Annotated in this window: 52 protein-coding genes and 3 pseudogenes; 14 read left to right on the top strand and 41 right to left on the bottom strand. The window is 35.0% G+C overall.

Annotated elements, in window-relative coordinates; genetic code table 11:
- Positions 1-272: 272 nt before the first annotated feature.
- From ACIQZG_RS19900 to ACIQZG_RS19810, 19 genes and pseudogenes are all read right to left on the bottom strand, one after another.
- A complete protein-coding gene (locus ACIQZG_RS19900; RefSeq protein WP_402757209.1) occupies positions 273-887 on the bottom strand; it encodes a hypothetical protein in 615 nt (204 codons plus the stop codon).
- 425 nt (positions 888-1,312) lie between these two features.
- Entirely contained in the window at positions 1,313-2,683 is a 1,371-nt protein-coding gene (locus ACIQZG_RS19895) for a M1 family metallopeptidase (RefSeq protein WP_402757208.1), read from the bottom strand.
- Between the two features lie 369 nt (positions 2,684-3,052).
- The gene (locus ACIQZG_RS19890) at positions 3,053-3,283 is read right to left on the bottom strand and encodes a hypothetical protein (protein WP_402757207.1); all 231 of its coding nucleotides are present in this window, start codon (positions 3,281-3,283) and stop codon (positions 3,053-3,055) included.
- Positions 3,284-3,486: 203 nt separating this feature from the next.
- A complete protein-coding gene (locus ACIQZG_RS19885) occupies positions 3,487-3,927 on the bottom strand; it encodes an ASCH domain-containing protein (protein WP_402757206.1) in 441 nt (146 codons plus the stop codon).
- Between the two features lie 595 nt (positions 3,928-4,522).
- The gene (locus ACIQZG_RS19880; RefSeq protein WP_402757205.1) at positions 4,523-4,696 is read right to left on the bottom strand and encodes a hypothetical protein; all 174 of its coding nucleotides are present in this window, start codon (positions 4,694-4,696) and stop codon (positions 4,523-4,525) included.
- Between the two features lie 619 nt (positions 4,697-5,315).
- Positions 5,316-5,513, bottom strand: a pseudogene (locus tag ACIQZG_RS19875) (CPCC family cysteine-rich protein); the annotation flags it as partial.
- Between the two features lie 435 nt (positions 5,514-5,948).
- A pseudogene (locus ACIQZG_RS19870) lies at positions 5,949-6,493 on the bottom strand (transposase); the annotation flags it as partial.
- Positions 6,486-7,082: pseudogene (locus ACIQZG_RS19865) on the bottom strand (tyrosine-type recombinase/integrase); the annotation flags it as partial. The pseudogenes ACIQZG_RS19870 and ACIQZG_RS19865, both read right to left, overlap by 8 nt.
- Before the next feature lie 580 nt (positions 7,083-7,662).
- The gene (locus ACIQZG_RS19860) at positions 7,663-8,706 is read right to left on the bottom strand and encodes an alpha/beta hydrolase (RefSeq protein WP_402757204.1); all 1,044 of its coding nucleotides are present in this window, start codon (positions 8,704-8,706) and stop codon (positions 7,663-7,665) included.
- A 1,196-nt stretch (positions 8,707-9,902) separates the two neighbouring features.
- Positions 9,903-10,205: a YfzA family protein gene (locus ACIQZG_RS19855; protein WP_402757203.1), complete on the bottom strand. Its 303-nt coding sequence runs from the start codon at positions 10,203-10,205 to the stop codon at positions 9,903-9,905.
- Positions 10,206-10,236: 31 nt separating this feature from the next.
- Positions 10,237-10,881, bottom strand: coding sequence for an ABC-2 transporter permease (locus tag ACIQZG_RS19850; RefSeq protein WP_402757202.1), 645 nt, complete (start codon positions 10,879-10,881; stop codon positions 10,237-10,239).
- Positions 10,882-11,733: an ABC transporter ATP-binding protein gene (locus ACIQZG_RS19845; protein WP_402757201.1), complete on the bottom strand. Its 852-nt coding sequence runs from the start codon at positions 11,731-11,733 to the stop codon at positions 10,882-10,884. It abuts the gene before it with no gap.
- Positions 11,734-11,875: 142 nt separating this feature from the next.
- Positions 11,876-12,760, bottom strand: coding sequence for a CPBP family intramembrane glutamic endopeptidase (locus ACIQZG_RS19840; protein ID WP_402757200.1), 885 nt, complete (start codon positions 12,758-12,760; stop codon positions 11,876-11,878).
- 60 nt (positions 12,761-12,820) lie between these two features.
- A complete protein-coding gene (locus ACIQZG_RS19835) occupies positions 12,821-13,435 on the bottom strand; it encodes an ABC-2 transporter permease (RefSeq protein ID WP_402757199.1) in 615 nt (204 codons plus the stop codon).
- Entirely contained in the window at positions 13,428-14,297 is an 870-nt protein-coding gene (locus tag ACIQZG_RS19830; protein ID WP_402757198.1) for an ABC transporter ATP-binding protein, read from the bottom strand. Before ACIQZG_RS19830 ends, ACIQZG_RS19835 begins: the two co-directional genes overlap by 8 nt.
- Positions 14,297-14,674: a GntR family transcriptional regulator gene (locus tag ACIQZG_RS19825; RefSeq protein ID WP_402757197.1), complete on the bottom strand. Its 378-nt coding sequence runs from the start codon at positions 14,672-14,674 to the stop codon at positions 14,297-14,299. The genes ACIQZG_RS19830 and ACIQZG_RS19825 overlap by 1 nt, the downstream gene beginning before the upstream one ends.
- Positions 14,675-14,868: 194 nt before the next feature.
- On the bottom strand, positions 14,869-15,339 hold the full coding sequence (locus ACIQZG_RS19820; RefSeq protein WP_402757196.1) for a hypothetical protein: 471 nt from the start codon (positions 15,337-15,339) through the stop codon (positions 14,869-14,871).
- Between the two features lie 146 nt (positions 15,340-15,485).
- Positions 15,486-15,791, bottom strand: coding sequence for a hypothetical protein (locus ACIQZG_RS19815; protein WP_402757195.1), 306 nt, complete (start codon positions 15,789-15,791; stop codon positions 15,486-15,488).
- 78 nt (positions 15,792-15,869) lie between these two features.
- The gene (locus ACIQZG_RS19810; RefSeq protein ID WP_402757194.1) at positions 15,870-16,073 is read right to left on the bottom strand and encodes a transcription initiation factor TFIIIB; all 204 of its coding nucleotides are present in this window, start codon (positions 16,071-16,073) and stop codon (positions 15,870-15,872) included.
- 916 nt (positions 16,074-16,989) lie between these two features.
- On the opposite strand from ACIQZG_RS19810, the gene ACIQZG_RS19805 reads away from it, so the two are divergent.
- Positions 16,990-17,874 (top strand): M23 family metallopeptidase, encoded by an 885-nt coding sequence (locus ACIQZG_RS19805; protein ID WP_402757193.1) that lies wholly within the window; start codon positions 16,990-16,992, stop codon positions 17,872-17,874.
- A gap of 164 nt (positions 17,875-18,038) precedes the next feature.
- On the opposite strand, the gene ACIQZG_RS19800 is transcribed toward ACIQZG_RS19805, so the two are convergent.
- A complete protein-coding gene (locus ACIQZG_RS19800) occupies positions 18,039-18,449 on the bottom strand; it encodes a hypothetical protein (RefSeq protein WP_402757192.1) in 411 nt (136 codons plus the stop codon).
- Between the two features lie 286 nt (positions 18,450-18,735).
- Between ACIQZG_RS19800 and ACIQZG_RS19795 the strand changes: the two genes are divergently transcribed.
- Both ACIQZG_RS19795 and ACIQZG_RS19790 read left to right on the top strand, forming a co-directional pair.
- On the top strand, positions 18,736-19,248 hold the full coding sequence (locus tag ACIQZG_RS19795; protein WP_402757191.1) for a cupin domain-containing protein: 513 nt from the start codon (positions 18,736-18,738) through the stop codon (positions 19,246-19,248).
- A gap of 754 nt (positions 19,249-20,002) precedes the next feature.
- Entirely contained in the window at positions 20,003-20,182 is a 180-nt protein-coding gene (locus tag ACIQZG_RS19790; protein WP_402757190.1) for a hypothetical protein, read from the top strand.
- 112 nt (positions 20,183-20,294) lie between these two features.
- Here the strand turns inward: ACIQZG_RS19790 and ACIQZG_RS19785 are convergent, their stop codons facing one another.
- The 3 genes from ACIQZG_RS19785 to ACIQZG_RS19775 are packed head-to-tail and all read right to left on the bottom strand — an operon-like array spanning position 20,295 to position 21,354.
- Positions 20,295-20,576: a hypothetical protein gene (locus tag ACIQZG_RS19785; protein WP_402757211.1), complete on the bottom strand. Its 282-nt coding sequence runs from the start codon at positions 20,574-20,576 to the stop codon at positions 20,295-20,297.
- 10 nt (positions 20,577-20,586) lie between these two features.
- A complete protein-coding gene (locus ACIQZG_RS19780; RefSeq protein ID WP_402757189.1) occupies positions 20,587-20,976 on the bottom strand; it encodes an SHOCT-like domain-containing protein in 390 nt (129 codons plus the stop codon).
- 12 nt (positions 20,977-20,988) lie between these two features.
- Complete coding sequence (locus tag ACIQZG_RS19775) at positions 20,989-21,354, bottom strand: DUF2089 domain-containing protein (RefSeq protein WP_402757188.1); 366 nt, start codon at positions 21,352-21,354, stop codon at positions 20,989-20,991.
- 613 nt (positions 21,355-21,967) lie between these two features.
- On the opposite strand from ACIQZG_RS19775, the gene ACIQZG_RS19770 reads away from it, so the two are divergent.
- Entirely contained in the window at positions 21,968-23,128 is a 1,161-nt protein-coding gene (locus ACIQZG_RS19770) for an MFS transporter (protein WP_402757187.1), read from the top strand.
- Between the two features lie 71 nt (positions 23,129-23,199).
- Here the strand turns inward: ACIQZG_RS19770 and ACIQZG_RS19765 are convergent, their stop codons facing one another.
- Entirely contained in the window at positions 23,200-23,622 is a 423-nt protein-coding gene (locus ACIQZG_RS19765; RefSeq protein WP_402757186.1) for a hypothetical protein, read from the bottom strand.
- A 396-nt stretch (positions 23,623-24,018) separates the two neighbouring features.
- Here ACIQZG_RS19765 and ACIQZG_RS19760 point away from each other — a divergent pair, with 396 nt between their 5' ends.
- Positions 24,019-25,071: an ABC transporter ATP-binding protein gene (locus tag ACIQZG_RS19760; RefSeq protein ID WP_402757185.1), complete on the top strand. Its 1,053-nt coding sequence runs from the start codon at positions 24,019-24,021 to the stop codon at positions 25,069-25,071.
- 76 nt (positions 25,072-25,147) lie between these two features.
- On the opposite strand, the gene ACIQZG_RS19755 is transcribed toward ACIQZG_RS19760, so the two are convergent.
- Entirely contained in the window at positions 25,148-26,071 is a 924-nt protein-coding gene (locus ACIQZG_RS19755) for a substrate-binding domain-containing protein (RefSeq protein ID WP_402757184.1), read from the bottom strand.
- Between the two features lie 163 nt (positions 26,072-26,234).
- On the opposite strand from ACIQZG_RS19755, the gene modA reads away from it, so the two are divergent.
- Both modA and modB read left to right on the top strand, forming a co-directional pair.
- The gene (modA, locus tag ACIQZG_RS19750; protein WP_402757183.1) at positions 26,235-27,020 is read left to right on the top strand and encodes a molybdate ABC transporter substrate-binding protein; all 786 of its coding nucleotides are present in this window, start codon (positions 26,235-26,237) and stop codon (positions 27,018-27,020) included.
- 3 nt (positions 27,021-27,023) lie between these two features.
- The gene (gene modB, locus ACIQZG_RS19745) at positions 27,024-27,680 is read left to right on the top strand and encodes a molybdate ABC transporter permease subunit (protein WP_402757182.1); all 657 of its coding nucleotides are present in this window, start codon (positions 27,024-27,026) and stop codon (positions 27,678-27,680) included.
- A gap of 308 nt (positions 27,681-27,988) precedes the next feature.
- Here the strand turns inward: modB and ACIQZG_RS19740 are convergent, their stop codons facing one another.
- The 9 genes from ACIQZG_RS19740 to ACIQZG_RS19700 all read right to left on the bottom strand — a co-directional run bounded on the left by ACIQZG_RS19740 (position 27,989) and on the right by ACIQZG_RS19700 (position 34,623).
- Complete coding sequence (locus ACIQZG_RS19740) at positions 27,989-28,387, bottom strand: hypothetical protein (RefSeq protein WP_402757181.1); 399 nt, start codon at positions 28,385-28,387, stop codon at positions 27,989-27,991.
- A complete protein-coding gene (locus ACIQZG_RS19735) occupies positions 28,384-28,596 on the bottom strand; it encodes a helix-turn-helix transcriptional regulator (RefSeq protein ID WP_402757180.1) in 213 nt (70 codons plus the stop codon). The genes ACIQZG_RS19740 and ACIQZG_RS19735 overlap by 4 nt, the downstream gene beginning before the upstream one ends.
- Before the next feature lie 194 nt (positions 28,597-28,790).
- Positions 28,791-29,180, bottom strand: coding sequence for a hypothetical protein (locus ACIQZG_RS19730; protein WP_402757179.1), 390 nt, complete (start codon positions 29,178-29,180; stop codon positions 28,791-28,793).
- A gap of 450 nt (positions 29,181-29,630) precedes the next feature.
- Positions 29,631-30,851 carry a translocation protein TolB gene (locus ACIQZG_RS19725; RefSeq protein ID WP_402757178.1) on the bottom strand — a complete coding sequence of 407 codons (1,221 nt, stop codon included), beginning with the start codon at positions 30,849-30,851 and terminating at the stop codon, positions 29,631-29,633.
- Between the two features lie 262 nt (positions 30,852-31,113).
- The gene (moaD, locus tag ACIQZG_RS19720; RefSeq protein ID WP_402757177.1) at positions 31,114-31,347 is read right to left on the bottom strand and encodes a molybdopterin converting factor subunit 1; all 234 of its coding nucleotides are present in this window, start codon (positions 31,345-31,347) and stop codon (positions 31,114-31,116) included.
- Positions 31,340-31,819, bottom strand: a complete 480-nt coding sequence (locus ACIQZG_RS19715) for a molybdenum cofactor biosynthesis protein MoaE (protein ID WP_402757176.1) — start codon at positions 31,817-31,819, stop codon at positions 31,340-31,342. The genes moaD and ACIQZG_RS19715 overlap by 8 nt, the downstream gene beginning before the upstream one ends.
- Complete coding sequence (gene mobB, locus ACIQZG_RS19710) at positions 31,816-32,340, bottom strand: molybdopterin-guanine dinucleotide biosynthesis protein B (RefSeq protein ID WP_402757175.1); 525 nt, start codon at positions 32,338-32,340, stop codon at positions 31,816-31,818. The genes ACIQZG_RS19715 and mobB overlap by 4 nt, the downstream gene beginning before the upstream one ends.
- A complete protein-coding gene (locus tag ACIQZG_RS19705; RefSeq protein ID WP_402757174.1) occupies positions 32,301-33,593 on the bottom strand; it encodes a molybdopterin molybdotransferase MoeA in 1,293 nt (430 codons plus the stop codon). Before ACIQZG_RS19705 ends, mobB begins: the two co-directional genes overlap by 40 nt.
- A gap of 13 nt (positions 33,594-33,606) precedes the next feature.
- Complete coding sequence (locus tag ACIQZG_RS19700) at positions 33,607-34,623, bottom strand: thiazole biosynthesis adenylyltransferase ThiF (RefSeq protein ID WP_402757173.1); 1,017 nt, start codon at positions 34,621-34,623, stop codon at positions 33,607-33,609.
- A gap of 121 nt (positions 34,624-34,744) precedes the next feature.
- Between ACIQZG_RS19700 and ACIQZG_RS19695 the strand changes: the two genes are divergently transcribed.
- From ACIQZG_RS19695 to moaC, 3 genes are read left to right on the top strand one after another with little or no spacing between them, the layout of a single operon-like run.
- A complete protein-coding gene (locus tag ACIQZG_RS19695; RefSeq protein WP_402757172.1) occupies positions 34,745-35,239 on the top strand; it encodes a MogA/MoaB family molybdenum cofactor biosynthesis protein in 495 nt (164 codons plus the stop codon).
- Positions 35,236-35,826: a molybdenum cofactor guanylyltransferase gene (gene mobA / locus ACIQZG_RS19690; protein ID WP_402757171.1), complete on the top strand. Its 591-nt coding sequence runs from the start codon at positions 35,236-35,238 to the stop codon at positions 35,824-35,826. Before ACIQZG_RS19695 ends, mobA begins: the two co-directional genes overlap by 4 nt.
- On the top strand, positions 35,819-36,301 hold the full coding sequence (gene moaC, locus ACIQZG_RS19685) for a cyclic pyranopterin monophosphate synthase MoaC (RefSeq protein WP_402757170.1): 483 nt from the start codon (positions 35,819-35,821) through the stop codon (positions 36,299-36,301). The genes mobA and moaC overlap by 8 nt, the downstream gene beginning before the upstream one ends.
- A gap of 112 nt (positions 36,302-36,413) precedes the next feature.
- On the opposite strand, the gene moaA is transcribed toward moaC, so the two are convergent.
- From moaA to ACIQZG_RS19670, 3 genes are read right to left on the bottom strand one after another with little or no spacing between them, the layout of a single operon-like run.
- Positions 36,414-37,430, bottom strand: a complete 1,017-nt coding sequence (gene moaA, locus ACIQZG_RS19680; RefSeq protein ID WP_402757210.1) for a GTP 3',8-cyclase MoaA — start codon at positions 37,428-37,430, stop codon at positions 36,414-36,416.
- A gap of 23 nt (positions 37,431-37,453) precedes the next feature.
- Complete coding sequence (fdhD, locus tag ACIQZG_RS19675) at positions 37,454-38,260, bottom strand: formate dehydrogenase accessory sulfurtransferase FdhD (RefSeq protein WP_402757169.1); 807 nt, start codon at positions 38,258-38,260, stop codon at positions 37,454-37,456.
- Between the two features lie 12 nt (positions 38,261-38,272).
- A complete protein-coding gene (locus ACIQZG_RS19670) occupies positions 38,273-38,620 on the bottom strand; it encodes a Na-translocating system protein MpsC family protein (protein ID WP_402757168.1) in 348 nt (115 codons plus the stop codon).
- 882 nt (positions 38,621-39,502) lie between these two features.
- On the opposite strand from ACIQZG_RS19670, the gene fdhF reads away from it, so the two are divergent.
- The 4 genes from fdhF (at position 39,503) to ACIQZG_RS19650 (ending at position 44,751) form a co-directional block, all read left to right on the top strand.
- Positions 39,503-42,439, top strand: a complete 2,937-nt coding sequence (fdhF, locus tag ACIQZG_RS19665) for a formate dehydrogenase subunit alpha (RefSeq protein ID WP_402757167.1) — start codon at positions 39,503-39,505, stop codon at positions 42,437-42,439.
- Between the two features lie 4 nt (positions 42,440-42,443).
- Positions 42,444-42,923, top strand: a complete 480-nt coding sequence (locus tag ACIQZG_RS19660; protein ID WP_402757166.1) for a helical membrane plugin domain-containing protein — start codon at positions 42,444-42,446, stop codon at positions 42,921-42,923.
- 13 nt (positions 42,924-42,936) lie between these two features.
- On the top strand, positions 42,937-43,983 hold the full coding sequence (locus ACIQZG_RS19655) for a P-loop NTPase (protein ID WP_402757165.1): 1,047 nt from the start codon (positions 42,937-42,939) through the stop codon (positions 43,981-43,983).
- Positions 43,984-44,463: 480 nt separating this feature from the next.
- Complete coding sequence (locus ACIQZG_RS19650) at positions 44,464-44,751, top strand: hypothetical protein (RefSeq protein ID WP_402757164.1); 288 nt, start codon at positions 44,464-44,466, stop codon at positions 44,749-44,751.
- Between the two features lie 138 nt (positions 44,752-44,889).
- Here the strand turns inward: ACIQZG_RS19650 and ACIQZG_RS19645 are convergent, their stop codons facing one another.
- From ACIQZG_RS19645 to ACIQZG_RS19630, 4 genes are all read right to left on the bottom strand, one after another.
- The gene (locus ACIQZG_RS19645; RefSeq protein ID WP_402757163.1) at positions 44,890-45,387 is read right to left on the bottom strand and encodes a CcdC family protein; all 498 of its coding nucleotides are present in this window, start codon (positions 45,385-45,387) and stop codon (positions 44,890-44,892) included.
- A gap of 23 nt (positions 45,388-45,410) precedes the next feature.
- Complete coding sequence (locus ACIQZG_RS19640) at positions 45,411-45,779, bottom strand: response regulator (protein WP_402757162.1); 369 nt, start codon at positions 45,777-45,779, stop codon at positions 45,411-45,413.
- 48 nt (positions 45,780-45,827) lie between these two features.
- On the bottom strand, positions 45,828-46,538 hold the full coding sequence (locus ACIQZG_RS19635) for a cytochrome c biogenesis CcdA family protein (protein ID WP_402757161.1): 711 nt from the start codon (positions 46,536-46,538) through the stop codon (positions 45,828-45,830).
- A gap of 297 nt (positions 46,539-46,835) precedes the next feature.
- Positions 46,836-47,303: biotin/lipoyl-containing protein (locus ACIQZG_RS19630; protein ID WP_402757160.1), on the bottom strand; the 468-nt coding region annotated here is incomplete at its 5' end.

Genomic DNA, 47,303 nt, shown 5'->3' with positions numbered 1-47,303 from the left:
CAGCCTCAAACATATTTCTACAAGTAGGGGGTGAACAGTTTAGTTGACGGGATTAATGTCCCACGCACCCGTACGTTCTACCCTGGCTACTGATAACTTAAATCTAAATAAAAAAAGTTCAACCAGAAAGATCTGGCTGAACTATATAATACGAAAGCCCCCGTTAGCCATCCATGTCACGTAAAATCTACGCTACATCACAGAAAATGAAAGATTATTACGTTCTTTCATGGGATTTGAAGAAGGAATAACTAACAAAATCAAACCTCAAGTTAGTCCGTCCAATAAAAAATACCATCGAACACTTTATAGATTTCATTCAGTTCTGGAATTGTTAAGATGGTTGGAATTTTAGTTTCAAACGAGAGTGGTTTAGATATATACTCTTTATCTAAAATACTATAACCTGCATTACCTAATTTTGTTATGATTTCTAGAAACTCTTCTACCATAAAATCTGGAGATTCGGTGATTACTTCATCCGGACAAATAAAGCACTTCGCACTAAAATATTCATCCTGTTCCTTCTCAGTATCTATAATTGTCTTCCATCGAGCATCTTTCGCAATAATAGCTACAGGTGCTAATCGACTTATATAGATAGCAAGACCTTCCAAATGAATTTCTGTGCACGGATACTCTTCAATATATTTTTCCTCCAGTACACTACCTCCATCTCTTTTATAACAAAAGAAATCGACATAGGAAGCATAGCCACTTCCGTGATGATCCGTTTCACAATTGATGATTTTTGAACGATTGAACGTATAATACAGATTTTGAATATATTCCTCGATTAGGTCTTCATCCTTTGTGTTATATGGATATATGTCTCCAATTGGCTTGCGTGCAATCATCGTTTGTAGCTGTTCATTCGTATATTTCAATTCTCTTCACCTCAAATTTAATATCCCATACATTTCTACTATTTTTATAAACAACCTCACCTAAACTATTTATCCATATTTATGATATTAATAACTATATTAACATATATTATGTATTCATTTGTTTTAAATATTTACAATTCCTTTTTCAACTAACCTGCATCGTTAGTTCAATAAGAAAAAAAGAGCTGCTTATGCAACTCAATGAGCTTCAAGTAAAGCGCCCTTTAATGGAATAACTAAACTTCATTTTGTGGCTTTTTAGTGTGTTTCCAAACTTCCATTTGGGAACGTTATTTTGTTTATTTATGTATACATTATAAATCCTTGTTGCACTATAGCTTTCGTTAGTTCAGTAACGAAAAAAGAGCTGCTTATGCAACTCAATGAGCTTCAAGTAAAGCCACTTTTAATTGAATAAGGATTTATTCATTTTTAGTATTTTCTAGTGCTAACCAACTCTCGAATAAGGAATCATCTTTTATTTCTAAATAGAATTTCATGAACCTTACGAATTCCTCTGTATCTACTTCTTTATACTTATAAAGAGTAAAATATCTACTTAAAAAATCCTCTGCTGTTTGTTTTCCACCATGTTGATTGAAAATCTTAGCTAAGTTTGAACGAGATTGACCATAGATATAATTACTTTGTGTACCATTTAGATACTTGTGTAATGGTAGATTGGAAGGCAATGGTTCCAATTTATTTGAAAGGTCTATATAACCTAATTCTTTCTCATTAGGCATTAGAAATAAAGAAGTTGCAAACTCTGCAAATCCCTCATCTAACCACCCATCGGTGTATGGGTCATTACTTACCATTCCGTAAAACCATTGATGAGCAATTTCATGAATTACCATTTCTTTAATTCTTTCATTTGTGACAGAGCGCCCCTTAAGGGAGCCTGCTGTTACTACTCCTGGATACTCCATTCCTAGTCCATCTAAAATAATATCTAACTGTTTGTGTGGATATGGTCCAATAATATTTTCAAAGTAATGGAAAGACTCCACAGCAGTCTCGGAAACTTCATCTAAAAACTCCTCTGATTCACCCGTTCCAAATACTCTTATATTTACGTTATCAGATTTTTTTTGGATAACTTGTGGGTCTTTTAATAGAGCAACAAAGATTTCTTTTACCTTTTCAATTCGAAATGTATTATTGCTTACACTTAGTAATCTATCTTCGTCACTGGTTGTAACAAGAGTGTATTCTTTAGGAATATCAACTGTTAGATTAAAGTTACTAAAAGTTGTGTGATATGACTCTCCTTCGGAAGTATAGTCTTGTTTATTCCATCCTTTTTGATAGGTAGGTACCATCGGATACCATTGAGCGAGGTGATAATTACTATCGATTTTTTCGAATCTAACCCCGTCGGTTGGTAAGGTGAAGTGATATTTCATTTGAAAACTAACACTTTCATTTGGAGAAACCGATGTTTTTAAAGGAATGTTAATTGTGTCTTTCTCAAGTGAGTATGATGCATCTTGATTTTCAATTTTAACTGACTCGATCTCAACTTTAGAGGGGGTATTCAAATAGGGAGAGTTTTCAGACGTAAACATATTAGGAATAAAATAAAGTTTTAACTCATCCCATTTTTCATTAGAAACATTGAGAATATCTATGGATACATCTGCACTAAAAAGTCCGTTGTTATCCATACTTAATTTCATATCATAATTACTTTGGCTTCCAGCGGGTTCTTCATTAGGATTAAAAGCTACCTCTGAACAACCTATTAATAAAAATATACTTAAAACGCAAAGAAACATTGTTTTCTTCAAAAGATGTTACCCCTCCTCTATATCGAATATAAAAACTAAATTTCCTATTACTATATATTCCATATGTGCTGCATGGATTCCTTACTACCACCTTCTCCGTTAGTTGAATTAAAAAAGCACCCAAAGCGTCTTTGGTAACATTTCATTGAAAGTCTATTTATTTGTTGCAGCCGTTCAGAACAAGTGGATCGAACAGTCCTCTTTAAAATAATTTCTCACAGCGTCTCAGAGCGTTATTTTCTAATAAAAACAGCGACAAACACTGATTTAACAGTGCTTGTCGCTGTTATAAATGTTACCAAGCTTTCAATTGGGAAAGTTTTTCAGATTTGTTTTGTATGCGTTATAACCCTCTATTGATGCCAACAGTTATCCAAAGTAATTCTGAAAACACCTAACAACAAGAAACATACTCACTATCCCCCAAGCAACAGTACCCCATATCCACCAAATTACGGATTTAGCCTTTGAAAAATCCCCCTCTGATTCCGTATTTGATTTTATAAAAGCGACCTTACTCTCCATACTTTTTTTCATAGAGATGATAATAACAAATCCAATTATTATGAAACTGATAGTTATCCAAAGTAATAGGTCCATTTTTATACCCTCCCTTTATATATATAATTGAATTTTACAGCAATTTATTATAGTAATTAGATTCGACAAAGATAAAAACAAACCTTGTGTTAATTCAGATTCGTTTTAGTATATAAAATACCCTGTGAAAATAATAATTAATACGTATTAGAATGCTGAAACTTCAAGTTCCCAAAGCGTGTTTTGGGGGCTTTTTTTGTATGTTACTTAGGATATACTTTTTTAAATCGTTCACATACAACTAACATATCTGGTGAGAATTCTTTACCGTACTCTTTTAATAACTCGCTAAAGAATTTTTCGTGTGCATCCCACCAAAAACGATAATCCCCCTCACCTTCAGCTAAAGCGAATTCTTCACTTACTTCGTTCATCGGCTTAACTTCAACCGATTGAATTTGAATGACTGCAACTGGTTTTTCAACGCCATTTAGAACAATATAATATTCACCTGCTTGAGGGAGAGCCTCTTTTTCAAGTTCATAAAATACATAGCCAGAGGTTGTGGCTGTCTTTTTTCCCTCGACAACCAAATCAGCTAACCAATCTGCTGAAGCACCAAATGCAAACGCAGCTTTATATTCGGCTTCTTCTTGCTGATTTACTATACAAAAATCATTCCAAAATTGTCTAATATTATCCATTTATAAACACCCTTTAGTGAGATTATGTACTATAAAAACCAACATTTTACTGTATTTAAATAATAACACTCCCAAACCGTCGTTTGGTAACTTAAAACCTAAATGTTTCAAGATTAACATATACCCCAATTTTAACTTAGAAGTGTTATTCAATTAAATGGCCCTTTAATGAAAAAAGCATTTTCCTTATTCCAGGAAAGCGCCCGATTGCTGAATATCGGTTTTCAATTAAAGGCCCTGTACTTGAAGTATAGGAATGATGAATGATAAAAAATGCAGTTTGTTTTAATGCGCCAAATATACAGATTTTTATTCAGATAATACACTCTACATAATCTTGAAAAGTACTATCGTAGCCCTGTTTATATATTTGCATAAAAAGCTGTATAAACAATATTTAAAGGAAAATCCAAGAAATGTTGGTTTAACAGTATTTCTTGGATTTCGCTCTCTCTCCAAACTTTCATTTGGGAACGTTTATTATGATTGTTTTGTATAGCTTATAAGTCCTTGTTGCACTAAAACGCCCGATTGCTTAAGAGAGTATTGGTACAAATAGAACGTCAAGAAAAATGTCTACCGATATTAATGTGTATTAATGACCTATATTATCGTTGTTACCACTAAGTGGTTCTACTACTTTTCCATCTTTATCTATTACAATACTGTCGGTTTCCTTATTAGCCTCGGTCAAAGACCCATAATAAATAAAAACACCAAAAGTAATGATAGCTATCATTGTTAATACTATAGAAATTCTCTTTTTCATAAAGTAGTCATCTCCTTACATATAAATTTATTTTGTTCTAATTTTAATATACACTTTTTTCCAATCTAATCCAATTAAAGCACAGCCCTTATTCAATAACTACACCCGTTAGTGGAAGTATAACCTTCCCAAAGCGTCGTTCGGGGACATTTCATAAAAGAATGTTATTCAATAATATGGCCCTTTAATGAAAACGAACGCTGATCCTTATTACAGAATCGCGCCCGATTGTTGAAAATCGTTATTGAACTAAAGCACCCCGTTAGCCACACATGTAGCGTAAAATCATCGCTACATCACAGAAAATGAAAGATTATTACGTTCTTTCATGGGAGTTGAATAGCATTTATCATTTTACTTAAAATGCTTACTCTTTATTTATTGGTGTACTTACATGTTTAATTTCACCACCAAAAGACCATCCCTTACTTTCAAGAAGGTTAGTAAATTCATCTATAAATTCATTAATTTGCATAGATTCTTTGAACCCACTTACCAAAACATTCCCTTCAATTTGTATTTCTACAACTTTAGTTTTACTGAGGCTTGCTTCCCTTTCCCAAACTGGTTTCCATAATGAATTTTTTTCATAAAATCCCCTAACTAATCTACCTTTAAATCTTTTTTCACTAGCCCCAAATTCACTATAGTTTCTTTGTGCCTGCCTTAAACATACCTCATTAGCACCACCCCAATAATCTGGGTTAGCATTCATTACACCATCATCTTGCCAAAAACACACCGTACAGATTTCGTCACTACCATTTTCTTCTGAAAGTGTTTTAAAACCACAACAAGCACAAGTATATTTTTCCATAGTTCTCTCCTAAATTACTAATTATTTTATGCCTTTATTTTATCTTATCCTTGTTCAACTAAACTCCCTCTATAAACATTGATGTATCAACGGTTTCCACCACTTCGTGGTGAAGAAGAAATAATTTTTCACTTCATTTATAAACAGTGTTTTGAATTTATAGTTATAATTTACAAACTAGGAGTACGCTTCGCTAAAACTAATGGAAATCATTAGCTTTTTAATCCACTATGTGATGCACAATGGATCTCTGCGATACTTATGACGACGTACCCTCCCATGTCTCTTAGCGTCATTTGCGCTTACATTCCTTCGTTCGGTCTATTCATAAGGCAGAGGCCTGCTATGCTGCTCCGGAGACTCATAGTCTGAGTTTAGTTATTTTGCTGGCTTCTCCGTGTCATCCTTCTTTTTATAGTTCGATGAAAGAATTGATTACGCTGCCTCTACGAGACAGTAGAGGTCTTTCATCATATGTTGCTCGTTAAAAAAAATTTTCTTTTTGCATATGCCATGTAATACCTTCAGTAATTTACCACAGAGTATCACCATTGACTGCTTTCCCCGTAAGGGATTTTGTTGTCGTGTTGTGTAGTATTCATGAAGCTGTTTAAACGCTTCGTTATGCCGAATTAGCGGTACCATTACTTTGAATAGGGTGTTTCTGAGCTTCTTTCGTCCTCGTTTAGAGATGTGTTTTTGTCCCTTATGTTGACCGGACGAGCTCTCACGTAATGTTAATCCCGCTAGTTTTATAAGTTGGCGTGGATTTTCATAAAGTGAGAAGCTTCCTACTTCTGATAGAAATCAACGATTGTCGCATCTCCTAAACCAGGAACTGAAGCCAGTATTTCATATTCGATTGTTGTTTGTGCCATTTCTGCCAATTGATTATTTACAGTTTCAATTTCGGTTTCTAATAACCGATACTGACGTAAGAGCGTGGCGATTTCATGTTGGGCCATCTGTGTTCCTTCTGTCTGTAATAAACAAACAAGAATCCTCATCCTCCCGTTCATCTAAATATCTTTTTAACCAAATGGAGCAGCGGGTATTAAAGTACACTTCCCTTTCTTTATCATCTTTCCCTTGTACAATGACTGAATTCGTTTGAAAATCAATATCTTCACGATTTAATTTTACAACTTCACCAATACGGCAGCCGGTTGAATACATAAACTCAAATAGCGCATTTCCCATCGTTGTTTGGCAAGCTTCCCTTAGATGTTCAATCTCTAAATCTGAGAGGAACTTAGGAATTCTTTTACCTAATTTCGGCTCTTTCAATTTAGCAGCAGGATTTTTTAGAATATATCCCTCTTCATGTGACCATCTAAATAGTGATTTAACACAACGAACCCTATGTCCTAAACTAGAAGGCTTTAAGTGATCTCCTGACTGTATTAAATATTCTTTTAATTTATCTGTACTGAATCCGTTCATATCAATATCACCAAAAAATCGCAATAAAAGATTGTATTGAAAACAATATGTTTTTAATGTAAGTGATGAATATCCCTCGATTTTTTTATCTTGTTGGTATTTTTTCCACGCTTCGGATAATAACATGTATCTTTCACTCTCCCGCTAAGGTTAAATCTATTATTCTAAATTCTATTATGTTCGGGGAGAGTCTTTTTCATACAGAGGTTATTCAATAATCTAAGATATTGCTAAATTTCCGAACTCTTAGTAACCAGTTAAAAATTAGAAAAGAGGCCCTTCCCCTGTTTCCAGGAAAGCGCCCGATTGTGAAACAAGTACCCAGATGGAAATCTTCCTTAGTGAAAGTAACTATAAATATTATACCTACACTTTAATTCAAATTGAATAATCTCGAAATGATTTCATCACTTCCTGGAGAAAACATAAATATTGAGAACGAAATACATAATAATCCAATAAGTATCGAGCTTAATCTTTTTTTCCCAAGTAGTCCCTTAATCACTAAAAATAATCCTACAAATAATATCAAGAAATATTCGACTGAGCCCTAGGCTTTGTAGTTGTCTTCTCTGGGATAAAGCCATGCAATATGGTATCTCTCGCTATAAAACTAATTTTAGTAGTATTATCATAATAATTATTGATATTTTTTAAGTTTTGTTTCATCTTTTCCTCTTTTTCCAACTCCTCTTTCAAAGACACATTATATAGAATCGAAAATTTTCTTTACCCATTCAAGATACTCACTCATATAGTGTTCCTGCTTAAAGCCATGATTCTGACCTTCTGCTACAATATCAGTAACATCCTCATCTGCATTTCGTGCAGATTGAATATATTCCTGTGGACCTTTTACCCCAACAGCTAAATCATTCGTCCCATAAGCAATAAACTGAGGTATATTTGCTGTTCTGAAATGCTTAGATAGATCTGTCTGATTCAAAAGCTCTTCACGCTCTTCTGGATTTCTTACATCTTCATCATTAAAAGAAGCAAAGAGCATAGGTACATTATAGCGGTAAGTCAATGCAGGGTAAATCATAGCTGCGGATGCTACTTGGTCATCGACTACATCGATGCCATCAAGCTGATAACTATCAGGAAACAGATTTCCTCCCTGAATGAGGTTAATAAAGCTACCAGTTTGAAAACCACCAGCACTAAAACCTATCAATCCAATTTTATCTGGATGAATACCATAATCATTTGCATGATAACGTAGATAACGGACAGCACGCTGAACATCTAATTGTGGAATAGGCCATTCGTAAGGGTTGGAACGATAGTGTAGAACGAATGCGTTGATATCTGCTTTATTTAATGATTCAGCTACATCTTTTCCTTCAGCAGTTCCGCCATCCATTTCCTTATAGCCATAGCCACCACCTGGAATAACAATGACGGCCCTGTCACTGTTTGACATCGTATAAGGAATCAGATATGGCTCATCTTCATAGGTAGATTTTTCATAGCCCCCTTCAATTTCATGGACATAGGTAAAGGTATCAATGGTAGCTTCATTGTCTTTATATTCTTCTCCCACAATGTTAGTGGAAAATTTGAATGTAGCTAGTAGTCTGTTAGGATTACCCTTAATATTCATATCGTCTAGCTTACTTCCTGAATGATTACCTGCAACTTCTTCTCCCCAAATCTCAACCTTTCGTTCAATATCCGCAACTGGCTTGCCTGGTTTATTCCCAAAGGGATTAATCTCAAGAATAGCGTATCCAAACCCTATAATCAAAGCCAATATAGCTAGAATTATTCCCACTATCTTGGCTATTTTCTTAATTATGTTCATAATATATAACCTCCGTTAAACATACTCATGACAGTATTAAATAGTATATTAGTAGAGAAGAAAGTTTGAAAAACTTCAACTAAATTATTTCAGCCTGTCTAGCCAATTTTTCCTGTTGGGGGTAATTGCTATCGCTCTTTCTTCCTCTGATAAATCACTGATTCCGGTATTTTCTACAGCAGCTGATAAAGAGTGACATCAAAAGAACCTTTTATCTAATCCTTATCCAAACTTTTTTATAAACGTGACGACTTTATTTCAAATCTACCATAGAAGTCACTTTTCTGTATCGTATTCCAACTCCTTTAAAAAAATGTCTATTTCTACCCCTAAGCGTGCTTTTGAAAACCTGTCCATTTGATGAATCATCCCTGAAAAAATCACTCTAAATATTGAAGCTTGGATTAAAAACCACTATTATTGCGGGATCAACATTTTCCTTAATTCCAAACTGCCTGAAATTTGTAATACCTATACTTTTTAAAAACACATAATAACCTCCTTGTGATAATTCTGATTACAACATACATATTAAACCACAAAATAAAAAGTTGTAATAAATATTGGTAATAATTGAAATATTATGATTTTTATTATTGTGCAATTGCACAATAATACAAAAACCCCTTCGTATCACCGAAAGGGATAAAAATAATAATTATGTACATATAAATTTATAGAGATATGTCACAGTCCATATTATATATATTCAATAACTAAAAATGGTTCTCCTTCTTGTTCAACTGAACTGCATCATTAGTGCAATAATTAGATATTTAAAACCATCAAATCTTCGTCAAAATACTGACTGTTAAATTCAGGGCATTTCGTTCTACGCCGTAGGTCTCGAATCCCAAGGTCTTGTATAACTTCTTTGCTGAACTATTTTCAGATACAACAGTTAAGTTAATTTGTTCTAAACCATCACAATTTTTTGCCTTCCCTATCAGTTCATTAAGTCTAGTTATTCAAGTTAGTGTTTGTGCATTCATTGCTACATATATACTCGGTTTTCTCAACTATTAATTTGATTACAGTTTGCAAAACATAGATATCAAAAAGAAGAAACCAGCATGTTGAATAACGTTTGATTAAAACATGTGGTTTCTTCTATATATATTAAAAACTTTTCTCTAACTTTAGATTTGCGTTTTAGAAAAGATAGCTTTTATTGCATTTATTAATGCATACGGGAGTAATGTAACAGCAAAAAACGCAGTGAATAAGTTAAATTCCGGTATATCATATAGAGTAACCCATTCTGTAATTAGTTTTGAATCCAATAATCTTCCGAATATTTTTCCATCAAAATCTCGAAAACGAGGTGCCCACGGTGAAATATCTATGAGGAAAAAGCTCAATTGCAATATTAGGAATGCTCCAAGGGGACTTTTCCAGTTATGCGTTTGAATCGAATGACTTTTTCTAACTGTATCCTCCATTTTATTAACTCTCCTTCATTTTATGTGTATACTAAAATTGCTTCTTATGATATATAAATGCAGCAATGAAATAAGATAGTATATATATAACAACACCAGATGCTATATATATAATTGGGACGTATAAAGATGGATCTATATTTAAATTTGACAGTGGTTCTTTGAGATATATAATTAAACCTTGTACTCCAAAAGAAGCTATAAGTCCCCCACCTGCACTTCCGATTGTTATAGCATCAGATTTTTCTGGCCCAAAAACATAGAGGAGTGGAAAAGCAAACGCTCCGGCAAAGAGGACTATGAAATTAGCAAAAGAAACTCTCTTATATATGCCATCAATTGGTGTATCTGAAACTAGTCCAAATATATATAATATGCCATACGATAATAAAGTACCGATTACTGCAATTATAAAATAAAAAAAGTAGTGACTTTGTACAATATTTGTTCTAGTAACCGGTAAAGTAAGTACGTACTTATCATAACCAGATTTACCCTCATGTTTTATAACTTCAAGTGCAGTCGCCGCTACTAACACAATTATCATAGGAACATAACTGTACATCGATGCATCTCCAAAACAAAAAATTAATATAGAGCCTAAAAGTGCTATCCCTGCGTACACAAAAAGGCTTCGAAAAACTAGGTAATAGTTTGTCAATAATAAACCTCTCACTTATTTATCGCTCCTTGTTAAAAAGACACTAAGTTCTTCCATTGAGATGGTTTTAGCAGTAATTTCATCTGGTAATTTCTGTTTATCTGATACAAGTACACCGAAATTAGAACCAAAGTTCCTTTTGGCCACAATTATATCTTTATTGAGTAACATTAGTTGTTCCTCATCAATATCTACAACAGCATACCTTTCAAAAACCTTATCTTTCTCTTCATTTAGTATAATTTCACCATCTTTTATAAAGACAAGATGGCTAGCTATTTTCTCGATATCACTCATAATATGGGATGAAAGTAATATACCACCGTTACTTTTACTCACAAAACTTTTTAATTCGTCTAACACTTCTTCCCTTGAAGAAGGATCAAGCCCCCCTGTCGCTTCATCTAAAATTAATAATTTTGCATTATGCGATAACGCAACAGCTATAGACAGCTTCATTGACATCCCACGTGAGAACTTATTTATTTTTTTATCTATAGGTAAAGAGAAATCATTAATTAATCGATAAAAATTGTCTTGGTCCCAAGAGTCAAACATTTTCTTAAAAACTTTATTTAGTTGTTTTATTGTAAGATGAGCAGGTAGATTCATAGCATCGAATACGACTCCAATCTTTTCTTTCATCTTGGCATGTTTATTTAAATTTTCTTCACCAAATATTTTAACTGTACCGCCTTCTTTATGAATTAATCCCAATGCTGTTTTAAATGTTGTTGATTTACCCGCCCCGTTATCACCAATGAAGCCAACAATTGACCCCGCTGACACATTGAACGTAACATCTTTTAAAACGACCTTGTTACCAAATGATTTACTAATATTTTTAATTTCTAAAAGATTTGACATCATTTCACTCCTATATTAAAAGTTAAAACCCATTTTTGGAGAAATAAAATTTTTTTCATTCATATTTTTCAATATTCAGTATATTATTCGGATAATTATTTAAAAAACTTTTTAAAATTAATAAGAGCATATATAATAATAATCACTCAACTATTTTTTTAGGGTGAATATGGTTGAACTGTCCACTTTTCCGCATATAACGCTTCGCAACTAGTATAATAAGGGATACAATAATGCTCCCAATGACAATCATACCAAGAGAGATAAACAACCCTCCGATTCCGAGCCCTCCCTGATAGGTTATGATTGGCGGAACACCATATATATCTGGCCAGATAACAAACCTTGTGATTTCTAAGTACGCTAGGTGGAAACCAATCCCCGTCCATAGGCTCCCGGTCCATAGTCGTAGCAATTGCAAACATATTCCAAAGCAAAACATTAAAATGATATACGGCATGTTAATAGCGTTTCCAGGATCAAGTCCAACGAGCACTTGAATCTGGGTAACTGCTATAGGGGCAGCTACAAATAACAGAGTTTGAAATAATACTGCTTGCCAAGCGACAAATCGATTACGTAAGACATCATACACCATACCTCGCAATGCTAATTCCTCTGGCAAAGCTTCATATAAAAAAGCTATAAAAACATTTATGAGCAGCGCTATAATCCATTGATCTGGGGTATGCCATTTTTCAAAGACAATCCACCCTTGGGAAATAGCAATAATGAACCCCAATGAAGCCAGTCCAATTGCTAAGAGTACACCAGTAAAAAAGTGATAAAACCTTTTCCAAGAATACACCGGCGTTTTTGGTGTAACACCTGTCATCCGATAAACACGCTGATACCAATATAAAATAATAGGCACAACCAGCCCACTCATTACAAGACCCTGAATTAATAATTTGGAATTCTTTTCTAAGCTGAACAACTGTACAGCAACATCACCGGAAAGAGTAGCTAAGAACAGCCCCCCTACTAATGTTGACCATCCAGCAAATACTAAAAGTAGCCATTTCATATTTTAATTTCCTCTCTTGGGCATAATAATTTTCTAAAATAAAAACCTTCCATCAATACTTTAAAACACTTTTTTCTCGTATATACGAATAGATAGTAACCACGATCCCATATATATAAGTATGACCGTCACTATAGCAATCAAATAAATTTGAGTTTCTTGTAAAGTTAGGAACTTTCTAGTCAATTCACTTAAAACATCATGTAAATTTTTAATGAAAAAGGTTATTGTAAACAACCAGATGGCAGCTAAAACACCCAAAGCAATGTGGAAGTATTGCATTTTAAATCTATATAAGAATGGAATAATGAAAGATGTAGTAATCATCACAAGACTAATAATAAGCATCATTTCTTTCCATAAAAATAGCACGTTGTTTCCATTCAAAAGGAAATCTCCTACATACATAACGATAACAAATAACAATGTAAATAATAATGCACCGATATATTTTGAACCGACAATTTCCTTTCGCGTGTAAGGGAGCGAATTGAGCAGAATATTAATGTTATCTTTTTCATCAAAAGAACAAGTAGTCATGATAAATGCTATACTAAATATAAATCCTACTAATACAGATGATTTATCTAACAATGGAGCGAGTAGTAATATAGGAATGTAGATCATTAATGTATATTTTTGTAAAAATAAATCCTTACGTATAAGGCTAAACATACATTTCCCCTCCTTTTTTTGAATAAAACATAATATCTTCAAGCGTTGGCTTTTCCAAAATAACAGTATCACCAAATAGATTTTCCACACGTTTTTTATAGGCTGTTAAAGCTTCAAAACCACTGTTCGATTTCCGAATAGCAATAAACTCCTGCTCCGTCTCTCGATCTAATAAATCGAGTGCCCCTTTTACGATGGCATACTCTTCTTCAATTTTATAAAATTCCTTTGTAAACATATGTTCACCATTTTGAATAAAGGTAATATAATCTGCTATGCGATCTAAATCTGTTGTAATATGCGTTGAGAAGAAAATGGTTTTTTCCCCATCTTGCATTAAGTCATGAAGAGTATTTAGTAATTCACGTCTAAATATCGGGTCGAGACCTGACGTTGGTTCATCCATGATGATTAACTCTGCGTGATGTGCTAGTGCAATGGCTAGTGAAGCTTTCATCTTCATGCCTTTTGAAAATGTCTTAATTTTTTTGTTTAATGGCAATTCAAATTGATTGATATAGCGTTGAAAAGCCGCTTCATCCCAATTTCTATAGGCTGGTTGAATAATTTTTTTCATTTCCTTTAAGTTTAAATTTTCGTAAAAAATGTTTTCATCGTAGACAAAGCCAATTCGTTGCTTTATTTCTTTCTCATGTTTCTTATAGTCCATGCCAAAAATCGAAATACGTCCACTATCTTGCTGCATTAAATTCATGATTAATTTTAACGTTGTTGATTTCCCTGCACCATTTCCCCCAATAAATCCTGTCACATAGCCTTTTTTCACGTTTATCGAAAAGTCTTTCAACTGAAATTCTTTGAATGTTTTATTTACATTGTGTAGCTCAATAACATTTTCCATCATTCACCCTCCGTATAAAGTAATGTAAGCATTTCCTTTAGTTCAGCCAAGCTAATACCCATTTCTTTACTATTTTGAATAGCCACTACGAGCTTTTCTTCGATTGCTTTCATTTTTCTCTCCTTCACCATCTCCATATTTTGTTCCGATATGAACGAACCTTTTCCAACAATTGAATAAATGAGTCCGTTTTTCTCAAGTTCTTCATAAGCACGTTTCGTTGTAATGACACTAATCTCCAAATCTTTTGCAAGTTGACGCATAGACGGAAGAGACTGACCTTCTTGTAATTCCCCTGTTAGAATCAGCTTTTTGATTTGAGCATAAATTTGCTCATAAATCGGCTCTTTCGAACTGTTTGAAATAATTATTTGCATGCAAATACCTCTTCTTGAAATATTGTATATATACTTTATATACAATATATACACATTACATTTATTTTGCAAGCACAATTGTTATTTTATTCAAAAAAAAGAAAACACGAGGTTGTTAAATCACAACTCTCATGTTTTCGGTAGCAGCATTATTTTGGCAGCGCCAGTGTTTTTTAAAACTTTTCAATTTGACTTTATTGTATTTCTAAAATAAATGTATAAGAAACCGTACCGTTAGCCCACTTCGCTAACACTTCGTAGATATACTTTCCCTTATTTGAAGGAGCAGTGATTTGATTTTCCTCTTGTATTATTTCTTTTACTCGCCCTTCCTCGTTCCATATGTACACTGTAATATCTGGATTTCCTTCGATTTTTATTTCAATTTTTTCGTTTGGATTTACGTAAATGGATTTAATATGTTCTGCCATTTGATTCGGGGAAGCATGATCCGTTTGCACAATTTCAGTGTTTAACCCCTTTTTTCTTTCCCACTCATAACCGCCTTGCTCAATTTGGTGCTCTATTCCGTTTATTATAATTAGACCATCCATAGATGGAGGAAATTCACCTTCGCCTTCTTCCGTTTCTCCATTATTTGAACAACCCATTATTAAAAGTATTGAGCATGTCACAATTATTAAAAGGAATTGTTTTAATCTCAAAAAATCGCCCCTTATCAGCTGATTATAATCTATTATTCATTTCTTCATATACACAATCATTAGCATAATAGTAGATCGTACATAAATCCTCTATGTATCCGTATCAATAACAAAATCCACTTAAATATGCCCAGAAACCCATCCAATTACTGTTTCATTATTTTTGGTAGAAAATTTTCAAGTAGCAATCCACTTAGAGATAGTGCAATAATAACTGTTAAAATTTCAATGATCCATAGCAATGGTCCTTGAAATTCCATTGGTTTAACAATTTGACCCGTCGTAAAAATAATCCCTAAAGCCAAACCAATCGCTATAATATAAAGAAAGATAACCCCAAAAACTTGAATCAATGACATCTTTTTCAGCTGATCTTTATGGTGAATGATTTTATAAATAATTATCCATATTAATGCTATTATTAGCAAAACACCGTATACTTGTGACCACATATGTATCTCCCTACATTTTCTGACCTAATCCCTAATATCCTTGAAATAGTTATTTTGCAAGGTCCTATTCTAATCGAACTACTTTTTACGCTTTATTGTTTTTTTAAATGCACTAGGGTCTTCTACATAGCTTCCTACAACCCAACCGCAATCTGTACAAATTAAATGACTACCAAAGCCCATCTTTTTATATGGTGACACCGTTGCATAACCTGATTGTTTACCTTGTCCGATTTCCTTTCCACCACACTGAACGCAAACCATTTCATGTGAATTCTGCATATCATCCCCTCCTCCTCTTATATACGAAAATACCTTAAATAAGATTCAATAAGTTGTAATACCAACTCCTATCTACACCAATCAAGAAAAAAGCAATCCTTTTTTGAAGGATTGCCTAGGTTATTTCAGTATGAACAATGGATGATTCCTAAACTTTTAGTAGGTCCTACTCATATTTTAAGCTTTAAAAATTGGGACAACACGAAGTATATGATGAATGTATTGATCGCCAATATTACAACATCAAAATACATATTAAGCATTCCTAATTCAAATATTTGGAAAACCGAAACCGCTTCATTCCCTTTAAATATAATCCATTTGAAAGGAATTCCCAAAAAAATGCAATTACTAAACTGAATGAAATCCTGTTATTTCTGGTCATCATTTTTCTCCACTTGACCTTACTTTTTTTATGAAACCCTAATTGTAATTAAGCTATTCAACGGTTGAACGACATCCTAATTACTACTCCAATTTCTCATTAACAAAATAATGGCTATCAAAATAAGCAATAATGCAATCTTCGAAACTACATCCATCCAAAATAGATTTTGACATACAATCGTACCCCTAATCTATAACGCCAATGAATTTTCATCAATTTGTTCTTCTGATAGTACCAGGAATTCATGTCGTTAATGTGGTCGATTGTACTCTTTTTCCAGCAGATTGATAATTCTTCAATCCTACAAACATGGAATAAAGAAAAACAATATTCCAATCAATATTAAACAAAATCATAGAATCATTTTTTCTCTAGAAAAGCATATTTATCCGTATTATTATTAAGGCTTTCCAACTTCCTTTTGATACAATTAATACCACAGGCTCAGAATAGTTTGATAATTATTTAAAAAACCTACTGAACTAAGTATCAATAAAACCATTAGTATGAAAGGAGGGATCAATCATTTTGATAAAAGTAATTCGAAAGATTGGTTATTTTAATTGTATTTTAGTAGGTTTAATTTCATTTTTATGGATTAGTGTATTTTTTATAGGTGATTTGTTTGGTGTGTATGCCTGGACACTACTCAAGTTAGTATTACCTTTCTTAGGAGTAGTGGGATTGTTAATAAATATGGTCTTCTTGATCATAACAATAATCAAAAAGAAAAGAAGTATAAAGCTCTTTTCTAATTTCATGATAAACATAGTAATCGCTTTTCCTTTGTTAATGACTTTGAATTTTATTTCTTTTGCTTATCCAAATACTCTCCAAAAGACTAAGCCTTCTCTCACTGTAAATTGGCCTTTTACTGAACAAACCGTAGTTGGTTGGGGTGGCGATAGTGTCAATGATAATTTGCCACACGCAACATGGGCATCAGAAAGATGGGCATATGATTTAGTAATGGAACCTTATAATATCAATAGTGTTGATAATAACGATTTTGGCATATGGAATAAAGAGGTTCATTCACCTGTCTCTGGAACAATCATTGCTGTTTACGACGACGACGACGACATTACACCAGGATTAGAAGATTTTAATTCGATGGAAGGAAATCATGTATACATCAAAATAAAAGAGACTGGCACTTACCTTTTACTTAACCATTTGAAAAAAGATAGCGTCTTAGTTGAGGTAGGTGATACAGTAAAAACAGGTGATATCTTGGGTCGCGTTGGGAATAGTGGCTCAACTTCTGAGCCTCATTTACATATTCATCATCAAAGACAAGACCCAACTGAAGTAAAGTTTCCTGTGCTAGCAGAAGGACTACCTTTGTATTTTAAAGATATTAATGGAAGCTCTATGCCTCAAAAAGGTGATATCATAACACCCGAATATTAAGTGACAACTGACTTTAAGGTCGGAATAATTAGTATTGTACTGCACAAGACGTACGCCGTAACAAACAGTTTAGAGCGAAGGCTACGGCTTACGATGTGCCTACGGAAAGCTCTTATATTTTAACAGAAAATTTCCTCATTGTTAGTGATTAAATAGCAATATTCTCATGGGGATATATGTTTATATTCTAATATTTCAATTTCGAACCCATGATTACACTTCAACCGATTAAGCTTTTCACTGTCACAGGATGGGGAAATTCTTACCTTAACTAGGTCTTCTTTATATTCATCGCCATTTTCAGAATCAATTTTAATTCTTACAGAAACATCATAGGAATGATTGTCATTGTAAGTTATATCAACGATCCTCCTCCATTCCCAACCAAAAAACGAACCCTTCCCGTACTCTTTTATGACTCTTTTATCAATAGTCGGGAATATTATATCTGAAATAATATCCTCTGTTGTGACATACATTTCTTCTACATTTGAAATGGTTTCTGATTTAACAATTTGCTTTGGAATAAATATCAAAAATAATAATCCTAATAAAATTAAGTATTGCTTTTTCATTAAAATTCACCTCAGATTTGACCTTACTTCCTATTCTTTGCATATTGTTATTTTTTATTTAACTGCATCAATACAAAAAGAAAACGTTCCTACTTGTTATAGGAACGCACACGTTAAAATACATTTATTCACTTTTTTAACCTCTTCAAATTTTTCCGTAAATAGCATTTATACCAAACTAAATTGCACAAGAAACCATCGCTGTATTAACACAACATCAAAGGTAAACACATCCCTTCGGCAGATTGCATACTATATTTTATAATGCGCGAGAGGATTGAGGTATATGTACTACCCTTATTACGGTAATACCACAATGTATAATTATAGTTATCAACCTGTGTATTGGACTTATCCCAATCAGCTAGTCGGTGATAATCCTTTATTAATAGAAGAGAACATCTTAAAGGATTATGGGCCTAGCCCCTTTGTTGCTGATATAGAAAAGATGACTAAACAAAACAATACTTTTCGAACTGCTTTATGGACAGGTAAGCATTTACAAATAACTTTAATGTGTATTAATGTTGGTGAAGATATTGGATTGGAAATACATCCTGATGTTGATCAGTTCTTATGTATCGAAAAAGGGCAGGGAGTCGTTCAAATGGGACCAAGCAAAAACAATTTGAACTTCCAAAGAAATGTTCGTGAGGATTTTGCGATAATGGTGCCTGCTGGAACATGGCATAATGTAACAAATACAGGACATGAACCATTAAAACTTTACAGTATTTACGCTCCCCCTAACCATCCATTCGGTACTATACATGTAACGAAAGCTGATGCGAGAGAATAGGTCATAGAATTGTTAAGAAGATTTTAGTAGAACAAAGCATTAAAAGACCACTTCAAGATAGGCGGTCTTTTTGTTATGTAACGGATATAATGAGGTGATCAAAATCAAATTCTAATCATGTTTTCTATTAATCTTTTAAACATTCTCTTAATAATTAATATATAATCAAACATCTGCAGAAATGTGATTGCTTTTTAATTATCGCCAAAAAACTCTTTCAACCTCCTGATCACCTGAGCATGTTTTTTGTTATGTGGATACCGAGTTTCACCCTCATTTTCCTTTATGTGTGTTGATCTGGGTATTATTGTATAATTCTATTCCTATTCCTATTCCTATTCCTATTCCTATTCCTCAACTCTTCCATAAAAATTCATCGTATGAAAAATGTGAATTTATAGATTAAAACGCAAATCACCCTTTCTATCATTAAGATTGAATAAAATTAGTTAACCAACATGCCTTCAATAACATATTGAAACTAATTAATCTTTGGTGTAAACTTACACACAAGAAGTAATTTTATATTTTAATATCAATTTGATATGGGGGCATATGTAAAATGAATCGGCTTATAAAAAATATTTTGTTGTTATTTCCAGTCCCGTTCTTATTTCATTTTTACGAATATAATAGCCACCTTGCTAAGCATGACGCTGATTTTTTATTTCCGATATTTCTATTGTTCATAATTGTTGTAGGTATCTCATCGAGAAACATTAAATTGCCTTTGTTCTTAGGAGTAAATTTTATTATGACCGTAATTTCTTTGATATTTGGCTATTTTTTAATAGTTGATGACGGGGGATGGTTTAAACCCATTGGAAGAGATAGCGCGATAATATTTATTGCCATTGTTTATATTTTAGGACAATTAATAGTAAGAGAAGTTAGCAAGATCCTTCTAACAAACAAAGTAAAAGATAAATATTAAACTGAAAGAAGCAATAATTAAAGTAAAAAAACCTAATTTTTCGGTATTGTAAGCGAGAAATTAGGCTTTTTCTTCTTAATGCCAGTCATTTATCATTGTCTTTCATCATCAATTATAATCTAATCTTAACCTCAGTACCGTCCTGCGCTTTGACATCTACTAGCACAACTCCCTTATTGTTTTTAAGTTCCTTGACGATTGGCTTTAGCATTTCTTTATCTATTAGTGGAAAAGTAAAGTCTACTTTATTTTTTTCAAAGTACTCTTTTGTCCATTTGTTTACACATTTCTGTAAAAGTTTTGAAGACAAAATTGAAAGTACAATGTTTAACATAGCATATGGAACTGGGATGATTAATCGAACGCCTTTTGCTTTCACATTTACATGCATCATAAATAAATCACTACTCAATGATGACTGAAACGGTATCCCCGTTTGCCGATTTAACATCAACAATTTGGCCATCTAATTCGTTTTCGATCGCTTCAATAAGTAGGCTTATGTCTATATCTTTCACGTATTTTTCCGCTTGAGGAATACTCGCTGCGATACCGTGACCAGCCATTAATACGGCCTTAACAAGTTTTATCGGCAAGTTGACCGTGACGTTATCATTTTCAGCTGATACAACACGAACTTTTAATGTTTTATCGAAATATTTAGTGGATTTTTCTAAAAGCTGATTACCTGTTTCTTCTTTCTCTTTTAATACTTGAATCAGTTCTGCTCCCTGATCTGCATCAAGCTTTCCTTCTTGCACCATTGCTAACACTCTTGCAATTTCTTCTTTCATGACAGATTCCTCCTATACCTCTTTTAATAGTTTAATGGCTTCTTCTGATGTAATTTCGCCATTTTCCAACATCGTTACAATTTTTTTCTCGTCTACTTCATTTTTCTTCTTTTGCTCATATCCAAGAGATGAAATAATATCTGTTAACTTGCCTCGAACCGTTGGATACGAAATCCCCAATTCTTTTTCAACTTCTTTGATATTCCCTCTGCATGTTAAAAATACTTCCACAAAATGAAGCTGTTCCTTTGATAAGGATGCCAGCTTAGATAATTCAAACTCATTTTCAATCGTCGTGTGACAATGAGAGCAGTGCAACTTTGTAATTTTCAATGTTTTACTGCAGACAGGACAATCTGTAATTACTTTATAAGCCATAATGAACCCTTCCTTTTTGTTGATTCGTTTTTATTATACAACAATTAATTAAAAACACAAATAATAAAATCAATTATTTTATAACCAAAAACTAATAATATTAATTTCAACTTTAATATTATTGATTTTCGATTTTTTTCATTTAATCCGTACTAAATTTTCTATAATGGCTGAAATTGTAGATAGCCCTCTTGATGGAAATAACTGGTTACGTAATAAGCGTGATTACTTTGGCTTTGAAATAATGATTTAGCAGTAAATTGAGGAGGCCCTAGCTTATATTTCAGTAATTCTAAAATGAGGCGCTATTGTTGAATATAATTTTTACTTTTTAGCAAATTTTCATATTTCGAAAATTAAACAACCATACTTTAATCCCGTCCTAATTTTAGAACGGGGTCGTAATCATAATATGTTATTACTCCCCTTACTATTTGATAAGTGTATCTACACATAGACATAGCTAACAAAATGAAATAATATGTTTTATGAGCTTTATGTTTGTACAACGAGAGGTGAATTAGTTGATAAAAGATATATTACAACTAAAAAGTGTTTCAGTTTTCCTAGTGCTTCTAAATTAATAATTTTTTTAGAAGCGAGGAATTAATATATGAACAAAGATAATCTATTTAGTAAATCATTTTTTTTACTTTTTGTTAGTAACTTTTTTATTTTCATCGGATTTGAAATGATTATTCCGATTTTGCCTGCACACTTGGCCAGTTTAGGAGCTTCAACACTTCAAATTGGTTTAGTGACGAGTTTATTTACTTTGGGTGCTGTGATTATCAGACCATTTGTAGGCTACTACTTAATAAATGGGCAAAGAAAAATACTTGCACTATTCGCAAGTAGTGCATTACTCATCATTACGCTATTCTATCCAATCGTTAGCTATGTTTGGATTTTTCTCTTATTCCGTTTTCTTCATGGTTTAGTATGGGGCGTCTCGACCACTACTAACAGTACGCTCGTAGTAGATGTAATCCCAAAAAATCGTTTAGGTGAAGGTATGGGTTACTTTTCAATTTCGACTACAGTTGGGGCTATTATTGCACCGAGTATGGGGATATTACTATACGACGCTTTTTCTTTTGATGTGCTCGTTTGGTCTGCAGCATTGCTTACCTTACTAGCTATTTTATCATTGAAATTCGTGTATACATCAGCGCCAGCTAAACGTATTAGACCACCTTTTCAATTTGGCGCAATGATCTTTGAAAAAGAGATTTGGTTTATTGCTTTATTGGGCATAATAACCTCATTTTCCTTTGGTTCAATTCTTACTTTTTTAGTTCTTTTCGGTCAAGAAATGGACTTAGACCAGATTTTCTTATTCTTTCTTGTGAATGCGGTTGTGTCGACGATTCTTCGTCCGTTTACTGGTAAGTGGTATGACAAAAACGGTCCGTGGTCTATTATCATCATATCTTCATTTATGGGATTCCTGTCCCTTATTATCCTGTCCTATGCAAACAACCATATTCTTCTTATTATTTCAGCGATATTGTTTGGAGCCGGCTATGGAACAATTATGCCTTGTTTACAAACGTGGGCAGTTCAAAAAGTTAGTACAGAAAAAGTTGGCTCGGCTAATGGAACCTTTTTTTCTAGCTTTGATATAGGCGTTGGCAGTAGTGCGCTGCTTTTAGGCTTCTTAGCAAATTGGTTTAGTTTAAGTATGATTTATAGACTTGTAAGTATTAGTTTTCTCATCGTAGCTATTCTCGTCTTTTATGATTTCAAAAAGACCGATAAATCTTTCCGATAAACTGCTACTTGTAATAAAAAACACATCTCACCATTTTTTCCTGGAGAGATGTGTTTTTTTAGATAATCATATTACCTCGCCCTCTTTATTCGCCAGATAATAACTACCGCAATTGCAATTAAAAACAGAGTGGGTAATATCTTCGAGGCTAAATTTATCCAATGAAATGGGGCTTTTTGAACATAAACAGCTTTCATCCATTGCTTTTCATCTGCAACAGCAATCGCCAATTCAGTGGATACACCTTTTATCTCATAATATTTCGTTCCTTTCGGATACGAGTTAGAAGCATTTCCATAGTAATCCCCTATCTCATTAGGTTTCGTTTTCACTTGCCCTATAACATTTCCTATATCAACTTCAAGTACACTTTCCTCCGTAACTTCGTAAACATTCCCATCCCAAACAACAAAAGAATAAGCCCAAGTTAGAGCTTGAGCAGAGGTAATAGATGTAAAGATTAAAAGTAAAAATAACAATAATATCCGCTTCATAGCTAATCCCCCCATTATTTTAAGAAGCAAATTCCTTATGTACTTAAGTAAAACTATAGATATTCACAATATTTGGTTTAATATAATATCAGGCTTGTTGATTAGGGATTTATTGTACAACCCCACAGCTTCCTCATAAAAATTTATCGTATAAATAATGGCCATTTTATAGATTGCAGCGAAGGGCTACTCGACTCCCGCGGGAAAAGCGAGACCCTGCACGGAGCAAAGCGGAGGAAGCGGCTCGGCGCTCGCCCGCAGGAAAGCGAGTAGCCCGTAGCGGAAATCCACCTTTTCTATCATTAGTATTGGATAAAGTCGGTTAATCAACACGTCTGATATAATATGTTACAATGATTTTTGTTTTTAGTGATCAAGTGAAATGAGGTTTAATAAATGAGTTTTCTTCAGCTAATGAATGTCCAAAAAGCGTACAATTTGCAGCAACCTATACTAAAAGAAATTAATATGAGTGTTGAAAAAGGCGAATTCTTTGTGTTAGTAGGTCCGTCTGGTTCAGGAAAAAGCACACTTCTGCGCCTTATTGCTGGATTGGAAAATATGACGAGTGGCACGATACAAATGAATGGAAAAACACTAGATACGGCTTCCCCTCAAGAACGAAATCTATCCATGGTTTTTCAAAACTATGCGCTATACCCTCATCTTACAGTAGAACAAAATATTTTATTTGGTTTAAAAAGAAAGAAAATTCATAAACAGGAGCAGCAAAAACGTTTACAAGAATGTGTGGAACTGCTTGAGCTGACTGATTATTTACATCGGAAACCAAAAGCTTTATCTGGTGGCCAACGTCAACGTGTTGCGCTTGCACGAGCAATTGTAAGCCAATCTCCGCTTTGTTTGATGGACGAACCTTTATCTAGTTTGGATGCAAAATTACGCACACAAATGCGGACTGAAATCAAACAACTGCAAAAAAAGTTAGGCATCACAACCATTTATGTAACCCACGACCAAACAGAAGCAATGACAATGGGCGATCGAATTATGGTCTTACATAATGGATGTATCCAACAAATTGGAACACCTTTAGAATTGTACAATCAGCCCAAAAATCAATTTGTCGCAAGTTTTATTGGCTCTCCTACAATAAACTCGGCCACTGCAGTGCTAGAAGATTCTACACTCATTATTGAAAACCAATTTAAAATGAAGCTTCCAACTGCTGTTTGTACACGTTTACCTCAGCATAAACCATTGACGATCTGTGTTCGTCCAGAGCATCTCCAAAAAGGGGATGTTTTGCATCTTCCTATTGTAAATATTGAACAGCTAGGACACGAAACACATATCATTGTTCAATTGGCAGATCGGACATGGACGATTAAATGGAGTGGCCAACATAGTTTTGAAATCGGTGAAATCCTTTCACTCCAACCTCAACATCTATTATTTTTTGATGCGGAAACAGAAGGATTATTATAATTTTTCTGTTCAATATAAAAAGTACTTGCCCGTTTGCGAGTACTTTTTTATTTCACATTTAACTGTTTTTATATGATTAAAGCGTTTCGTATATTATTTGCCCCATTTGAGATACATCATAATCACCCAGTGCGGCTACATCTGATTGGAAATCTGCTAAATTTAATATCTCTTTCACTATTTCAATCAAATGTTCGTTTTCAGGTGTTTTTAATAGGACAATATCATAACGTTCTTTAATCAGTGGTATAAAATCAACCTCTATGAGTTTAGATATTTTTTCAATTCCTATTGCAATATCTGCATGTCCTTTTGCCACAGCAGAAGCCACATCTATATGGCTCTTTTCTTCTTCGTTATAGCCTTCAATAGATGATGGAGAGATCTGATGAATACGTAATTGTTCATCTAGTAAAGTTCGAGCACCAGAGCCCTTCTCACGGTTCATCAATTTTAGTGGTTTCGTCTTAAAATCATCAAATGATTGAATTTGCAATGGGTTCCCTTTTTGAACATAAAAGCCTGCTCGGCGTGTAATCAAATTGATGAGAACATAAGAGTGACTCACAAAAATCTTTTTTAGATAAGGCGTATTGTAGTCTCCTGTATCACCGTCATACAAGTGTAAACTAGCAATATCACATTCTCCGTTATACAGCGCCATGACACCATTAAAGCTACCTTCATGTGAGCGCAATACTTTGTTTGATTGTTTTTTCTCAATATATTTCCCTAATAAATCTAATACTAAATCTTGTCCACTAATAATAATTCTATTATTTTTTGTTGTAAAAGTAGTTGGTGCAGGAGACGAAGCAGGAGTTACTCCAGTCTTGCCCTTTTGAATATATAATTGTAAATCTGCTCGATCCACCCGCATTTGTCGACCTACACGAAAAACAGGTAAATCCCCCTTTTTCACCAAATCATAGATAGTTAGTTTTGATACTTTTAATAATTGTGCAACCTCTTCAATCGTATAGGAATGTTCTTGTGACACGTAAAAAATCTCCTCCTATGTTTCTATTAATTTCATAGTAACGTATTTATGACATTTTTAACATCTTGAAAGTTTTTAACAATTAGCTATTTCATTTTCATACATAACTCATTATAATTAGTTATGTCTTGTTATAACGAGTTATAAAAGGAGTAACATCAAATTGAAAAAATTTAATAGTTTATTCGCTTCATTATTACTACTTGTCGGCATTTTAGCAGGTTGTGGTAACCAAGAAAGTAACAGCAACACAAACGAGCAAGTTGAATTAACGATTTCCGCAGCAGCTAGTTTACAAGAATCATTAGAGGAACTTCAAAAAAACTATGAAAAAGAACATTCTACTATTAAAATTACATATAACTTTGGGGGTTCTGGTGCATTACAACAACAAATTTCTCAAGGTGCTCCTGTAGATCTTTTCTTTTCAGCAGCCGAAGATAAGTTTGATGAGCTAGTAAGCAATGGGGCAATTGACCAAAAACAAGGAACGGATCTTTTAGCGAACGAATTAGTGTTAGTGGTTCCTAAGAAAAATGAAAAACACATTCAATCATTTGAAGACTTAAAAAATGCCGATAAAATTGCTATTGGTACACCTGAAACGGTCCCTGCTGGCAAATACGGTGTAGAAACATTGCAAAACATGGATATTTGGGAAGAGTTACAATCAAAAGTTGTGTATACCAAAGACGTACGACAAGTTCTTACTTATACAGAAACTGAAAACGTTGATGCAGGTATCGTTTATAAAACTGATGCCCTTGTATCCGAAAAAGTCGATATCGTGGCTACAGCAAAAGAAGATACACATACACCCATTATTTATCCTGTAGGTGTTATCAAAGATAGTAAGCATATAAAAGAGGCAGAGGATTTTTATAATTATTTACAAAGTGATGAGGCACTGAAAGTATTTAAAAAGTACGGTTTTCAAGGAGCTCATTAATTGATGAGTAGCGATTTCTGGTCACCGCTTAAACTTTCTATTGAGATTGCTATTGTAGCAGGAATAATTGTAATTGTAGCAGGTACTTTGTTTGGTAAATGGATGGCAAAACGAGATTTCAAAGGGAAGTTAATACTAGAAACTGCATTACTTTTACCAATGGTGTTACCCCCTACTGTAATAGGTTTCCTTCTCATTATCATTTTCGGCAAAAATAGCATATTTGGTGAGTTAATTATATGGCTATTTGACCAACCAGTAATGTTTACATGGTGGGCGGCAGTCATTGCCGCTACTGTTGTGGCATTTCCTTTAATGTATCAATCGGCAAAAACGGGATTTGAAGCTGTTGATGAGGACATTGAGAACGCTGCACGAGTTGATGGTGCTAACGAATGGCAAGTCTTTTTCTTCATTTCTATTCCTCTTGCATTAAAAGCACTCGTGTCAGGTGGAATTTTAAGTTTCACAAGAGCTTTAGGCGAGTTTGGAGCAACCTTGATGTTCGCCGGAAACCTTCCAGGCAAAACACAAACGATGCCCCTTGCTATTTACATGGCGATTGATTCCGGTAAGATGTCACTCGCTTGGTCATGGGTGATTTGTATGATCGCTATTTCCTTCCTAATGCTTTTAATCGTTCATCTCATGAAAGCATAAATGTAAAAGGCTATATTACTTGAGAAACGACAAAAATGAACTGCCCCGTAAAAGTTGGACGCTAACTTTACGGGGCCTTTTTTATGGTAAAAGTATGTGCTGAACAACGTATTCTCGTTACTCTATTTGAGTTAGAAATTATTTTATAAAGTAATAATAAAGCTTTTAATTTTGATATAAAAATATAAGAGGCTCGCTACAATATATTGTAGCGAGCCTCTTTATAGTTGTTTAATTCTTTTTCAACTAAGCACCCATTAGCACATAAAGATTTAAAATAAAGTTTTTTGATTTAAATTCCGCTATTATTAACTGTATTTTTTTGAAACTACAAATTCGGTAATTGGCATAGTTATCCAAGCCAGTCCAATAACAATTACAAGTGGGATATTCCTTATATCATTCATTGCAGTTACTCTTTCCGAAACAACTAAGACGATTATCATCAATAAAAGTAATAGATAATAACTAATTTTTGAACTTAAAAGCGTTACATGTTTCTCTAACTCATCTTTTTCTCCTTCGTGTTTCCCTTCCATTTCACCCCAAGTAATAGATTGGAATAAAAAACCAATCCCTAAAAATATAAAGAAGAGTGTAGAAGCATTAATTATTTCTTTTGTAATCCATTCATATATCCCATATCCACCAATTACAATAACAAGAACTAAAGAACAGATTAAACTAACCTTTTTTACAGTTGTCATTTCTTCTCATTCCTTTCATTATTAAAAACAAATAACTCTTCGATAGGAAGACCTAAAACATAAGATAAATTAAATGCCAATTCTAAACTTGGGTCATATTTATTATTTTCAATGGCATTGATTGTTTGCCTAGTCACATTACACAAATCTCCTAATTTCCCTTGTGAAAAGCCCTTCTTTTCTCTATATTCCTTAATTCTATTTTCCATCATTGAGCCACCTTTAGATTTTGTAAGGTGTAAAACATTCTTTACACCCATATTATAAAATAAGGCAAACAAGGTGTCAAACATGTTTTACACCTTGTTTACCTTATTTACTTACCATTGTTCATTATTGTACTAACCTCCCGTTCAAGAAGATTTAAACAACTTTATTATTTTCCAAAGGACTTTATTGTAATTTAAACATCTTTTTTTCTCTTAACATATTTATTGAAACGATTGTCAATTGCGTGAATAGCTAGTTCCAACGCTTTAATCCTTCTTTCTAAAAGCGTTCTTTGGGGACTACCAGCCTTTGACTTAACATAAATATTCTCAATTGATGGCAATAAACCAGCAAGAACATTGCGAGCTTCTGCTAAATCTTCCTCGGTGTAAAAATGGGGCTTTTGATTCCAAGTATTTTCTAGCATTGCTAAGCCGATGCAAACAGCTTTAAGCCGTTTCTTTACTAACGTAGTATTTGCGCCTTTCTGAGTCATCTGGGACAAGGCTTTTTCAAGCTTACTGATTGTCGATTGCAAAGATTTTATTGATTCCAGTTTATAGGGATTAGATAAATTTTCCATAATCGTGCTATCCTTTCTTTGTTTCAGAATTATTTCGCTTGATATTCGATAAAATCGTTAAGAACCTGATTTCACTCGCAATATTTTAACACAAATAATTAACTATCTTAGAAAGGAATTCTCAATAATTTGGTACTTGTTGAGCACTAGTTAAATAACGATCTGCCACTAAACTCCACATTCTTAATAAACGTATCTATTTCATTTTCTAATTCCTGTAGAAAAAGCTTGATAATTATTTACATCAATTATCCAATATGAAATCTCATTACTCGTAGGATTTTCAAGTGGCTCTGTGGATTTAATGAGTTAGATGATAAAGGGTTTCATTTCACTCGCAAGCTATACTCATTATTGAACTAATCTCCCCTGTTAACACATGAAGCGATTGTCCTAATTGAACAATCGTCTCCATAACCACAAAAGCAAAATGTAGAATCTGTGGATGTTTCAGTTCTTTTTGTAGAAAAAAGTTGGTGCATCGTCTACATTTTTTAACCAGCGATGTTCTTGATCATTTATATTCACTTTAACCCAAACATCTCCTTGGTCTTCTTTTTCAGAGGTTCGATACCAAGTAATCGTTGAACCAACCACTTGAGGTGTATTATCTATTTTATTGTTCTTTGGAAAAGTAAGTTGCCTTTGTTCTCCTGATTCAATATTAATTATATATAACGCTGTAAACATAGTTGGAACTGGTCCCAATTTCCACGCTTTGTTTTCTTTTGCCCGAGCAACAATTATTTCATTTGGAGAAAGCCATTCCAAATCTAGGTCTACATATCCTTTAGGTGTATAGTCCTTTTGTTTATTCACTGTAGGAATCTCGGTAACAGTGGTACTTTTGTTTACAACAAAAAATCTTCCTTCACCCGATATGAAGGCTAGCTGATTTTTTGTAGGAGCCCACTTTATCCATTTTTTATACCCAAGCATTTTCCCAATAACTTGAAAGTGCTCTCCAGCAGATGAAAGTACAGCTAATGTATTGCTATCATTGGACCAAGCCAAAGTAGGTGTTAATAGAAAGCTAACCCAACTTCCATCGAGACTCCACTTAAAATAATCTGCATCAATTGCAAATAAGTCGGTTGAATTTGTTTGAATGGTGTAAAAAGGCTTGATTTTATTCGTATCTAGATTGGCATCTACGGGCACTTTAAAAAGACGAACTGGTTCCCATCCAGTAGGAAGCAAATTAGATTGAGATGAAACGATAAATGCTTTTCCGTCGGGGAACCATTCAAAATCGCTAACACCTAGAGATACATTTTTAAAGCCGTGTGGTCGCCCATTTTTTGTATTTGTAACATTTAGGACACCGCGAGAAATGTACGCTAGTTGATTGGATGTTGGTGACCACTTAATTTCATTTGTTTCAATTATCGGATACGGCTGATAGCTTTCCTTTTTCTTCAAATCATAAATATACAAATACGCTTTCTCACCATTCTGGTCTCCAGCTAAATAGGCAAGAAACTGACCGTCTTTTGACCACTTTGGAGAAGAAGCATACCGACCTGTTGTAAGCTGTATTTCTTTGTCGCCCTCTTTTATCCAAAGTTGATGGTCTCGTATAAAAGCAGCTTTAAGAAGAACTTCGGCCGAAGAATCTAATGAAAGATTAAAACTAACGAATACTATTAATAATAAAATCCTAATTGCCATTAATCAGACCTCCTTATTATAGGGTGTCCTTATGAAAGGCATAAATTCGTCCTTCAAACATAACAAATGCTGGTACCATTTAGTGACAATTCAATCCTTTTGTCCAGGAATGTTTCCAATGCTAATTTGTGGTTCCATTATTAATAATCATTCTTTTCATTGTTCCCACCTTCCATTAACCTACGTGGTTCACTGAATAGCAACAACCATAAAAAAAGATGTAGTCGGTTCTACTACACTGAACCAACTACATCTCTTCTCTTTAGCCTCCACTAATTGGTGGAATAAAGGCGATTGTATCCCCTTCTTTTACTACTGTTGTTTCTGTTGCAAACTCCTCATTTACCGCTGTCATGACGTGTTGTAAAGAAACTTGTGGATATTGCGTTTCCATCCATTCTTTAATTTGCCCAACTGTCTGATCTGCCAAATCTACACTTAATTTTGACTCACCGATTACTTCTTGTAAGTGAGCAAACAATAATATATTAATCATCTAATCCCTCCTCAATTGTAGGTGGGTTTCCTTTTGGATAAGGGACATTTTCTAGTTGATCGCCAATCCATTCGGTCCCATCTTCCCAATGCTCTTTTTTCCAAATCGGTACAATTTGTTTAATTCGATCAATCGCAAATTCATTTGCTGCATAGGCCACTTTACGATGTGGTGATGAAACTGCAATGACTACGGCAATATCCGAGATTTCTAAATGACCGATACGGTGCGTAATCGCAACTTTCACTTCTGGCCATTGCGCTTGTATTTCTTTGGAAATTTGTTCAAACATTTTAATAGCCATTGATGGATAGGCTTGATATTCCAAATGAAGTGTTTTCTTTCCTTGTGTCATTTCACGTACTGTTCCGATGAAAACAGTAATTGCACCGGCGTTTCGATCGATTACTTTTTTTCTTACTTCTTCAACATCAATTGGTTGATCTAAAATTTCAAATAACGATGTAGTCATGATTTTCTCCTCATTTCTTGCATTAAAAAATCTATATATTGTGCTTTTTCGTTAATTGAAAAAGTTGGATAATCTAGTGATATATCTAGTGGATATGTCGGCCAATAAAGAACACAGACGATATTGGTTACTTGTTGTAGCAATGATTGATCTTCCGCTTGCCGCAACAGAACAACCTTCGGGTAATGTTCTTTTTTATAGCCTTCAATTAAAATAAGATCCATTTCAATGGATGAATAGATTGCTAATATATCAGCAAGTTGCCAGTTACTTTGGTGAATACTCATGCGCAATGTACCTGCACCTTCAACTGCTGTAATACTTGCACCTGCTTGCTCATGGCGAACACTATCCTTTGAACTTTCTATCATTGGGATACCGCCATGTCCATGATGCTTGATTGTACCTACACGGAAGCCTTCAGTAGTAGCGTGTGCAATAAGTTGCTCCATTATCGTTGTCTTGCCACTATTTTGATAGCCTACGACTTGTAAGATTTTTCGATCGTGCCCCAAGGCCATTCACTTCCTTGCAAATCTTCTAACAATAAGACTACTACTTGCATACCTTTTTCATATCCACGAGAACCTCCTGGTAATACAATAAACGCATTGGCTTCTGCTAAAGAAGAAACCGCACTAGACTTATCAAAACCAGACGGAATTGCTACTAATTGGCCGTTCTCGTAATATGCGCTTGCACGTATAAAACGAGTGAATGGATTCGGTTTTTTAAAGTCCGCACCTAAAATAGCCTGTTCTCTACGTAAATGTGGTTGTTTATTGCCGAATGCAGTCCGAATAATAGGTCGAGTAAATAGTTCAAAACCTACATAGCACGCTGATGGATTACCTGATAGACCAAATAATAATTGACCATTTCGAGCAGCAACCGTAGTGACACTTCCTGGGCGCATCGCCACTTTATTAAAAAGTACGTTTGCGTCAATAGCTTTATAAATGTCAGGTAAGTAATCATAGTCCCCTACCGACACGCCCCCAGTTGTTATCAAAATATCTACTTCTTGTAGGGCTTGCTTTACTACGTCAATACATAAGTTTAGATCATCGCTAAATTTCCCAAAGTATTTGGCGCTGGCCCCAGCACGTTCAATTTGCGCCATTATCATATAGGCATTACTATTTCGAATTTTCCCTGGCTGTAAGGATTCACCTGGTTCTAGTAATTCACTACCTGTCGCTATCACGCCTACGATAGGTTTTCGATAAACAGGTACTTGATCATACCCAAAAGTAGCAAGTAATGCGACAACCCCTGGATTAATAGTTTGTCCTTTTTCAATCAGGATGGCCCCTTTTTGAACGTCTTCTCCTTGATATGAAATATTTGTTCCTGCTTCATAAGAGCGTTTAATTGACATATATGGTTGATTGTCTTCTTCAAATGTGTGCGTTAATTCTAACATTACGACTGCATCACATCCTTTTGGGATAGGCGCTCCTGTCATAATGCGTACCGCTTCTCGGTGACCCACTTCATTCTGGAAAACATAGCCTGCACCAATTCCCCCTACTACTTTAAAGGTTATTGGATTATCTGATGATGCCTCTTGACTATCAATTGAGCGAATCGCAAAGCCATCATAAGGTGAACGATCAAAAGCTGGTACATCTTGGTCTGCAGCAACATCTTCTGCTAAAAAACGCCCATATGCTTGCTGTAGCGAAACGATTTCAACTTTTTCTTTGAAAGCAAACTCCATTACTCGACTAACAGCTTCTCCTACAGCAATTGGATTTCTTTTTTCTAACATTTGAAACACTCCTTTATCCAAGCAAACGATAATAAATGGTTTTTGCTTTTTGTATATCTTGTATCCCATGAAGTACAACACGTCCATCTTGGAAAATCACTAGTCGGTAATCTTCAGCTTGGCAAGCTAATAAATAAGGATTTTTTTGAATATCACCATAGGGACGAAGTTGGACAGCAAGCTGATCGAGATTATAATAAATCGGTTTAGGTGGACGAATTTGAATAGCATCGCGGCCACATAATATATCTAATTTTGTTTGATTTTCATATGACAAATACGGATAGGTCGGGCTTTTACCACAAGAAGGGCAATCACTACTACGGATTTTTTCCACATTTATTTCATAGTGTTGATTTTGCCAAACATCAAAAGTGAGGTAATTTTTTCGTAAAGCCTCTTCATCGCCTACTAAAAGTTTTAATACTTCTGCGACCTGATACGCAGCTACGATTTGAACAGTTGGACTAATGATGCCTACTGTATCGCATGTCATTCCTGTATTCGGAATGGCTTTAAGTAAACAATGTAAACAAGGTGTTTTACCTGGCACAATCGTATAAGTTGCACCATAACTACCAACACAAGAACCATAAACCCATGGAATTTGATATTTTTGTGCAAGGTCATTCATCATAAAGCGAACATCAAAATTATCTGTTGCGTCAACCATAACATCTACGTCTTCAAGCAGTGGTAGTATACGCTCAGTACATGCATCAAGAATTGATTCGTTGATTTCTACTTCTGAATTAATACTTTGGAGACGTTTTTTGGCAGCGATGACTTTCGGAACTTTCTCTTTAGCATCTTGTTCGGTATATAGTTGCTGTCTTTGTAAATTACTCCACTCTACATAATCACGATCTATAATCGTCAGCTTCCCTATGCCTGCTCTTACAAGAGCCTCTGCGCAAGCACTTCCCAATGCACCTACACCAATTAGAAGGACATGTTTCTGTCTTATTAGTTGCTGCCCTGTTTCTCCTACTGGGCTAAATAGTTGTTGTCTAGAATATCGATTATACATAAACGTGTTTGCCTTTCTTTCTATGATTTTTAGTTTGACCTTTTCATATATAGCATTATAATAAAAACATTGTTTTACAGTTGAAAACAAAATTTAATGCTTTAAAAGGAGGTCTTTTCCCTTGCATCCCACACATAATGAACTTCCTATACGAGCTGCCATATTAACTGTCAGTGACACACGTACAAAGGCGGATGATCTAGGTGGTCAGCGAATTCAATCGCACCTTCAAGAAGCTTCTTTTGAATTAGTGGACTATCAACTTTCAAAAGATGAACCTCTTGAAATAGCCAATCAAATAAAAACATGGTGCGCAAATCAATCGATTAATACAATAATTGTAACAGGTGGAACAGGATTTACACCAAGAGACCAAACTTACGATACAATCCTCCCTCTTTTTGAAAAAGAAATGATGGGATTTGGTGAATTATTTCGATCATTAAGCTACGAAGAAATCGGCCCAAAAGCCATGTTTAGCCGAGCTACAGCAGGTAGCCGTGAAAAAACAGCTATCTATGTATTACCTGGTTCCACGAATGCAGTAACACTTGCCATGTCAAAACTGATTGTTCCTACAGTTCAACATTTTGTCGGTGAGTTGAATCGCCTATGAAAATCGCTGGTGTTGTCTTAGCTGGTGGTCAATCTTCACGGTATGGTCAACCCAAAATGTTTGAATTATTTGCGGGTCGCCCATTATATAGGCATAGTCTCCTAGCCTTACAAAAAAATCAGCTACAGCCTTTAATAATCGCTACTAACGCAAGCTTGCAGTCAAAGTTTGTAGAAGAAAATGTAGAATGGATCATTGAACAACAACCTCATCAAGGACCTTTATTTGCCTTACACAATATAATGACGAATTTTCCCGATGTTGAATGGTTTTTTGTAATAGCTAGCGATATGCCTTTTATCAATGCAGATTTTGTCCAAACGATGCTCACATTTATCGGTGATGATTTTGATGCTATTGTTCCTAAACAAGATGCAAGATTACAACCACTTGCTGCCTTATATCGACGTAGTGCTTTGCAAAAAGCAGATCAATTAGTTCAACAAAACAAGCGAAGTATGAAAGTCTTGTTAGATCAACTTCGAGTTTGCTATGTTCCATTTGAAATCGAAAACTCAACGTTTATTAATATTAATACGCAACAAGATTGGCCACAAACAATTGAAAAGGAGACTAATTATGAGTAATTTTACACACTGGAACGAGGAAGGTCGTCCCAAAATGGTCGACATTACAGATAAAACAATTACAAGTCGTACAGCTATCGCTCGCAGTACAATCATTTTATCTGATGAAGTCTATCAAGCCATCCAACAAGGAGGCATAAAAAAAGGTGATCCTACACAAGTAGCACAAATTGCTGGAATCATGGGTGCTAAAAAAACAGCTGATATTATCCCAATGTGTCATCCAATTATGTTACAAGGAACTGATTTCCAATTTGAATATACAAAAGCAACGGTTGGTTACGAGCTTCATATTCAAGCTACGGTAAAATGTAGTGGGAAGACAGGCGTAGAAATGGAAGCATTAACTGCTGTCTCCATTGCTGCACTGACTTTTTATGATATGTGTAAAGCCGTCGACAAATCGATGGTCATTAAAGAAACATACCTCGTAGAAAAAACAGGCGGGAAAAATGGTACCTATGTGCATAAATAAACAGAAAAAATCGGCATTCTTTTGCCGGTTTTTTCTGTTTTACTAGTTCCTTTTCTCTTATACGTTCCAAAGAACAACAAAGCCAGTACCGACTAACACAACTCTATTTCATCTAACCACCGATGTGTGACATTTCAATTTTGGCGTCTTTCCTTGCTTTTATCGTCTGTTCATTTCGTTCATCAGAATAGCGATCATTTCGATTTTCCCAAACATCCGAAATGCGCTGGGTGATCGATTCATCATTTTCCCCAGACCTTAACAATTCTCGTAGATCTGTTCCTTCTGTAGCAAATAAACAAGTATATAATTTTCCTTCTGCCGAGATACGAGCACGCGAACATGTTGAGCAGAAAGAATCTGTTACAGATGATATTACGCCGATTTCTCCCTGCTTATCTTGATATTGATACCGCGTAGCCACTTCCCCTTTATAATTTGGCTCAACAGGGTTCAATTGAGAAAATTGATGTACTTGTTCAATGATCTCTTTCTTCGACACAACGTCATCTAACCGCCAACCATTCGAATTGCCGACATCCATAAATTCAATATAACGAAGAATATGCTGTTTCTCTTTAAAAAACTGTGCCATCGAAACGATATCTTGTTCATTTTTCCCTTTTTGAACAACCATATTGATTTTTACTTGTAAGCCTGCTTCTACAGCTTTTTCTATACCTTCTAATACTGTTGATACTTTTCCTCGATTGCCGTTCATCTCGAAAAAACGTTCCTCATCTAGTGAATCTAGGCTAACAGCTACGCGTGATAAGCCTGATTTCGCCAACTCAGCTGCATATTTTTTCAACAAAGTGCCATTCGTTGTTAAGGCAATATCCTCTACGCCATCTATTCGATGAATACGTTCAATTAATTTTGGAAGATCACGACGTAGTAAAGGCTCACCACCAGTAATTCGTATTTTTCTTACACCTAATGAAACGAAAATCTTTACTAATCGTTCGATTTCTTCAAAACTCAATATTTTATCGTGTGGTAAAAAGGCATAATCTGGACCAAATACTTCCGCTGGCATGCAATATTGACAACGAAAATTACAACGGTCTGTTACTGAGATCCTTAAATCTCTTAATGGTCTTTGTAGTTGGTCTTGTAGATTAGTAATTTTAATCTCTTCCTTTCATTTTGTTAACGCGATTCATTTGTAGGTAATAGAATACGTTCTTTGTGTGTATATATATTAAGTGTATTTTGACGAACAAAACCTACCGTTGTAATACCGAGTTCGTCTGCCAATTGCAATGCCAAGTCTGTTGGTGCTGATTTAGACAGCACCATTTCACACCCAATTTTAGACACTTTCAGTAAAATTTCTGATGAAATCCGTCCGCTAAAAACGATAACTTTATCTTGTATACTAATGTTATTTTGGAGACAATATCCATAAATTTTATCTAAAGCATTATGACGTCCAATATCCATTCGACTTAGTACAATGCCATTTACATCACATAGTGCTGCATTATGAACACCACCAGTTTGTTTGAATACGTCAGCCGAATTTTGCATTTCTCGCATTAAACGAAAACAATCATCTGTTGTAATACGCACATGAATGTCTTCCATTTTTTTTGCCGCAAGCGCATCATTCGCGAAAACAAAACCTTGTCGGCTCATGCCACAACAAGAAGTGATATATCGTTTATTCTGAATTTGCTGTGAGTACGGGTTAATATGTTTTGTTTTAACATGTACAAAGCCTTCTTTTTCTTGATGCCAAATTTCTTCGATATCTTCGGCATTGCGAATTATACGCTCAGAAGCTAAATAGCCAATAACCATGTCCTCTACATACTCCGGTGTGCAAACCATCGTAACAAATTCTTGCTGATTAATCTTAACTGTCACAGCATATTCTGTAACAACGATATCTTCTATTTCTTTGATTTGATTATTTTCAACACGTATAATCTCTCTTGCTACTGATTTCTCCATAAGGTATCCCCTTTACTCACAAATATTATCTTCAAAAACAAATACAGAAATAGCAAAATCCTCATCAATTTTAATATCTGAAAATAAATGAAGTAACTTACTACCCATCAATTCTTCCATACCCGCTGGTGTCTCTTTTGCATACAAATCTTGGATCATACTTGTACGTGCAGCATGAACCATTTTTAGCCCCTCAGGCGTACTCGAAATAAATCTTTCTGTCGGTGTGATATTACCATATAAAGTACTAACAGCCATGTTCTCTACGAACACAGTATGTATACGCTCAGGTCCTTTCCCAAAAATATCTTTACGCAATTTTCGAATGATGTCGTTAAATTCATGCACTTTTTTTGACATTTTAATGATGCTCCTATTCTATATTAGACTTAATTTATTATTCTAAATAAGTAAAATAATTACTAATATTTCCATATCATTAAAAAAAGCAGCTCTTCTCCATAACTTGTGGTTGACTTCCGCTCTAAAAGTGTACTTTCCAAGGGGGCGACCAATGAGCCGCTTCGCTCTCTTTGCAAAGCAAATTCCCCTACAGGAAAATCGCACTGCGTAACGAAGGAGGAGACTAAAGCCAAGCCCTTGAAGAGCGCTTGTTTACTTTAACAGAATGGAAATAATTATTTTTAATTTCACTCATTGAAGTTTTATTTTTCTATCGTCAAGGGAGTACCCTTACAGTTTGTTAATGATATAGTAACTTATAAAAAAATTAAAGAGAAAATGTTTGTTGATAAAAATTCTGATTTAATAGAAATTACAAATCTTATTGTTCATGTTGAGTGAAAACGCTATAATAAGTGTTACTAACAATAGAATTTTAGTATTTTTATTATTATGCAATGGTTTTAATCGAGTATAGTTGAACTATTTGCATAGTGGATTTTAATATTTGAATTCTATTTAATATTGTCTAAAAAATAAAAGTAGATTGAGTTTTTAGCAAGACCTGTTAAGAATTTTATCCACCATGAACAATCAGCATGTTTCTAGCGTGCTGTTTCGTGGTGGATTTTTTTTATTTTTTCAGCAATACCCACAGTGACACGACGTAATTAGCATTTCTTTATCTCCTTTAGATGTAGAAATTCGATAAATGGGGAATGGAATTGATAACAAGACAATCTTTACCTAAAATAATCAACTCGATATTCTACTCTCCATTTATCCTAAGTATTAACCTGTTGTCATATAAGTCTTTAAGAACAAAAGGAGGAAGTCATCTTGACTAAAATTAACATTAATGGCGTATCGTACGATGTAGCAGAGGGAGCTACTATCCTCGATACCATTAATCAAAACAGCATTCCCCACCCACAAATCTGTCATGTACCATCTGTAGATCCTATCAAAACTTGTGATACATGTATCGTTGAAGTGGATGGCCAATTAGTACGATCTTGTTCAACAAAAGCAGCAGACGGCATGAACATCCAACTTACTTCTGAAAAAGCGAAAGCTGCACAAACAGAAGCTATGGACCGTCTACTAGAAAACCATTTATTGTATTGTACTGTTTGTGATAATAACAACGGGAATTGTACATTACATAACACAGCAGAGTTAATGGAAATTGAACATCAAAAATACCCGTATGAACCAAAAGTTGATCCACATGAAGTGGATATGTCACACCCATTCTATCGTTATGATCCAAACCAATGTATCGCATGTGGACAATGTGTAGAAGTATGTCAAAACCTACAAGTTAACGAAACGATATCTATGGATTGGGAAGCTGAAAGACCACGAGTAATTTGGGATGAAGGCACTGCCATTAACGATTCTTCCTGCGTAAGCTGTGGTCAATGTGTTACGGTTTGTCCTTGTAACGCGTTAATGGAAAAAACTATGCTTGGCGAAGCTGGCTTTATGACTGGCCTTAAACAAGATATGTTAGACCCGATGATTAGTTTAATCAAAGAAGTTGAACCTGGGTATAGCGGTATCTTTGCTGTTTCTGAAGTCGAAGCTGCTATGCGTAGCAAACGCACGAAAAAAACAAAAACAGTTTGTACGTTCTGTGGTGTAGGTTGTTCATTTGAAGTTTGGACAAAAGACCGCAAAATTTTAAAAGTACAGCCTTCAGAAGGTCCAGTAAATGCTATTTCTACTTGTGTAAAAGGGAAATTCGGTTGGGACTTCATAAACTCTGAAGAACGAATTACGAAACCATTAATTCGTAAAAATGATGAATTCGTTGAATCATCATGGGATGAAGCACTAGACTTGATCACTTCTAAATTGGGTGGTATTCAAAAAGAATATGGTTCTGGTTCAGTTGGTTTTATCTCTTCTTCAAAAATTACAAACGAAGAAAACTACTTAATTCAAAAAATGGCACGTCAATTGTTCGAAACAAATGACGTCGATAACTGCTCACGCTATTGTCAATCTCCAGCTTCAGATGGCTTACAACGCACAGTTGGTATAGGTGGCGACGCAGGTACAATTAAAGATATTGCAAAAGCTGGCCTTGTTATTATTGTTGGAGCAAACCCTGCAGAAGGTCACCCTGTTTTAGCTACTCGCGTAAAACGTGCCCATAAGTTACACGGTCAAAAATTAATTGTTTCCGACATTCGTAAACATGAAATGGCTGAGCGTTCAGATATTTACATGCATCCAAACCAAGGAACAGACCAAGTATGGTTAATGGCCGTTACAAAATATATAATCGATCAAGGTTGGCATGATGAAGCATTCATTAAAGAGAACGTGAACTTCTATGATGAGTTTAAAAATGTCCTTGAAACTTACACACTAGAATATGCAGAAAAAGAAACGGGCATTTCGAAGGAAACGTTGATAAATGTTGCTGAAATGATTCGTGATGCTGACGGTACATGTGTACTTTGGGGTATGGGTGTTACACAAAATACAGGTGGCTCTTATACATCAGCTGCTATTTCTAACCTACTTCTAGCTACTGGTAACTATCGTCGTCCAGGTGCAGGTGCCTACCCTCTTCGTGGTCACAACAATGTTCAAGGTGCTTGTGATATGGGTACACTACCAAATGTATTACCAGGTTATCAAAAAGTAACAGACGACGAAGCACGTAAGAAATTTGAAGAAGCATATGGTGTAAAAATCAAACCTGAACCAGGTCGTACGAATATGGCAATGTTAGATGCGATCATGGAAGGTAAAATGAAAGCAATGTATTTAGTTGGGGAAGATATGGCGCTTGTAGATTGCGATGCGAACCATGTAGATAAAGTACTTTCACAATTAGACTTCTTTGTTGTACAAGATTGCTTCCTTTCACGTACAGCACAATATGCGGATGTTATTTTACCAGCAGCTCCATCTCTTGAAAAAGAAGGTACTTTCACGAATACAGAGCGTCGTGTGCAACGACTATATCAAGTATTACCAACACTTGGTGAATCAAAAGCCGATTGGGAAATCCTACAAGCAGTTGCTCGTCGCTTAGGTGCTGACTGGAATTACAGTCACCCAAGTGAAATCTTTGCTGAAATGGCTAGTCTTTCTCCATACTTCTCACAAGCAAACTATGATGTATTAGAAAATTGGGGTAGCTTCTGTTGGGGTAGCCAGGATGGTAAGGACACACCTTTACTATTTGAAGATGGCTTTAACTTCCCTGACAAAAAAGCTCGTTTTGCTTTAAATGATTGGATCAGACCAGTTGAATATGAAGCGCAATATGATTGCCTAATTAACAACGGTCGTATGCTTGAACACTTCCATGAAGGAAACATGACGAATAAATCAAAAGGTATTCAATCAAAAGTACCTGAGATTTTTGTTGAAGTATCACCAGAACTAGCAAAAGCACGTGGCATTGAAGATGGTGCCCTTCTACGTCTAGTGTCTCCACACGGTGCATTAAAATTAAATGCCCTAATAACAGAGCGCGTACAAGGAAATGAACTATTCTTACCAATGAACTCAACAAGCAAAGATTCTGCAATTAATTTCTTAACAGGCCCAGCTGGAGATGTTAATACATCTACACCTGCTTATAAACAAACAAAAGTACGAGTGGAAGTATTGAAACAAAAAGGCAAATCGCCACTTCCAAGAACAAACCCACGTTATAAAAAACGTCATCCGAAAAATGGTGTTGAAGTGCAACGTAAATGGGATCGTCCTGGCTACGTTCACTTAACAACAACTAACGAAGGGAAGTGATAGCATGGCTGCACCGATTACAACAATAAAAAAACAGCAATTAACAGAAGAACAAATGAAGGAAGAAAAGTTAGATAATTTAAAACAACTTCTTTCTGAGAATGAAGAAATGGTCAATCAAGTCTTTACGATCATGGCCGAATTAAATGATATCGGAGCGCTAGAAGCAGCTTCAAAACTAATTGAAGCCAAAGAAGATGTCGCTCATATCGCACTTGGTCAATTGACACGTAAACCTGTGACAAATATCATCAACAACATGATGGGTGTTGCTGGAGCACTTACTGAACTGGATCCTGAAACAACAACTAAACTTATTAAAGGTTTAAACACAGGTTTAGATGAAGCTAACAAAGCAGTCGAATCTGATGAAAAAGTTAGTGTCTTCAAGTTAGTCACACTGTTAAAAGATCCTGATGTCAACCGTGCCATGAATTTTGGCATTCATTTATTAAAAGGGCTTGGTAAAGGCTTAAAAGATTAAGGTGGTTTCTTATATGCTTACAAACGAGCACATTTTAAATGCGTTAAAAAAAGTTGATGACCCGGAACTTCATAAAAGCATCGTTGACCTGAATATGGTACGTAATATTCAAGTTGACGGTACACATATCTCACTTGATGTTATTTTAACGATTCCAGGCTGTCCATTAAAAGCAAAAATTCAACATGATATTGAACAGGCGTTAAAAGAGATTGGTGCTTCAAGTGTCTCGATTAAATTTGGCTCAATGACAGATGAGGAACGTCGTAATTTGACATCCTCTTTACAATCAAAGAATGTGACAGATAAAGGTATGCCTAAGATGCTTCTACCTGATTCTGGTGTCAAATTTATTGCAGTAACTAGTGGAAAAGGCGGCGTAGGTAAATCGACTGTGACGATTAATTTAGCAGTAGCCCTTGCCCGTCTTGGAAAACGTGTAGGTATTTTAGATGCAGATATTTATGGCGCTAGTATCCCTGCTATGATGAAAGCCGATCAAAAACCAACAATGCTTGATCAAACCGCTATACCAGTAGAAAGTAATAGCGTAAAAATCATGTCGATGGGCTTCTTTACAAATGACAACCAACCTGTCATGTGGCGTGGCCCAATGCTTAACAAATGGATTCGCAATTTCCTTACTAACACACTTTGGGGTGAATTAGATTATCTACTACTGGATTTACCACCTGGTACAGGAGATGTTGCCATTGATGTGGCGGCAATGATTCCACAAGCACAAGAAATTATTGTGACAACACCTCACAATGCAGCTGCACATGTAGCCACTCGTGCTGGTCTGATGGCTCAACATACGAAGCATTCGATTCTAGGTGTTGTTGAAAACATGGCTTACTTTGAAAATACAAATGGTGAAAAGAGCTATTTATTCGGTCAAGGTGGCGCTGAAAAATTAGCAGTTGATCTTCAAACGAATATTATTGCTCAAATTCCATTTGCCCAACCAGAGGAAAATACAGGCTCTTCTGTTTACGACGAAGAATCTATTCTCGGTGAGGTATTTACCAACCTTGCACAAGATATCATTTATCAATAAATGAGTTGATTTGAAGTTATTATTGTTAATCATCATTACTTAGGGGTCGATTTCAGGTCAGACTAGCGATTTCCTGGGGGTGTCCAATGCCCCCAAGAGTCGCCTAGCCCCCTCTTTAATCAATGAGCTCTCTTGGGTATGCTCTCATCCCCTACTTTTAGTGATGGACCAGTATTTTGTTATTGCTACTGATAGATTACTTGTTTCGAATGCTCTAGTCGCTTCACTTTCTTCTCCGAGTTAAACTTCCTGGGAGAAATTCTAGCCAACTGAGCTCTTATTTTTTAGAATGGTTGATTAAACATTTTAATCATACTATTTAGGATCATCACCGAAACATGTACTTGATTTAGAAATGATGTAAGCATATGGAACGGAAAGCGGCCGCCTGTAGTAGCTTGTACTGTCACGTACAGATTTTGGTGTAGAGACACTATTTAATAGGAAGAAACTAATAAGATAGAGAGATGGATTTTAATAATGGATGAACAATTAGTAGATTGGATTACGCGTTTTCAAAAGGAAAAAGATATAGAGGCTCTTACAAATTTAAAAGACTATTGCTACCATATGATTGAGCCGTTAATTGCAGAATTTACGGAGAAACACGGTGAAGATGCAGGAGAATTATTACGTTCAAAATGGGATAAGCGCTTTTATTTTATTTTTACGAAGTACCAATTGAATGTAGGATTACCTCTAGATTCGTTTGTCCAAAATACGTATCGCTTTTACTTTATGCAAATTTTAAAAAAGGCTGGTTATTAAAATACCTTTAATATCTAGCAAACAAAACCCCTGGCACATTTTACAACGAGCCAGGGGTTTATAAATTTAGTTTCAAAAGGCACTTGGCATGAATTTATGCCAAGTGCCTTTATTTGCAAGGAAGTATCTTCCCTCTCGTCACACGTTCTTAATAGGTAAGGTTTTCTTCACTTTTTTAAATTGGATAAGCATTGCAATGCGCCACGGTAAAAGCATTGCAAATGCTAAAATCCAGAACATTCCTGCCAATTCACCGACATCTATAGAGCTACTTAACACGATTTTCGCTACGATACGGAATATTAAAAGCCCCATCAAAATGAAGACAAACGCTTTTGAACGTTTTAAGTATATATCCTGATTTTTCACTTCAAATTTAGATGTAGCAATTAAAATAATCGAGCACAACATACCGACAATAGCAGCTTCTAAAATCTGCATGGGATGTACACGGAATTCTGGGAATAAAAACATTAACGCTCCCGATGACATCGCAATTGGTGGAATAATAATTTTCTTCTCACTTGTAGGTACTTTAGATGCCTTCATACGTACAAACATTACAAAGGTACCCATTACAATAGCCATGACAGTAGAACCTATTACATAATATTGAGAAGGTATACTACTAAACATAAAAATCCTCCTCTAATGGTAAATTAACATTGCTGACCGATTAATAAATCAGCAGCAGCTTTTAGCTTTTCCGGCTCAAAAGGTTTCGTGATAAAATCCTTCGCTCCACTCTCAATAGCATCTAGGATTAGTTTTTGTTGGCCCAACGCAGTAATCATAATAATTTTTGCATTTGGAAATTCTGAGATAATCTCTTTTACAGCAGCAATGCCATTCATGACAGGCATCGTAACATCCATCGTCACCAAATCTGGTTGTAGCTCTCGGTACTTAGCCACAGCTTCCTTCCCATTGACAGCATTGCCAACGACATCATAACCCCATTCATTAAACATATTACTAATTGCAACACGCATGAATAATGTATCATCTACTACTAAAACTGTTGGCATATATCCAACCCCCTACACTATAATAATGCATGACTTTAGTCTAGCAGATTAGAAGCCTATAAATCCACCAAAAATTGGTTGTAATAAACGCGTGATATACGTTAAGCCGTCAAAGAATAATAATACCCCAACTGCTATCATAACAAAACCGCCAACTTTTACTATTTTTTGACTGTGCGTACGGATCCAGGTCATACGTGCGATGAAGAAAGATAAAACAAAGAACGGAATCGCAAAGCCTAAAAAATAAGCGAACATATAGCTAAAGCCTGAGCTAGGATTTGCCCCAGCTAATGTAATAATCGACATTAAGATTGGACCAGTACAAGGTGTCCACCCAGCTGCAAATGCTATCCCTATTAGTATAGAACCGAAATAACCAGATGGTCTACTTTGAAATTGGAATTTTCGGTCCTTCATTAAGAAATCAATCTGCAATAAGCCAACAATCATTAAACCAAAAATGACGATTAATATAGCGCCAATTTGACGTAATAATGTTTGATAGTTAACGAAAAACTCTTTAGCCATAGATGCGCCAAGACCAATCATGATAAAGATAATCGAAAATCCTAGTAAAAAGAATAGTGTATGCAAAATTGCACGCTTTTGCATCATGCCGCGCTCTGATTTCAACTCATCTAATGACATACCTGTTATGTATGATAAAAATGCCGGATACAGCGGGAGTGTACACGGTGAGATGAAGCTTAAAAATCCAGCACCAAATGCTAGAAATACATTAATATCAGTTCCCATATTTTCTTCTCTCCTTACATTTACTGCCTTCATCGTACCAAAAAAGCAGGAATAATGCCCCCTTCTTGCCTGTGAACGTTTCATGTCGAAATAATGTAAACGCAATTAAGCAATAAAGCATCTTTTGAAGGTTCTTCTGCATTATGGGCTTGTCTATATTTCCTGTCAATCAAATTTACTATTTTCACATAAAATAGGAGCGACTCAATGAAATCTTGAGACGCCCCTGCTCTTTCTGTTAGTGATTCAAGTTAAATCGGAATTGCTTTCTTAACTTTTTTCATATCTGTAAAAGAACTATTCAATTTCAATCAACAAATCCCCTGTTGATATCGCATCTCCTGCACTCGCATACACTTCTTTTACCACACCATCTTTCGGTGCTTGTACAGTTGTTTCCATCTTCATCGCCTCTGTAATGAGTAGGTGATCCCCGCGTTTCACTGAGCTACCTTTTGAGACAACGACTTTCAACACTGTACCAGGCATCGTTGCGCCGATTTGGTTTGGATTGCTTGGATCTGCTTTTAATGCGATGCTGCCGTCCACTTCCACGGTCATATCTTGAATAACGAGTTCACGTGATTGGCCGTTTAGCTCGAAGTACATCACGCGTGTGCCATCGTGCTGCGATTCACCAATCGATACGAGCTTAATAATAAGCGTTTTCCCTTTTTCGATTTCCACTTCGATTTCTTCGCCTAATTTCAAGCCATATAAGAATGTTGGTGTGTCTAATACAGAAATGTTTCCGAAGTTATCAAG

This window comes from Lysinibacillus sp. NPDC096418, assembly GCF_044762775.1.
In the GTDB taxonomy this organism is placed as follows: Bacteria; Bacillota; Bacilli; order Bacillales_A; family Planococcaceae; genus Lysinibacillus.
The sequence above is the reverse complement of the archived record's forward strand: the minus strand, read 5'-3'. Positions and strand labels throughout refer to the sequence as shown.

Excerpts from the sequence above, each read along its gene's own strand:
- ACIQZG_RS19890 (WP_402757207.1), bottom strand. The coding sequence starts at position 3,283 with ATGGACCTATTACTTTGGATAACTATCAGTTTCATAATAATTGGATTT.
- ACIQZG_RS19885 (WP_402757206.1), bottom strand. The coding sequence starts at position 3,927 with ATGGATAATATTAGACAATTTTGGAATGATTTTTGTATAGTAAATCAG.
- ACIQZG_RS19880 (WP_402757205.1), bottom strand. The coding sequence starts at position 4,696 with ATGAAAAAGAGAATTTCTATAGTATTAACAATGATAGCTATCATTACT.
- ACIQZG_RS19855 (WP_402757203.1), bottom strand. The coding sequence starts at position 10,205 with ATGGAGGATACAGTTAGAAAAAGTCATTCGATTCAAACGCATAACTGG.
- ACIQZG_RS19845 (WP_402757201.1), bottom strand. The coding sequence starts at position 11,733 with ATGTCAAATCTTTTAGAAATTAAAAATATTAGTAAATCATTTGGTAAC.
- ACIQZG_RS19840 (WP_402757200.1), bottom strand. The coding sequence starts at position 12,760 with ATGAAATGGCTACTTTTAGTATTTGCTGGATGGTCAACATTAGTAGGG.
- ACIQZG_RS19835 (WP_402757199.1), bottom strand. The coding sequence starts at position 13,435 with ATGTTTAGCCTTATACGTAAGGATTTATTTTTACAAAAATATACATTA.
- ACIQZG_RS19830 (WP_402757198.1), bottom strand. The coding sequence starts at position 14,297 with ATGGAAAATGTTATTGAGCTACACAATGTAAATAAAACATTCAAAGAA.
- ACIQZG_RS19825 (WP_402757197.1), bottom strand. The coding sequence starts at position 14,674 with ATGCAAATAATTATTTCAAACAGTTCGAAAGAGCCGATTTATGAGCAA.
- ACIQZG_RS19815 (WP_402757195.1), bottom strand. The coding sequence starts at position 15,791 with ATGTGGTCACAAGTATACGGTGTTTTGCTAATAATAGCATTAATATGG.
- ACIQZG_RS19810 (WP_402757194.1), bottom strand. The coding sequence starts at position 16,073 with ATGCAGAATTCACATGAAATGGTTTGCGTTCAGTGTGGTGGAAAGGAA.
- ACIQZG_RS19800 (WP_402757192.1), bottom strand. The coding sequence starts at position 18,449 with ATGAAAAAGCAATACTTAATTTTATTAGGATTATTATTTTTGATATTT.
- ACIQZG_RS19795 (WP_402757191.1), top strand. The coding sequence starts at position 18,736 with ATGTACTACCCTTATTACGGTAATACCACAATGTATAATTATAGTTAT.
- ACIQZG_RS19790 (WP_402757190.1), top strand. The coding sequence starts at position 20,003 with ATGACCGTAATTTCTTTGATATTTGGCTATTTTTTAATAGTTGATGAC.
- ACIQZG_RS19785 (WP_402757211.1), bottom strand. The coding sequence starts at position 20,576 with ATGATGCATGTAAATGTGAAAGCAAAAGGCGTTCGATTAATCATCCCA.
- ACIQZG_RS19780 (WP_402757189.1), bottom strand. The coding sequence starts at position 20,976 with ATGAAAGAAGAAATTGCAAGAGTGTTAGCAATGGTGCAAGAAGGAAAG.
- ACIQZG_RS19775 (WP_402757188.1), bottom strand. The coding sequence starts at position 21,354 with ATGGCTTATAAAGTAATTACAGATTGTCCTGTCTGCAGTAAAACATTG.
- ACIQZG_RS19770 (WP_402757187.1), top strand. The coding sequence starts at position 21,968 with ATGAACAAAGATAATCTATTTAGTAAATCATTTTTTTTACTTTTTGTT.
- ACIQZG_RS19765 (WP_402757186.1), bottom strand. The coding sequence starts at position 23,622 with ATGAAGCGGATATTATTGTTATTTTTACTTTTAATCTTTACATCTATT.
- ACIQZG_RS19760 (WP_402757185.1), top strand. The coding sequence starts at position 24,019 with ATGAGTTTTCTTCAGCTAATGAATGTCCAAAAAGCGTACAATTTGCAG.
- modB (WP_402757182.1), top strand. The coding sequence starts at position 27,024 with ATGAGTAGCGATTTCTGGTCACCGCTTAAACTTTCTATTGAGATTGCT.
- ACIQZG_RS19740 (WP_402757181.1), bottom strand. The coding sequence starts at position 28,387 with ATGACAACTGTAAAAAAGGTTAGTTTAATCTGTTCTTTAGTTCTTGTT.
- ACIQZG_RS19735 (WP_402757180.1), bottom strand. The coding sequence starts at position 28,596 with ATGGAAAATAGAATTAAGGAATATAGAGAAAAGAAGGGCTTTTCACAA.
- ACIQZG_RS19730 (WP_402757179.1), bottom strand. The coding sequence starts at position 29,180 with ATGGAAAATTTATCTAATCCCTATAAACTGGAATCAATAAAATCTTTG.
- ACIQZG_RS19725 (WP_402757178.1), bottom strand. The coding sequence starts at position 30,851 with ATGGCAATTAGGATTTTATTATTAATAGTATTCGTTAGTTTTAATCTT.
- moaD (WP_402757177.1), bottom strand. The coding sequence starts at position 31,347 with ATGATTAATATATTATTGTTTGCTCACTTACAAGAAGTAATCGGTGAG.
- ACIQZG_RS19715 (WP_402757176.1), bottom strand. The coding sequence starts at position 31,819 with ATGACTACATCGTTATTTGAAATTTTAGATCAACCAATTGATGTTGAA.
- mobB (WP_402757175.1), bottom strand. The coding sequence starts at position 32,340 with ATGGCCTTGGGGCACGATCGAAAAATCTTACAAGTCGTAGGCTATCAA.
- ACIQZG_RS19705 (WP_402757174.1), bottom strand. The coding sequence starts at position 33,593 with ATGTTAGAAAAAAGAAATCCAATTGCTGTAGGAGAAGCTGTTAGTCGA.
- ACIQZG_RS19700 (WP_402757173.1), bottom strand. The coding sequence starts at position 34,623 with ATGTATAATCGATATTCTAGACAACAACTATTTAGCCCAGTAGGAGAA.
- mobA (WP_402757171.1), top strand. The coding sequence starts at position 35,236 with ATGAAAATCGCTGGTGTTGTCTTAGCTGGTGGTCAATCTTCACGGTAT.
- moaC (WP_402757170.1), top strand. The coding sequence starts at position 35,819 with ATGAGTAATTTTACACACTGGAACGAGGAAGGTCGTCCCAAAATGGTC.
- fdhD (WP_402757169.1), bottom strand. The coding sequence starts at position 38,260 with ATGGAGAAATCAGTAGCAAGAGAGATTATACGTGTTGAAAATAATCAA.
- ACIQZG_RS19670 (WP_402757168.1), bottom strand. The coding sequence starts at position 38,620 with ATGTCAAAAAAAGTGCATGAATTTAACGACATCATTCGAAAATTGCGT.
- ACIQZG_RS19660 (WP_402757166.1), top strand. The coding sequence starts at position 42,444 with ATGGCTGCACCGATTACAACAATAAAAAAACAGCAATTAACAGAAGAA.
- ACIQZG_RS19655 (WP_402757165.1), top strand. The coding sequence starts at position 42,937 with ATGCTTACAAACGAGCACATTTTAAATGCGTTAAAAAAAGTTGATGAC.
- ACIQZG_RS19650 (WP_402757164.1), top strand. The coding sequence starts at position 44,464 with ATGGATGAACAATTAGTAGATTGGATTACGCGTTTTCAAAAGGAAAAA.
- ACIQZG_RS19645 (WP_402757163.1), bottom strand. The coding sequence starts at position 45,387 with ATGTTTAGTAGTATACCTTCTCAATATTATGTAATAGGTTCTACTGTC.
- ACIQZG_RS19640 (WP_402757162.1), bottom strand. The coding sequence starts at position 45,779 with ATGCCAACAGTTTTAGTAGTAGATGATACATTATTCATGCGTGTTGCA.
- ACIQZG_RS19635 (WP_402757161.1), bottom strand. The coding sequence starts at position 46,538 with ATGGGAACTGATATTAATGTATTTCTAGCATTTGGTGCTGGATTTTTA.